Annotated in this window: 52 protein-coding genes; 49 read left to right on the forward strand and 3 right to left on the reverse strand. The window is 39.6% G+C overall.

The features are described from left to right. Positions 1 to 139: 139 nt before the first annotated feature. The 19 genes from BUB11_RS12660 to BUB11_RS12750 all read left to right on the forward strand — a co-directional run bounded on the left by BUB11_RS12660 (position 140) and on the right by BUB11_RS12750 (position 13420). Entirely contained in the window at positions 140 to 1252 is a 1113-nt protein-coding gene (locus BUB11_RS12660) for an oxidoreductase (RefSeq protein WP_073030127.1), read from the forward strand. 200 nt (positions 1253 to 1452) lie between these two features. Then, a complete protein-coding gene (locus BUB11_RS12665; protein WP_073030128.1) occupies positions 1453 to 1788 on the forward strand; it encodes a hypothetical protein in 336 nt (111 codons plus the stop codon). Between the two features lie 25 nt (positions 1789 to 1813). Next, positions 1814 to 2560, forward strand: a complete 747-nt coding sequence (locus tag BUB11_RS12670) for a hypothetical protein (protein ID WP_073030129.1) — start codon at positions 1814 to 1816, stop codon at positions 2558 to 2560. A 28-nt stretch (positions 2561 to 2588) separates the two neighbouring features. After that, the gene (locus tag BUB11_RS12675) at positions 2589 to 2960 is read left to right on the forward strand and encodes an acylphosphatase (protein WP_084110272.1); all 372 of its coding nucleotides are present in this window, start codon (positions 2589 to 2591) and stop codon (positions 2958 to 2960) included. Between the two features lie 329 nt (positions 2961 to 3289). Then, entirely contained in the window at positions 3290 to 3664 is a 375-nt protein-coding gene (locus tag BUB11_RS12680) for a TfoX/Sxy family protein (RefSeq protein ID WP_073030130.1), read from the forward strand. A 144-nt stretch (positions 3665 to 3808) separates the two neighbouring features. Beyond that, the gene (locus BUB11_RS12685) at positions 3809 to 4264 is read left to right on the forward strand and encodes a GNAT family N-acetyltransferase (RefSeq protein ID WP_073030131.1); all 456 of its coding nucleotides are present in this window, start codon (positions 3809 to 3811) and stop codon (positions 4262 to 4264) included. A 242-nt stretch (positions 4265 to 4506) separates the two neighbouring features. Next, a complete protein-coding gene (locus BUB11_RS12690) occupies positions 4507 to 4884 on the forward strand; it encodes a DUF4180 domain-containing protein (protein WP_073030132.1) in 378 nt (125 codons plus the stop codon). Between the two features lie 203 nt (positions 4885 to 5087). Further along, positions 5088 to 5573, forward strand: a complete 486-nt coding sequence (locus BUB11_RS12695) for a GNAT family N-acetyltransferase (protein ID WP_073030133.1) — start codon at positions 5088 to 5090, stop codon at positions 5571 to 5573. 36 nt (positions 5574 to 5609) lie between these two features. Beyond that, positions 5610 to 6260: a lysozyme inhibitor LprI family protein gene (locus BUB11_RS12700; protein ID WP_084110273.1), complete on the forward strand. Its 651-nt coding sequence runs from the start codon at positions 5610 to 5612 to the stop codon at positions 6258 to 6260. Positions 6261 to 6323: 63 nt separating this feature from the next. Beyond that, positions 6324 to 6794 (forward strand): hypothetical protein, encoded by a 471-nt coding sequence (locus BUB11_RS12705; RefSeq protein WP_073030135.1) that lies wholly within the window; start codon positions 6324 to 6326, stop codon positions 6792 to 6794. A gap of 70 nt (positions 6795 to 6864) precedes the next feature. Beyond that, positions 6865 to 7932: an EFR1 family ferrodoxin gene (locus BUB11_RS12710; RefSeq protein WP_073030136.1), complete on the forward strand. Its 1068-nt coding sequence runs from the start codon at positions 6865 to 6867 to the stop codon at positions 7930 to 7932. Positions 7933 to 8283: 351 nt separating this feature from the next. Beyond that, a complete protein-coding gene (locus tag BUB11_RS12715; RefSeq protein ID WP_073030137.1) occupies positions 8284 to 8895 on the forward strand; it encodes a LysE family translocator in 612 nt (203 codons plus the stop codon). A gap of 513 nt (positions 8896 to 9408) precedes the next feature. Continuing rightward, on the forward strand, positions 9409 to 10275 hold the full coding sequence (locus BUB11_RS12720) for a hypothetical protein (RefSeq protein ID WP_073030138.1): 867 nt from the start codon (positions 9409 to 9411) through the stop codon (positions 10273 to 10275). A 123-nt stretch (positions 10276 to 10398) separates the two neighbouring features. Then, positions 10399 to 11088, forward strand: a complete 690-nt coding sequence (locus BUB11_RS12725; RefSeq protein ID WP_073030139.1) for an aspartate/glutamate racemase family protein — start codon at positions 10399 to 10401, stop codon at positions 11086 to 11088. Positions 11089 to 11189: 101 nt separating this feature from the next. After that, positions 11190 to 11453, forward strand: coding sequence for a hypothetical protein (locus BUB11_RS12730; protein WP_073030140.1), 264 nt, complete (start codon positions 11190 to 11192; stop codon positions 11451 to 11453). Between the two features lie 44 nt (positions 11454 to 11497). Further along, positions 11498 to 11728 carry a DUF4275 family protein gene (locus BUB11_RS12735; RefSeq protein ID WP_159436935.1) on the forward strand — a complete coding sequence of 77 codons (231 nt, stop codon included), beginning with the start codon at positions 11498 to 11500 and terminating at the stop codon, positions 11726 to 11728. Between the two features lie 62 nt (positions 11729 to 11790). After that, positions 11791 to 12237, forward strand: a complete 447-nt coding sequence (locus tag BUB11_RS12740) for an aminoacyl-tRNA deacylase (RefSeq protein WP_073030142.1) — start codon at positions 11791 to 11793, stop codon at positions 12235 to 12237. A gap of 121 nt (positions 12238 to 12358) precedes the next feature. After that, positions 12359 to 12673, forward strand: coding sequence for a hypothetical protein (locus BUB11_RS12745; RefSeq protein WP_073030143.1), 315 nt, complete (start codon positions 12359 to 12361; stop codon positions 12671 to 12673). A gap of 111 nt (positions 12674 to 12784) precedes the next feature. Continuing rightward, complete coding sequence (locus BUB11_RS12750; RefSeq protein ID WP_073030144.1) at positions 12785 to 13420, forward strand: tRNA-uridine aminocarboxypropyltransferase; 636 nt, start codon at positions 12785 to 12787, stop codon at positions 13418 to 13420. 92 nt (positions 13421 to 13512) lie between these two features. Here BUB11_RS12750 and BUB11_RS12755 read toward each other — a convergent pair whose 3' ends face one another. Further along, positions 13513 to 14193, reverse strand: a complete 681-nt coding sequence (locus tag BUB11_RS12755) for an AIM24 family protein (RefSeq protein ID WP_073030145.1) — start codon at positions 14191 to 14193, stop codon at positions 13513 to 13515. A gap of 178 nt (positions 14194 to 14371) precedes the next feature. On the opposite strand from BUB11_RS12755, the gene BUB11_RS12760 reads away from it, so the two are divergent. The 14 genes from BUB11_RS12760 (at position 14372) to BUB11_RS12825 (ending at position 31162) form a co-directional block, all read left to right on the forward strand. Then, complete coding sequence (locus BUB11_RS12760) at positions 14372 to 16645, forward strand: xanthine dehydrogenase family protein molybdopterin-binding subunit (RefSeq protein WP_242947540.1); 2274 nt, start codon at positions 14372 to 14374, stop codon at positions 16643 to 16645. After that, positions 16635 to 17108 (forward strand): (2Fe-2S)-binding protein, encoded by a 474-nt coding sequence (locus BUB11_RS12765; RefSeq protein WP_073030147.1) that lies wholly within the window; start codon positions 16635 to 16637, stop codon positions 17106 to 17108. Before BUB11_RS12760 ends, BUB11_RS12765 begins: the two co-directional genes overlap by 11 nt. A 24-nt stretch (positions 17109 to 17132) precedes the next feature. Further along, positions 17133 to 18305: a MalY/PatB family protein gene (locus BUB11_RS12770; RefSeq protein WP_073030148.1), complete on the forward strand. Its 1173-nt coding sequence runs from the start codon at positions 17133 to 17135 to the stop codon at positions 18303 to 18305. Positions 18306 to 18566: 261 nt separating this feature from the next. After that, the gene (locus BUB11_RS12775) at positions 18567 to 19334 is read left to right on the forward strand and encodes an ABC transporter ATP-binding protein (protein WP_073030149.1); all 768 of its coding nucleotides are present in this window, start codon (positions 18567 to 18569) and stop codon (positions 19332 to 19334) included. Beyond that, positions 19327 to 20169 (forward strand): ABC transporter permease, encoded by an 843-nt coding sequence (locus BUB11_RS12780; RefSeq protein WP_073030150.1) that lies wholly within the window; start codon positions 19327 to 19329, stop codon positions 20167 to 20169. The genes BUB11_RS12775 and BUB11_RS12780 overlap by 8 nt, the downstream gene beginning before the upstream one ends. 60 nt (positions 20170 to 20229) lie before the next feature. Beyond that, a complete protein-coding gene (locus tag BUB11_RS12785; protein ID WP_073030151.1) occupies positions 20230 to 21234 on the forward strand; it encodes an ABC transporter substrate-binding protein in 1005 nt (334 codons plus the stop codon). A 261-nt stretch (positions 21235 to 21495) separates the two neighbouring features. After that, positions 21496 to 22410 carry a DMT family transporter gene (locus BUB11_RS12790; protein ID WP_073030152.1) on the forward strand — a complete coding sequence of 305 codons (915 nt, stop codon included), beginning with the start codon at positions 21496 to 21498 and terminating at the stop codon, positions 22408 to 22410. A 263-nt stretch (positions 22411 to 22673) separates the two neighbouring features. After that, on the forward strand, positions 22674 to 24731 hold the full coding sequence (locus BUB11_RS12795) for a transglycosylase domain-containing protein (protein WP_427846311.1): 2058 nt from the start codon (positions 22674 to 22676) through the stop codon (positions 24729 to 24731). Positions 24732 to 24832: 101 nt separating this feature from the next. Next, a complete protein-coding gene (locus BUB11_RS12800) occupies positions 24833 to 25813 on the forward strand; it encodes an ABC transporter substrate-binding protein (protein ID WP_073030153.1) in 981 nt (326 codons plus the stop codon). Positions 25814 to 25966: 153 nt separating this feature from the next. Beyond that, a complete protein-coding gene (locus tag BUB11_RS12805; RefSeq protein WP_073030154.1) occupies positions 25967 to 26734 on the forward strand; it encodes an ABC transporter ATP-binding protein in 768 nt (255 codons plus the stop codon). Further along, complete coding sequence (locus BUB11_RS12810; RefSeq protein WP_073030155.1) at positions 26718 to 27488, forward strand: ABC transporter permease; 771 nt, start codon at positions 26718 to 26720, stop codon at positions 27486 to 27488. The genes BUB11_RS12805 and BUB11_RS12810 overlap by 17 nt, the downstream gene beginning before the upstream one ends. A gap of 131 nt (positions 27489 to 27619) precedes the next feature. Continuing rightward, the gene (gene ytxJ / locus BUB11_RS12815; RefSeq protein ID WP_073030156.1) at positions 27620 to 28006 is read left to right on the forward strand and encodes a bacillithiol system redox-active protein YtxJ; all 387 of its coding nucleotides are present in this window, start codon (positions 27620 to 27622) and stop codon (positions 28004 to 28006) included. A gap of 247 nt (positions 28007 to 28253) precedes the next feature. Then, positions 28254 to 29105 (forward strand): alpha/beta hydrolase, encoded by an 852-nt coding sequence (locus BUB11_RS12820; protein ID WP_073030157.1) that lies wholly within the window; start codon positions 28254 to 28256, stop codon positions 29103 to 29105. A 101-nt stretch (positions 29106 to 29206) separates the two neighbouring features. Then, positions 29207 to 31162 carry a heterodisulfide reductase-related iron-sulfur binding cluster gene (locus tag BUB11_RS12825; protein WP_073030158.1) on the forward strand — a complete coding sequence of 652 codons (1956 nt, stop codon included), beginning with the start codon at positions 29207 to 29209 and terminating at the stop codon, positions 31160 to 31162. Between the two features lie 37 nt (positions 31163 to 31199). Here BUB11_RS12825 and BUB11_RS12830 read toward each other — a convergent pair whose 3' ends face one another. Continuing rightward, positions 31200 to 31385, reverse strand: a complete 186-nt coding sequence (locus tag BUB11_RS12830) for a PspC domain-containing protein (protein WP_073030159.1) — start codon at positions 31383 to 31385, stop codon at positions 31200 to 31202. Positions 31386 to 31842: 457 nt separating this feature from the next. Between BUB11_RS12830 and glgB the strand changes: the two genes are divergently transcribed. The 7 genes from glgB to BUB11_RS12865 all read left to right on the forward strand — a co-directional run bounded on the left by glgB (position 31843) and on the right by BUB11_RS12865 (position 44391). Continuing rightward, the gene (gene glgB, locus BUB11_RS12835) at positions 31843 to 33723 is read left to right on the forward strand and encodes a 1,4-alpha-glucan branching protein GlgB (RefSeq protein ID WP_073030160.1); all 1881 of its coding nucleotides are present in this window, start codon (positions 31843 to 31845) and stop codon (positions 33721 to 33723) included. 20 nt (positions 33724 to 33743) lie between these two features. Beyond that, positions 33744 to 36191 carry a glycogen/starch/alpha-glucan phosphorylase gene (locus BUB11_RS12840; protein ID WP_073030161.1) on the forward strand — a complete coding sequence of 816 codons (2448 nt, stop codon included), beginning with the start codon at positions 33744 to 33746 and terminating at the stop codon, positions 36189 to 36191. Positions 36192 to 36236: 45 nt separating this feature from the next. Then, positions 36237 to 37436 carry a glucose-1-phosphate adenylyltransferase gene (locus BUB11_RS12845; RefSeq protein ID WP_073030162.1) on the forward strand — a complete coding sequence of 400 codons (1200 nt, stop codon included), beginning with the start codon at positions 36237 to 36239 and terminating at the stop codon, positions 37434 to 37436. A gap of 13 nt (positions 37437 to 37449) precedes the next feature. Beyond that, positions 37450 to 38574 carry a glucose-1-phosphate adenylyltransferase subunit GlgD gene (gene glgD, locus BUB11_RS12850; RefSeq protein ID WP_073030163.1) on the forward strand — a complete coding sequence of 375 codons (1125 nt, stop codon included), beginning with the start codon at positions 37450 to 37452 and terminating at the stop codon, positions 38572 to 38574. A gap of 15 nt (positions 38575 to 38589) precedes the next feature. Continuing rightward, a complete protein-coding gene (gene glgA / locus BUB11_RS12855) occupies positions 38590 to 40029 on the forward strand; it encodes a glycogen synthase GlgA (RefSeq protein WP_073030164.1) in 1440 nt (479 codons plus the stop codon). A 131-nt stretch (positions 40030 to 40160) separates the two neighbouring features. Continuing rightward, positions 40161 to 43718, forward strand: a complete 3558-nt coding sequence (locus BUB11_RS12860) for a bifunctional glycogen debranching protein GlgX/4-alpha-glucanotransferase (RefSeq protein ID WP_073030165.1) — start codon at positions 40161 to 40163, stop codon at positions 43716 to 43718. Between the two features lie 58 nt (positions 43719 to 43776). Continuing rightward, on the forward strand, positions 43777 to 44391 hold the full coding sequence (locus BUB11_RS12865; RefSeq protein ID WP_242947541.1) for a DUF502 domain-containing protein: 615 nt from the start codon (positions 43777 to 43779) through the stop codon (positions 44389 to 44391). 210 nt (positions 44392 to 44601) lie between these two features. Here BUB11_RS12865 and BUB11_RS12870 read toward each other — a convergent pair whose 3' ends face one another. Continuing rightward, entirely contained in the window at positions 44602 to 44769 is a 168-nt protein-coding gene (locus BUB11_RS12870; RefSeq protein ID WP_073030166.1) for a DUF1540 domain-containing protein, read from the reverse strand. Positions 44770 to 45035: 266 nt separating this feature from the next. On the opposite strand from BUB11_RS12870, the gene BUB11_RS12875 reads away from it, so the two are divergent. The 9 genes from BUB11_RS12875 (at position 45036) to BUB11_RS12915 (ending at position 57641) form a co-directional block, all read left to right on the forward strand. Then, the gene (locus BUB11_RS12875) at positions 45036 to 45470 is read left to right on the forward strand and encodes a YkvA family protein (RefSeq protein WP_073030167.1); all 435 of its coding nucleotides are present in this window, start codon (positions 45036 to 45038) and stop codon (positions 45468 to 45470) included. Between the two features lie 360 nt (positions 45471 to 45830). Then, a complete protein-coding gene (locus BUB11_RS12880; RefSeq protein WP_073030168.1) occupies positions 45831 to 47666 on the forward strand; it encodes a sigma-54 interaction domain-containing protein in 1836 nt (611 codons plus the stop codon). A 463-nt stretch (positions 47667 to 48129) separates the two neighbouring features. Further along, entirely contained in the window at positions 48130 to 49701 is a 1572-nt protein-coding gene (locus BUB11_RS12885; protein WP_073030169.1) for a glycine betaine uptake BCCT transporter, read from the forward strand. Between the two features lie 417 nt (positions 49702 to 50118). Next, complete coding sequence (locus BUB11_RS12890; RefSeq protein WP_073030170.1) at positions 50119 to 50754, forward strand: cobalamin B12-binding domain-containing protein; 636 nt, start codon at positions 50119 to 50121, stop codon at positions 50752 to 50754. A gap of 131 nt (positions 50755 to 50885) precedes the next feature. Beyond that, positions 50886 to 52367, forward strand: coding sequence for a trimethylamine methyltransferase family protein (locus BUB11_RS12895; protein WP_242947542.1), 1482 nt, complete (start codon positions 50886 to 50888; stop codon positions 52365 to 52367). A gap of 14 nt (positions 52368 to 52381) precedes the next feature. After that, positions 52382 to 53017, forward strand: coding sequence for a cobalamin B12-binding domain-containing protein (locus tag BUB11_RS12900; protein WP_073030172.1), 636 nt, complete (start codon positions 52382 to 52384; stop codon positions 53015 to 53017). Between the two features lie 26 nt (positions 53018 to 53043). Next, a complete protein-coding gene (locus BUB11_RS12905; protein WP_073030173.1) occupies positions 53044 to 54507 on the forward strand; it encodes a trimethylamine methyltransferase family protein in 1464 nt (487 codons plus the stop codon). Between the two features lie 25 nt (positions 54508 to 54532). Continuing rightward, the gene (locus tag BUB11_RS12910) at positions 54533 to 56494 is read left to right on the forward strand and encodes a hydantoinase/oxoprolinase family protein (RefSeq protein WP_073030174.1); all 1962 of its coding nucleotides are present in this window, start codon (positions 54533 to 54535) and stop codon (positions 56492 to 56494) included. 349 nt (positions 56495 to 56843) lie between these two features. Then, positions 56844 to 57641, forward strand: a complete 798-nt coding sequence (locus BUB11_RS12915; protein WP_073030175.1) for a methyltetrahydrofolate cobalamin methyltransferase — start codon at positions 56844 to 56846, stop codon at positions 57639 to 57641. The last annotated feature ends 30 nt before the right edge of the window (positions 57642 to 57671 follow it).

Consider the following 57671-nt stretch of genomic DNA (forward strand, 5'->3'; position numbering starts at 1 on the left):
GCTTAAGAAGGTGAAGGCTCGTTCTCAAAAAAATATCCGTGGCCTGACGGCCTCACTGGGGCTCTGCCCTGTCCCCGAGGTTTAAACCGCTCAGATCTCACTTCAGCGTTGCAAGATTTGATTAACAAAGGAGGTAACTATGAGTATTTTGTTTGATCCTTTCACAATAAGAAACCTAGAGATAAGAAATCGGTTTGTCAGGTCAGCTACATACGACGGTTTTGCTAATGAAAATGGTCATGTTTCCGATGCCCAAATAAAGCTTTTCTCAGATTTAGCTGATGGCGGTGCGGGTCTAATCATAGCAGGTATAGCTTACGTTCATTATACCGGCCAGATATCACCACATCAGAACTCCATTGCGGGGGATGAATTTGTCTCAGGATTTGAAAAAGTCACAAAAGCAGTTCATGAGCGTGGCGCTAAAATTGCTATACAACTTTTTCATGGCGGAAAAGAAGCTAAGTATCTGAAGACAAAAAATATTCTTCCTTTAGCCCCATCAATTGTTGACAATGACCCTTATTACTCAGGTGAATATCGAGAAATTACAGATAGCGAAATTTGGGAGGTGATTAATGCATTTGGAGATGGAGCAATAAGAGCAAAAGCTGCAGGGTTTGATGCTGTACAGGTTCACGGTGCCCATGCTTACCTTTTAAGTCAATTTCTTTCACCTTTTACAAACCGAAGACAGGATCAATGGGGCGGAAGTCTTCAAAATCGCCTTCGTCTGCATTACGAAATATACAAAAACATTAGGAAAAAAGTTGGTGAGGATTACCCAGTATTTATTAAGATTGGGGTTCAGGATGGTTTTATTGGTGGTCTTCAGTTAGATGAGGGAAAAGAGTCCGCCAAATTACTTGCAAAATTAGGATTTGACTCTTTAGAAATTAGCCAGGGTTTAAGAGGTAAACGATATGTAGAGACTGAATACAAAGCCCATATTGATAGCCTTAACAAAGAGGCATATTATCGTGAGTGGTGTCGAGAAATTAAGAGCCAATTAGATGTACCGATCATGATAGTCGGTGGTTTAAGAACCCTGTCTCTTATGGAAGAGATTGTTCAAAATAAAGAAGCAGATTGTGTATCATTGTGCCGTCCTTTCATATGTGAACCAGGTCTTGTAAACGATTGGGAAACAAATGAACACAAGAAACTAAAATGTATTTCATGTAATAAGTGCGTTGACGCAATATACAAAGGAAAACCTATAAATTGCATCCTAACTACACCACAAATATAACTGTGGATAAGCATAATAGTACAATTTATGCTTTGTTTTACCGGGCCGTCGCCTAACAGAGTATCACCTAAAAATGGAAATATAGATAAATATGGTTGTGGCGCGTCGAGAATTCTCAGAACTTTATCCGAAACCGCTAGGTCCTTATTTGGAAAAGCAGAGGCTTTTCAGGTTAGAATGAAACTGAAAGAGGTAACAAATTGAAGACTGGTAGTATAGAAGACCATGACAATATCTCTTGTATTAAGTTATACGGCGTTGCTCTTCCCATAGAAGGTCGGCTTGCGACACTGGAGGAAGAGCGTAATATTCGTAAATGGATCAGGAGCGTTAAGCTTGTAGATGAGATAGAGGATGGTTCTTATGGGGAAGGGAAAATTGTTGTTGAGGTGATCCAAGGGAAACAGCCTGTTGAGATCAAAGCTATCGGGAGAGAAAAGATCGAAATGATAGATAATGTAGGTTTTCGGCGAGTATTGGAACATGTAGAAATGCAGGGATTACTCGATAAATTAAGTGGTTTTCAAGCGTTTTAGGTTGAAGTGAGGGGTTATAGACTTTATGAAAATTGATTTATACAGGCAGGTTCTTAAAGAGAGAGAAGATTGGGACCAATACCTTTTAAACGAGTCTTGTCTTCCTGGACCTAGAGCGAACCTTGAATTGATTGAGGCAGTTGCAGAAGAAGGAACTGAGGAAAGATTTATGCGGTACTTATCTTTCGATGCAGAGAAAGCTCCATTTGGTTCGGCAACTGAATTTTTGCCTATTTGTGGTGTTGTTGGTTTAGGAAGTCTGATATCTCAAGGAAACATGAAACATTGTGGTCTCTTGCGTGCGTCTGCTTCAGATATTAGATGGAGGATCAGAGAAGGGGTAGCGTTAGCCTTGCAAAGGTTTGGCGAATCGAATATGGAGGGGCTGTTAGATGAGATGCAAGAGTGGGCTAAAGGAACTCTGTTGGAAAAGAGGGCAGTAGTTGCGGCTTTGTGCGAACCAAAACTACTTAAGCAACCTAAAGAAATTCTAAGTGTATTACAAATTCTTGATAAAATTACACAAGACATGTTAAACACCGAAAATAGAAAAGATAAGGACTTTAAAGTACTACGAAAAACATTAGGGTATGGTTGGAGTGTTGCAGTGGTATCTGATCCTGAGAATGGAAAAAAGCTAATGGAAAAATGGTTTGTAAATGAGGATAAAGATATTAGGTGGACGATGAAGGAAAACTTGAGAAAAAAACGGTTAGTCAGAATGGATACAGATTGGACAAGAAATTGGAAATTAAATCTGGGTGTTGAATAGGCTTATACATAATTAGGGAGGTTTCGGTTTGAGGTTCATTTATTATCTAAAAAAATTGAGAGATGGCTATGTAATTAATCAAGTGAAGCATGTTGAGTTACCTTTATTTAAACCATCGCCAACTGTTAGAAAAAAGTTGATATTTTCTGGAAGAGTGCAGAAGGTAGGGTTTAGATTAGAAGTATATGAATTAGCGAACCGGCTGAATTTAACTGGTTGGGTTAAAAATAGAAACGATAAAAATGTTGAGGCTGAAGTACAGGGAGAAAATGAGATGATTATTTTCCTGATTAAATATTTAAAAACATTGAAGAGAGCATCTGTTCGTGATGTGGTAATAAACGAAATGCCGATTGTAGATGATGAGACAGATTTTGCGGTGATAAAGGAATGGTTTTAATTCGCAATTTACGTATATAGAGTACAAAATTACGTAGCTCAAGGGGCCGGCGTCCTGCGGCCTCTAAATTAGAGCATGGGGGACTCTGGAAAATATGCCTTATTGGGTTACTTTGGGTATTCGTTAAGATAAACACACAGGGCGAAAAGGAAGAAAAGGAATTTCTGTTTAATTGTAGAAATAACCAAATATTTGGGTGGCTCAAAGAGACCACTTTTTATAACGGGGGATTCCTGACACTTAGCCAAAATGAATGTAATATGGCGTCGGGAATCCCTAAACGATATAGGACATCTGGATGGTTGTAGATAAACGTGGGAGGAACATTTATGGCAATTAGCGAGAGTTATCAAGAATATGTAGTAGACCAACTTAGAGTGTTAGGTCGCGTTACTGTTAAAAAGATGTTTGGCGGTGCAGGTATTTACTATGACAGTTTAATTTTTGGATTACTTGCGGATGACGTCCTATACTTCAAAGTGGATGACTCCAATAGGGCGGACTATGAACGAACGGGAATGGAACCTTTTCAACCATTTGCTGAAAAGCCCATGGTAATGCCATATTACGAAGTTCCAGTTGATATCTTAGAAAATATTGAACTGTTAGCTGAGTGGGCTAAGAAAGCTTTAATAGCATCTGGAAATAAATACACAAAGCCTAAAAAACAAAGAATTGGAAAGAGTGGTCAATGTCTTAAGTAAATACAAATCACATGTTCCGGGAATACTTGCATTTTACAGACTCAGATATAACTTACTTTCCTTGGTTTTATTTTCAGTGTTGTTGTCATTGTTGATACTCTACTGATAATTTTGGGTAAACAATTGTTGATAAAGGAGCAAAAAATGTTAGATATACGTCGTGCTAAACCATATGAACATCAAATATTAACCGATATTGCAATTAAATCCGAGGCTTATTGGGGAAATAATTCTGATTATATGGATAAATTTAAGTCAGTATACAAGGTAACTGAAGAGTTTATATGCCATAATCCAACTTTTGTTATAGAAGATGATAATATTGTGGGATTTTACGGTATTTTGATAGATGACAAGGAAGTATTTTTAGAATACCTCTTTATTGAACCCAAAAGTATAGGTAGAGGATATGGAAAATTATTATGGATTCATTTGGTCAATACATGCAAATCTTTAAGAATTGAAGAATTTGTTATAGTTACAAGCCCTCAAGCTAAAGAATTTTATCTAAAAATGGGGGCAATACCCTTTGGAGAAGTAGAATCTCTTCTGAAAAAAGGACGTATAATTCCACGATTAATTTATACTGGACTTGTGTAAATAGTGGCTATAGTGAAAGGATGTTTGAGGGTCCGTCGTTCATGCGGACTCTGAATAAGGGGGCAGTGTAAAATGGCTGGCAAGAGGGTTTAATGAGTCTTTTAAGGAGATCAGTAAATGATTGTTAGGAAATTCGAGCATTACGATACTGGAAATTATTCTATAACTCTATATAGTTTTGGATAAATTGTTAAGGTAGCATCTGAGGCTAAAAGCTATAATGAAATTATTGGAGGATAATTGTGAGAGTTAAAATTTTGAAGGAAAATAAACTAGAAGTTGCGTTGGTAACAAGTGACGTGATCTTGTTAAAAGACGTTCAGTCAGCGCTTGACCTTATAGCAACGGTTGGGTACGAAACAGGGTGTGACTTCATGATTTTAAATAAGACAGCAATATGTGAAGAATTTTTTGACCTAAGCACTAAGATGGCCGGAGATATTTTACAAAAGTTTGTTAACTACCATATGAAGATTGCAATCTTAGGTGATTTTTCTTCCTATAAAAGCAAGAGTCTAAATGATTTCATTGATGAATGTAACAAGGGAAAGCATATCTTCTTTTTAAATAATGAAAAGCAAGCGATTGAACGATTTGCCATAATTAACGCCGCCAACTAATGGAGATGTTCTGCTCCTGTTATTTACTTATTCAGCATTTGCCATTTGATGGACCTGAAAATGTCAAATAAAGATGCCTGAAAGCAGGTTTTTTAAGGTCAATTGGTGAAAGTTACAAGGAGGCGAATATAACTGACGAGGAGAAGGGCTAGGCTAAATCATACTTTGTGTAGTTATTCACAGAAAGGAGTGGAAGACTTGCAATGAATATAATGATTAGGCGTGCTGAGGATAAAGAAAATGAGATTCTAACACTAATTGCATTCAAGGCAAAACGATATTGGAAATATCCCGAAGAGTATTTCAGTGTGTGGATGGACGAGTTGACGATTACTCCTGATTACATAAATAAGAATGAGGTTCATGTCGCAACAGTTGAGGGAAATGCAGTTGGATTTATTTCAATAGTCGAAGTTAAGAGTGATTTTCAGGTGGGAGATTTAATGATTAGAAAGGGTTTTTGGTTGGATCATATTTTTGTCCATCCATCGTTTATTGGAAACAGAGTTGGTTCGGAACTTATACTTTTTGCTAAGAAATTATGTGAAGAAAATAATATTAGTTGCTTACATATTCTTTCAGACCCTAATGCAAAAGGCTTCTATAACAGAATAGGTGCCCAATTTATTGAGGAAGTTCCGTCAAATATCAAAGGGAGAACGGTTTCATTATACAAGTTTCCAATTTGAAAATTCAAAAAAGGTTGGGATAGTTTGCCAAGATAAATGGCGCCTGAAAAATATTTTTATTGGAGAGTTTTATTTATGAAGATAATTATTAGATTCTGCATTCTGATTGCAATTAGTTTTTTACTCGCATCCTGCGGGAAAGTAGCAGTTAGTACTGAGCAATCCCAAAACGGTAGCTCCTCGCTAGAGGTAGAACAACAAGTAGCCGCTGTAGTGCGAGATCAAGTAAGTGGTAATTACGGAGTATATGATATGAAGGGTGAGCTTCTAGATAAACTAAATAACAATCCGATTGATGTCAATTATGAAGTTGAATTCAAGGAGTTGAATCAATCCGAAATCTTTTCAACATCAGCTCAGGTTGAACTTGAGTCAAAGTATACTAAATTGTGGGATACAGAGTTGAATGCTATATATAATAAACTACTCTCGAAGTTGAATCCAAAAGAGAAAGAACTATTAATTCAGTCACAAAAGGGTTGGCTACAGCATCATATGAAAGAATCGGAATTCGTTAACCAAGTGTTTAATTTGCGAGAATTAGGCCCAGTCTTTGGTAGCCAGGGGAGAGTTCAGATGCATCAAGCAATCAATGGAAGAATCCGCGAGAGAACACTGGAGTTGATGGAGTATTATTCACTCCTCGGAAATGATGTGCAATTTGTATTTATTGGCACAAAAAAATAACTTCCCCAATGCCTCTAGAAGACCAGCTGCGTATAATGGCGTATTCCCAGCAGGAGGATTGGTATGAAAAAAAGTTTGGTTATAGGGGGAATAGGTTGTCTGCTAGTTTTAGTTTTCATTCTATTCAAATCTGATGTTCCCTCAAAGATACCTGAAACTGTTGTGATGACTGGTAATCAAGATATTGAAACTGTCCTTGGATATTATAATTGGTTTGACGAGGATAAAGGCGGAAATACCGCTTTTGGAGATATACCAGAAAATCTCGTTAAAGAACTGCAAACAGGTATAGTGAAAAATGGTGAAAGAGTTTACTTTGAATTCAAGACCTCCAAACCACCTAAACGTAACACCGTTTACTTAATCGTTCCAAATGAAAAAGAACCTCTTGAATTTGGAATGATTGAACAACCATTGGATGGGAATTCATTTATTGTTCATGGAGAAGGTGGGCAATACATTTATGTGCTGACGGGTTATTGGGACGATTCCCATCACATAGACTATGCTTTTAAAGTCACTATTAACAAATAATAAGCATTATTTCCTAATGCCAATGGCCAGAATTGCGAATCATTACCCAATCGGGAGAGGGGGTTAGAGTATGCAGTATAGTTCAATGGTAATATATTTCATGAGCGGAACAGGAAACTCTTACCGAGCCTCTACATGGATAGAAGAAGCAGCTAACAAAAAAGGCGTAACCTCAAAACTAGATCAGATCTCAAAATCCTGTGAAAAATTAGATTTAGAAGAAGTAGACTTGTTAGGAGTAGTTTTTCCAACGCATGGGTTTACAGCACCTTGGCAAGTGATTAGACATGCTTTGCGCCTGCCACGTGGAAATAGAAAACATGCTTATGTCATAGCAACAAGAGCTGGGACTAGAATTGCGTCAATTCCGTTCCCAGGATTCGAAGGTACCGCAGGTTATCTCATTGCACTCATACTTTTTTTAAAGGGTTACGCCGTTCGTGGTGTCATGGGGCTTGATATGCCATCTAACTGGATGTCTCTGCATTGGGGTTTAAATCTCGAAAACTCGAGATTTATCATTCGTAGAGCAAGGGTAAAAACCGATCTTTTTATGAAAAGTATTTTAGAAGGAAAAAGAGTGTACAGGGGATTTATATGTTTATTTTTAGGATTGATTCTGAGTTCTATTTCGCTAGGTTATTTAGTCATAGGCCGATTTTTTCTATCAAAATTGTTTTTTGCTTCGGGAAATTGTTCAGGTTGCGGTTTATGTGCTAATAGTTGCCCAGTTCAGGCAATAAGAATGGTAGGAAGTAATAAACCGCGTCCTTATTGGACATTTGCTTGTGAAAGTTGTATGAGATGTATGGGCTATTGCCCTAACAAAGCGGTTGAAGCAAGCCATTCATTTGCAATCATTTTATATTTCATTGCCACATTACCAGTATCTTTTTATGTATTAAATGAATTAGGAAAAATTATACCGATAGAACATTATCTTTTCTTATATAACGTTGTGCTTAATTATATTTACATATTGATTTCTTTTTTTGTTGCGTACCTTATTCTTTCTGTACTTATTAAAAATCCCTTTCTTAATAAGCTGTGTACCTACACAACCTTTACCCACTTATATCGTAGGTATCACGAGCCTGACACTTCGCTAATAGATATTGCAGAAAGAAAAAAAGTTTGACCAGGAGCGGCTTTGGCTGACAAAGACAATAATAGATTGATTTATGTAGAAATTACTTTTTGTGATTATTTCAGCGACATAAACTATGAAGAAATAATTGTGATAAAGAATATCTTCCTAAAGGTTTCGATGCAAAATTAGGAAATTCTACCCGACGAGCTTTCGAGAAGGGCGAGTTAAATAAATAAGTATTAGGGGAATAACACAGCCATTCTAGCTTGCAAAGGCCGCGCTAGTGAGATTATGAGCATTATCCTTGGTATTGTCCGAAGGAATAGCTACTCAGGTAGTTTTGACGCTCCGTGAATGACTAAAACGTTAAATTACGAATGAAAGAATGGATTTGAGGATGTGGATTTTGATTTTTTAATTAAGGGTATAATTATTGGGTTCTCAATTGCTGCACCGGTCGGACCGATTGGAGTTCTTTGTATAAGGCGGACATTGACAGAGGGGAGATTATCTGGCTTTTTATCAGGATTAGGTGCTGCCACGGCTGATGCTTCCTATGGAATGATGGCTGGTTTTGGCCTAGCAAGCATATCAAACTTCTTGATAGGGCAACAAATTTGGCTGAGGATTATTGGAGGAATTTTTCTTTTATATTTAGGAATTAAAATGTTTATAACGAAACCTTCAGATGAAGAGGTATCGTCTAAACGACATGGACTAATAGGGAGTTATATTTCTGCATTTTTCCTTACAATTGTAAACCCAATGACGATCATTTCTTTTGCCGCAGTCTTTGCTGGATTGGGGATAGGGACAATTCAAACTGATTATTTTTCGTCGTTGATATTAGTTATGGGAGTCTTTGTTGGATCAGGTTTATGGTGGTTGACTTTAAGTTCAACTGTTCATGTACTCGGAAAGAGATTTGACACTAAGAAGTTGGGGTGGGTAAATAAGGTCTCAGGAATAATAATATTGATATTTGGTTTTATTGCCCTGGCGAGCATCTGAGGGCGCAACCCTATATATCAAAGGGTTTGAGAAACTTTGCCAAGAAAAATTCAGGTTTTATTAAAGTCAATCTAAATCATAAGGGGCTTCCGTGAATGGCAGCCTCTAAATCACTAGGCGCTATACATCGTATAAGTATTCGCGAAATTAACCAAGATGAAAGCGGTTATGGTGCGTGGAAGTAAGGAAGGGAAATGAGTGGACATTTTGAAAATTATCTGGCTTTTGTTTATTGGCGTAGTATTACATTTGGCTACACTTCTGTTGTCCAGAGAGGTTGACCCAGTTGATGGCTCTAATGCCGTAATATAAGAATACATTTTTTGAGGTAATACCGTCGAGCAACCTAAGTCGAAAAAAGCTTGAATGTTATTTGTGGGATGAAAGTTTCGATTTTGCTCATACTCTATATATCATAAAATGAAGAAGAATAATTACCATTTTTATAGCTTGTGGATTATAGGGATTTTTACCTATAATCCTGAAGATTTTTATATATAGGGGTGAGAGAGTTTGGGTATTGTCCAGATTGTATTTACTATAGTTCTTATTTTAGGACTCGTTTATCTGTACAAACGAAGTGATAGATCAGAGGACTTACTTTTATTGAAACTATTGGGGTATTATTTATTGGGTAGTTTTAGATTTAACTTCAACAAAATTGCTATCCCCTTTGGATTTCTTGTTTATTTGCTATTTCTACATCCCAATCAAAACGCAAGAAGTAAACGACAGGCTGCAGGTTTGGGATTAGTATTTTTAATTGTCGGCTTAGCCCAGCCAACAGTTGAAAACTATCTTTATCAACTTCCAATAGAGGTTAAATCAGAATCAGTTAACTTGTATGATATTAACTTTCCAAATGACTGGCAATCATTGCAACAACAACTTCAACTTACAGAAGATGTTAGATTAGTGGATTTTTACTCAGGATTTGAATCTGACGGCAGCATTAGGGAACTGAGTTATAAACTAATTAGCCAGAAAGATGGAGGTATCGTTCATTACAATGTTAATCTGGAAAAGCAACATCAGGCATATGTAATACGTCGGTCAAAGATTGACCGTTGGTTACAATACGATCAAGAAATAACTGCTCAAAGGTTTTTTGAAGCAGTTGAAAGCTTAGACATCAATAAGCTCAAACCAAAAGGGGATTATGGTTGGTATACCATGTCCAGCCAAGGGGTATTGAGTTACGATATTCCAAATCATGATAAATACATTCTTGACAACAATGGAGATGTTCTAGCAGTAGGTAATGAAGAGTTGCCTATTAGAGGTTATTTTATCTCACTATATGGAATGTACAAGTTGAATGAAATAACACATGAGGGCCGAGGATTTAAGGATTATTTCTATTATATTGTGAAGAACTAAGCCGGTTGCTTCACAAGAGAGAATTCCCGGCACTTAGAGGACGATACATATGACTGGGACACTGCGGGAACATCTGATCATTAGATTGTAGGCTTAAATTTAAATAAACTGGAGGGGAAATCGATGAAGACAATTGGATTAATTGGAGGGATGAGTTGGGAATCGTCATCCGAATATTATCGAATTATTAATGAAGAAGTTAAGAACCGCCTTGGAGGTTTGCATTCGGCAAAATGCGTTCTATACAGCGTGGACTTCGAGGAAATAGAGATCTGTCAAAGGAATGGTGAATGGGGAAAAGCTGCGCAGATTCTAGCTAATGCTGCACGCAGTCTTGAGAAAGCAGGGGCAGACTTTATTGTTATTTGCACAAATACTATGCACAAAGTTGCTGATGATATTCAGGCAGGTATTAGTATTCCATTACTTCACATTGCGGATATCACTGCAGAACAAGTTCTACTGAATGGAATAAAAACAGTCGGACTGCTTGGAACCAGATACACAATGGAACAGGATTTTTACAAATCACGCCTAGAGAATCGAAGTATAAAGGTTTTAATTCCTAAGGAAACAGATAGAGAGATAGTCAACACTGTAATTTATAAAGAACTATGCCTGGGACAAATCATTGACTCATCTAGAGTCAGTTATAAAAGAATTATTGAAGATTTAATAAAGCAAGGTGCAGAGGGAATCATCCTTGGATGTACGGAAATTGGCTTATTAGTTAAATCAGAAGATTCGACTGTGCCGTTATATGATACGACCTTGATTCATGCAATAGGTGCGGTAAACTTTTCCCTTGATTAATCTGGGTATTCTTTCAGGCGCTGAGTAAGTAGATTTCTATTTGAAGTTCGAGATACTAAAAGGAAAGTATGATCTGGAATGCTTTGATAGGAGGCAAGGAAATGTCTGATTTCGTAGAAGGTTTAAAGAGAGGCGCAAAAGCTTTTAAAAGGGCTTTAGGTCCTAGTCGATATGAAGCTGCGAATATCAAGGTCATCTGTCCCCATTGTCAGAATGACATTTTTGACGAGGGATCTGCTCAATTGAATACAGCAGGTGCTAGTTTATTGAACCTAGATTGGCTAAATAAATCGGCAAAGATTCTAGTGTGTACTAAGTGTGGATTAATTCAATGGTTCGGAAAGTCTTTAGAAAAGATCAACTAGGGTGTTAGCCTTCAGCTATGAAAAAGAGTTACCGTTAAAAAATCGTGAGGCACGTGAAGCCTTATAAAGTACTGAAAAAAGAAGTGATTGGCTTCTTTCAGCATAATAAAGATGTATTTATATATGACAATGCAGTATTATTAAAAGACAATGAAATTGATATGGAGGATGACATATATCTCATTGACTTAGATTTTGATTGGACGTATGTTGTTACGCATGAGAAAAACAGCGTGGTCCATACTTCTTTAGAAATAATCATAGATAATTTCTAAGTTTACCGGATTCAAGAAGATATAAGAGAGAGGTTTACAAAAACAAAGGAGGGAATGACCGGGTGGGAGATTTGCAGTCACTCCTTAAAGATAACAACATTCCATATGAATTAATCGATCATGATATTGCAATCCGAACAGCCCAGGAAGGTGCAACATATTTCGGAATTAACGTTGGTCAAACTGCACCGACACTAATACTAAAGACAGACAAAGGGTTCTTCTCATTAATTGTGTCGGGGGATAGGGGCTATATAGATTTCGAGGAAGTAGCAAATATTATTGGATGCAAAAAGGTAAAGCTTGCCGGGGCGCAAGAGGTAGAGGAGGTAACCGGTTTTGTGGTAGGAAGTATCCCCTTAGTGGGACTTGATTTACCTTGTGTTCTTGATAAACGATTATTTAAATACTCTAATATATACGGAGGTTCGGGAAAGGCAACACGAACTTTAATTGTTAACCCTAGTGCACTGGAGAAGTTAAACAGAATTGTTGCAGTTATTGAGTAAGGCAAGGAGAACAAGCGACTTAGAGAAAGCAATCGTTTGTTTGAAGACGGGAAAGCCTGATTACTCTAATTACGCTTGTCTGTGGGGATGAGTACTATGTCCAAAAGGAGTGGGATAAATAATGAAAATTAGAAATAAAGAGTTAGGAATTGGAACAATATCATTAGTATTATTCATAGTTGGTGTCTTGTTTGGGATTTCGTTTAGAAATATTTGTATTGGTGATTATCTATTAAATGGAATTGGGCTGAAGTCATGGTCTAATGGTGACTCCGGTATTCATTATACGGTTTTTTACTCGTTAGCATTTTTTATTCCATCATTTTTTATCGGACTAAATTATAAAGATAACTTCGGTTCAAAAGCAAGATATATGTCTGCTATAATTTCAGGCACTATTATATTTTGCTATTCGGGGCAGTTATTAAATTGGTAATATTAAATTGGTAATATTAAATTGCTCCGGGTCAAAACTGAAAAAGGAATATGGATAAATCTGTGAGAAAGATTAGGTTGTACTAAAGCACTTTTAAGGAGTATGCAAGAAATGGATAATAATAATTTTAAGGTTAAGCAGATTACACGGTTGTATGAAAGTTGTAATCAATGTGGTTTGCCAACTTTGACTTGCATATGTAATCTTGTTACTCCGATAAATACAAAAGCAAAGTTTTGGGTTTTAGCAAGTAAAAGTGAATTTTATAGACCTTCGAATACGGGAAGATTGCTTAAGTTAATAAACCCTAACTCCACCGAAGTATTTCTATGGGAACGTACTGCACCTTCTTTAAAACTGTTAGAGAATATAACTGCCTATAATGGTAGAACGTTTTTACTATTTCCATCTGAAGGTGAGGATTTGGTTAATAAAACTGCAGACTATCTTCAAGATGGAGAGAACGCATTTATTTTAATTGATGGAACATGGAAGGAAGCCAGAAAGATAATTAGAAAGAGTTATTATTTACAGAATCTCCCGCTTGTCTCAATAAAGCCAGAATATGAATCCAAATTTATTTTGCGAAAAGGTAGAGTTGAAGGTACTCTTTGCACTATTGAAGCGGCAATGGAAATTCTAAGAATTACTGGTGAGACAGGGCAACAGGAAATTATCGATAAATACTTCAATCTATTTCTTAAACATTATAAAGCAGGGGCTAGCTCACATCTACCTAAAGAATAGCGATTCAATGTGTTCGTACTGGCGGTCGTATTGCCTACTCTAATGAACATTTAGCTCTTAAAAGCCACTATTTTGGTAAACCGTGTCTCAGGCTAATCTACACTAACCTTTAATCCAGATAATCGCTCAGACGGTTGAACGAGAACCATTTGGTTAGTTTGATTAAACTGAAACTGATAGGATTCTCCGGAGGTTTGTCCAATCGCTGTTTTCCAGCTGAAGTTGTTCATTGACACACTTGGATCTCCGCCGCCGTTTGCTTCACTTGTCCATGCTACTACAGCATCAGGATCAACAACACAGGGTGCTTCAAGCATGAGCGGATTACCATCGGTTATTACGGCAACTTGTTGGGGCAGGTTTGAGAAGTTGCTAAGGACAGTTGTCGCTAATCCTTTTTGAGATAATACTCCACTTCCGATAAAACGTATATCGTATTTGAGGTCTGTGGGAAAAGCTAGCAGATTTTCACTCTCAACCGATAAGCAATCCCCAGGCTCCAGTTCAAAAACTGAAACATGATAAGCGTTTTTAGCTAAATAAATGACGCCTGAGCCTTCGACAGTCATTAGTTCAATATTTTCCCCGGTTAGTTTTCTTTTTGCCATACCTAAGAGAGAGCCCATAACTCCTCCACCATTGTCTGGCCCCAGCAACATCTTGTCAAACTTGAAGTTCCCTTTAAAGGCAACCATTGCTCCCTTCTTTGCAATAAACTTACCAGTACCTTCTATTTTACAGCTTAGTTCTTCCTCTACATAAAACTTAAACATGATTATAAACCTCCTTGAATTGTTACTGCTTTTGTCTATTCATATAGATAGGTTAAATATATAACAAAAGGACTGTCAGTACAATGAAACAGAACACATTGCTTATATATAGAAGCGATGTTTAATTTGCTAATTAGAGGTAGTAAATGGGTATTCGTAAGTATCAATAATCTGAGGAGTGAGAGTATTGGACAAGGATTTTAAATACGTTGGACACACTTTTCCAATTCATGATGCACCGCAAAAAGTGAGAGGAAGTTTAGGATATCTAAGTGATATAAAACTGCCTGATATGTTATATGCGAAACTGCTTTTAAGTCCAATTGCCCATGCACTTATTACCAGAATTGATACAAGCAAAGCAGAAGCTTTACCAGGGGTTATGGGAGTTTTCACTCATTTGAATACTCCAAGCAAAACATACAGTCGCTATCGAATTGTACCTAACCAAGAATTTTGCCTAGAGGATGAGCGTTTATTAACAGACAAGGTGAGGTTCGCAGGAGATCGGGTTGCAGTAGTGGTGGCAGACAGCAAAGAAATTGCCAAGCAGGCCATTGAACTAATTCAAGTGGAATATAAGGCTTTGCCAGTACTAAGTACTCCTGAGAAAGCCTTGCAAGAACAGGTGACTCGAATTCATCCCGAGGGGAATTTGCTTCACGAATATGAATACAAGCTAGGGGAACAGCTTCCACTTACTGAGGACTGTGTAGTTGTTGAAACTGTAACTAATACTCAGAAAGTCCATCATGCAGCAATGGAAACTCATGTTTGTCTTGCGGATTTTGATAGTTCGGAGAAGTTGACTCTCTGGGCGGCTTGTCAAGGAGTTTTTGGCGTTAGAACCATTGTCGCTGATTTACTGGAATTGAGTTATAACAAAGTCAGAGTCATTAAAGTACCCATGGGAGGGTCATTCGGCGGAAGACAAGAAACCATCTTAGAGCCGCTGACGGCTTTTTTGGCTAAGGAACTTAGGCGTCCTGTCAAATTAAGCTTGACGAGGGAAGAAACGATTATCTCTACCATGACCAGACCGGCGACAACCTCCAGGATACGAACTAAAGTAACAAAGGAAGGCTTTCTCGCGGAATGCAGTGTGGATACAGTTTTGGATGCCGGGGCGTATGCGACCAGCTCAATTGACAATACTTATGTAATGTCTAAAAAGATTTGCAAATTGTATAGAATACCTTACTATGAACATTCGGGCAAAACCGTCTATACGAATACGCCTGTTGCTGGTGGAGCGCGAGGGTGGGGAGCGCCGGAAATAATGACTGCCATTGAAATTCATATGGATGAGGTGGCAAAAAGGTTAGGCATGGATTTGATAGAATTTAGGCTCAAGAATCTTGTCCATCCGTATGACCTAGATAAAACATCTCAAATATCTTTGGGCAATGCTCGTGTGATAGACTGCCTGGAGAAAGGTGCCGAAGCCTTTGGTTGGGGTAAAAGATTCAAGAGGGAGACGGACCAAGGCAGATTTCGCAGAGGGGCAGGATTGGCCTGCGCTGCTCATAAAAATGGAATGTATGGTGGATTTCCTGAACACAGTACAATGACCCTTAAAATGAACGAGGACGGCTCTTTCATTCTTAATACAGGTCTTCATGAACTAGGATGTGGAACAATTACCTCCATTACACAAATTGCGGCAGAGGTTTTAGATATTGACCCCAAATATATTAGTACATTAGAGGCAGATACAGAATGCGGTCCTTATGATTTTGGCTCTTATGGAAGCAGAGTGACCTATATATGTGGTGCTTGTGCCTACGAGGTTGCACAGCTTATAAAAAAGAGAATATTGGAATGTGCTTCACAAATTTTACAAAAGCCTATCCAGTATTTAGAGGACAAAGATGGAAGAGTCTGGGTAAGCGGGGATGAACAACACTCAATAAGTTATCGTGATATCGCAACAACAGCAAAAATAAAGCATAATACCGACATTGTTATTACCCATACCTATCATGGGACGTCTAATCCAGGGGCTTATGCAGTTCATTTTGCCGAAGTCGAGGTTGACACAGCGACAGGCAGGGTTCGGGTTACAGATTATCTAGCAGCACATGATATTGGGAAAGCCATTAATCCTGGGATGGTCGAAGGGCAGATTCAAGGTGGCGTTCAAATGGGGATAGGCTATGCTTTATATGAAGAAATTAGGGTAGGTAAGGATGGAAGTATTCTGAACAGCAGTCTGAAAAATTATCATGTTCTTAATGCGCCGGACATGCCCGAGGTGAACATTCTACTGATAGAACAAGGTGGAGATGAAGGCCCTTATGGTGCAAAGAGTATCGGGGAAATTGCCTTTGTTCCTGTTGCAGCAGCGGTAGTTAATGCCGTTAATAATGCACTTGGAACCTCTATCTCCAATATGCCTCTCACACCAGAAAAGATCTTGAATGCCTTGGGGGTGAAAAAACATGCAAATTGAGTTTAAGGTCAACGGAAAAGAACATAATATGAATGTTCAGCCAACCATAAGGTTGATAGATTTATTGAGAGAAGAATTGGGGTTAACAGGAACCAAAGAGGGATGTGGTGAAGGAGAGTGTGGATCCTGCACTGTAATCATGAACGGCAAGGCTGTAAATTCCTGCTTAGTTCTTGCACCTCAAATTCGAGGTCAGGAGATTTTCACAATAGAAGCCCTAGAACAGGATGGACAATTGAGTAAAATACAACAATCCTTTATTAATAATAGTGCAGTTCAGTGTGGCTACTGTACACCAGGAATGCTGATGTCGGCCAAGGCACTCTTAATGGTAAATTCTCACCCTTCAGCAAAAGAGATTAAAACGGCAATTGCCGGCAATTTATGCAGATGTACCGGATACAACAAAATAGTGCAGGCGATTCAAGAGGTCGCTGTTGGGGATCAAAAGTTGGAGACTTGAAATTGGATAAAGGAGACTTTATTTATGAACTGCGATTTTGACCGAATTATTGATCGTCGCCAGACATGCTCAGTGAAATGGGATTTCAATCAGAAAATTTTTGGGTGTGAGGATATTCTGCCATTGTGGGTAGCAGACATGGACTTTCAAGCTCCAGAAGCTGTTATTGAAGCGTTGGTTAATCGTGCGAAGCATGGGATATTTGGTTATTCTGATGGAATGGACGGTTATTATGAATCCCTGAGTACATGGATGCATGAGCACCATGGTTGGGAGATCCAACGAGACTGGGTCTCCTTTAGCCCGGGAATAGTTTTTGCTTTATATCAATTGGTACGAAGTCTAACCAAACCAGGGGATAAAATTCTCCTTCAATCCCCAGTATATCCGCCCTTCTTTAAGGCAGTAAAAAACAATGGCCGAGAGCTTGTAAACAGCCAATTAAGATTTATTCAAGGTCGTTATACCATGGATTTTGAGGACTTAGAAAAGAAGTTTTCCAGCGGAGTTAAGATGATGATTTTATGCAACCCTCATAATCCAGTGGGGCGCGTTTGGGAGAGAGAGGAACTAGATCGCTTAGGTCAGCTTTGCCTTGCTCATGATGTCCTTGTTATCTCTGATGAAATACATGGGGATCTTATCTACCAGGGACATCGCCATATCCCCTTTGCTGCTCTTTCACCAGAATTGGCTCTCAAATCGATTGTTTGTACAGCACCTAGCAAGACATTTAACCTGGCAGGTTTACAAACTTCAAATTTGATTATTCCAAATCCCGAATATAGACAAGCATTTCAAGAGACACGAGACTTGACAGGGATTCATAATCCCAATGTTTTTGGAATAACAGCTTTGGAAGCGGCTTACAGGCATGGCGGGGATTGGTTGAATCAGCTTATGGTTTATTTGCAAGGAAATGTAGAATTCATTATGTCGTCCCTTGACACTGTCCCACAGATTCAGACAGTTAGACCTGAGGGCACCTACCTGATGTGGTTAGATTTTAGGGAATTAGGAATGGAACCTAAAGAATTGCAAAAGTTTTTGGTGCACAAGGCTGGGGTGGGGCTAAATCCCGGCTTTCAGTTTGGTCCTGGTGGAGACGGTTTTGCACGGCTTAATATCGGCTGCTCCCGTTCCATACTTGAAGAAGGTTTTGAACGTATCAGAGTCGCAATTGATGGATTGGGCTAAAAGATGCTGAACTAACGCATCAGCGAATTTAATAGTGACCCAAAAGAGCTTTAGAGAACTTATTTTAGGAGTTTTCTAAAGCTCTTTTGAATTAAATTCGTTTAGCTTTTTTAAGATTAGGAGTTGTTATTACTGGTTTTTACAATGTGATTATTGATTAGAGTCTCTAATTGTTATTTGGTAAATTTACGAATTGTTCACCGATGAATATACTTCCCAATAAACTAATAAAAACAGAGATGTGTTAAGGGGGGAATGCCGTTGAAACCAGTCGTCGAAGTTCATAACGTAGGAATGAAATATCAATCCCTCAATGGAGAAATAACAGCCTTGGATAATATCAATTTTTCAGTGAACGATGGAGAGTTCGTTAGTATTGTCGGCCCAAGCGGTTGTGGGAAATCCACCTTATTATCGATTATTTCGGGACTTATTTTTTCAACCTCTGGTACGGTTTTCCTTTCTGGGGAAAAGGTCATGGGGACGTCTCCGAAAATAGGGTATATGTTACAAAAGGATCATCTTTTTAACTGGAGAACCATTTACCAAAATGTCATGCTCGGACTCGAAATAAGAAAAAATGTTACACCTTCAACGAAGGAGCATGCCATAAAACTCCTAAGAACATACGGTCTTTACGAATTTAAGGATAAATATCCTAACCAGCTTTCGGGAGGAATGAGACAAAGAGTGGCTCTTATAAGAACGCTTGTGACTGATCCTCAAATTCTGTTATTAGATGAAGCTTTCTCTGCATTGGACTATCAAACCAGGCTGGTGGTCAATGATGATATCTATGACATTATCAAAAAGGAGAATAAAACTGCACTGCTGGTCACCCATGACATTTCCGAGAGTATCAGCATGGCGGACCGAGTAGTCCTATTATCGAAGCGACCTGGAACAGTGAAAAATATCTATGAAATCAATCTGAACTGTGATAACAGGACCCCCTTATCGTCTCGAGAAACACCAGAGTTTAGGCATTATTTTCAAGAGATATGGAAGGGGCTTGATGTCCATGTTTAATATGAAGAAAGACAGTGTTTCCTATAGGGCTCAGCTCTCTGGCATTTCTCCCGAACATAAAGACTATCTCCATCGAGTTAGGATGGAAAAAATATTTGTTCGTGTTATACAGTTATTAATTTTTTGTACTGCCTTGTTGCTTTGGGAAATATGTGCTAATGCCAAAATTGTAGATCCGTTTATCACAAGTCAGCCATCAAGGGTTTTAAAAACTGTGATTAGGTTATATGTAGATGGTGTGCTTTTTCAGCACATTGGAATAACCTGTCTGGAAGCTATTGTTGGTTTTGTCTTAGGGACAGTGTTAGGTACGTTAATTGCCATTATGTTATGGTGGTCTGAATTTTTGTGTAAAGTCTTAGAACCTTATTTAGTAGTTCTGAACAGTTTGCCTAAAATCGCACTAGGTCCTGTCTTCATTGTTTGGATTGGTGCAGGCCCTGCGGCGATTATTGTTATGACCTTGGCAATTTCTCTTATTGTCACAGTTTTAGAAGTATTGAATGGATTCTTAACCATTGATCAAGAAAAGATTAAGCTTGTTCAGACCTTCGGCGGCACAAAATTCCAAGTTCTTACAAAGGTTCTGCTTCCCGCCTCATACCCAACCTTTATAAATGCTCTCAAGATTAATGTCGGATTATCCTGGGTGGGAGTTATTGTTGGAGAGTTCTTAGTATCTAAAGCCGGATTAGGGTATCTCATAGTTTACGGAGGTCAAGTTTTCAAATTAGATCTAGTGATGACTAGTGTCATCATCTTAGGTGTGGCAGCTACAGTAATGTATCAGGGGGTGGTATACCTTGAAAAAATGCTTGTAAAAAATAAGACTTGAGCAAGTGGTTTCTCTATATTTAAGCAAGTATTTCTAATCAAATAAAGGAGGATCCTAGCGATGAAAAAAAGATTTATGTTCGTACTTATTGCAGTAATTCTAGGCGTATCACTAGTGCTGTCAGGCTGTAACAATCAAACTCCGCTAACTAAGGTTAAGCTCTCAGAGGTCACCCATTCTGTTTTCTATGCTCCTCAGTACGTGGCCATGAGTAAAGGGTTCTTTTTAGAAGAAGGACTTGAAGTCGAACTTTCAAATGGTCAAGGGGCAGATAAGGTTATGACGGCTGTGTTGTCTGGCCAAGTGGATATTGGTTTTGCAGGTCCTGAGGCAAGTGTCTATGTATATAACGAAGGCAAAGAGGATAATAGTGTCGTATTTGCCCAACTTACTAACGGAGACGGTACGTTCCTCATGGGCAGAACACCGGATCCAGACTTTAAATGGAGTGACCTCAAAGGAAAGAATGTAATAGGCGGACGTAAGGGAGGAATGCCCGCTATTGTCCTCCAGTATGTTTTAAGCAAAAATGGTTTGACTGTAGGAAAAGACGTCTCCATTGATACCACGATGCAATTTGCAGCGATGCCGGGTGCCTTTATAGGAGGTCAAGGGGATTATGTCATTATTTTTGAGCCTACTGCATCAAGCATGGAGAAAGAAGGTAAAGCTTATATCGTGGCTTCTTTAGGCAAAGAGAGCGGTGAGGTTCCCTATACAGCATATTTTACCAAAAAAAGTACAATTGAGAAAAATCCAGAGCTTATTCAAAAGTTCACTAATGCAATCTATAAAGGCCAGCTTTGGGTAGCAAGTCATACTCCTGAGGAAATCGCTATGGCTATAAAACTTCAATTCCCCGATGAAAACGATCAAATACTCGTGAGCGCGGTTAAAAATTATAAAGAGCAAAATTCTTGGAAATTGGATCCTGTCCTCTTAGAAAATGACTTTTATCTTTTGCAACAAATTATTAAGGATGCAGGAGAGCTAAACAAAATTGCACCTTATGAAAAAGTAGTTACAAAACAATTTGGAGAAAACGCGGTAAAGAATATTAAATAGGGATAAAAAACAAGTAATTGAGGATTTAGGATTAGGGATTAAGCATTAAGCTTGGTCCCTTTTCCATGCTAGTCAGACTCATGACGCTTCGCATCATCAGGTGAGTAAAAAGAAAGACCAGCCATCCCTTGGAAATGTACAAGAATCAATTGACAGAATTTAATGTATCCTTGATAATAGAGAAATCATCCCAAAAGGAGTCAATCAAAATGATGAATCGTTTAACAGTTATTGTTGCACGAAGGTTAAGGGAGAATAAAGATGAGTGGTAAGCAAAAAGATTCTAGCGGATTAGCTGTATTATTAATTCTGATTTCGACCTTGGCTTTCAGCGTTTACCCAATCTTAGGAAAAGTAGTCTTTGCGGGAGGTGCGGGTCTCTCTACGGTTTTGTTTTTTAGATTTAGTGTTGCAGCACTTTTTTTCTGGGCGATTACTATTTGGCTGGAAGGATTCCCTCGGCTGTCCCTCAGGACATGGCTTATTTTATGGGGTATGGGGGGGATTTGCTATTCCATGATGGCCGGTCTATACATATCTTCAGTACTGTTTATTCCAGCTTCCTTAGCAGCCTTACTTCTTTATGCTTATCCCATTATTGTTACTGTCATTGCGGTTTTGACCGAGCAAGAAGAATTCTCTAGCTATAAGCTTGCAGGATTGCTTTTAGCAACCTTTGGTTTAGTTTTAGTCTTAGGGTTAGCATTGCAAGGAATTAATTATCTTGGAGTTATTCTTGCGCTGGGAGCTGCCTTAGTTTATGCAATTTATATCGTGATAGGAAATAAAATGTTAAAGACTACGACCCCTTTGATAAGTACTACAATAATTTCTACTTCCGCTGCGGTTACTTATGGAATAATCGGCTTACCAATCGGTGGGACGACTTGGAATCTTTCCTGGGGCACCTGGATGGGGATCTGTGGAATTATTATCTCGACCATTATTGGTATGCTAACTTTTTTTGAAGGGATAAAACGTATTGGTGCAACATCAGCCTCAATAATCAGTACAAGTGAACCTGTAATGACGGTAATTCTAGCTGTAATTATATTTAATGAATACCTTACACCTTTGCAAGCAGTCGGGGGGATTTTCGTTGTCGTGGGAGGAATTTTAGCGGTTTTATCTCCTGCGCCGAAATTGATTAAACAGGTAGATTCTTCAGTACACTAAAGAATCCTTTCTGGTACTAAAGATTGAAAGAAGGTCCTTGGGGGACCAAATAAATACGAATTTGTACTTGAAGCTTTTCATTCTCATCAATATTGAGGGGAGTGAAAGGCTCTTGTTTTTAAATGTTATGCAACGGGCCTTTTATTCTGTTTATGCTTTTCATTGTGGTACAATAATAATATGTTTTTCCTTAGCTAAGGCCGTATTGAAAGAAGGTATCCTATTTGGAAAAAACAAGTACACTAGAGCTCGAAAAATCGAAAGTGGGTGTGCTTTTATCTAAAATTAACCACTTTCTGAAAAACTTCAAACCATGGAAAAATCCAAAGTTTTGGAGCAGATTAGGCATTATCCTATTATTGTTTACTACTGTTATCAGCGGGGGAATTACCATTTATATTTCCTCATTAGATATTAGCAAATTACAGACTCCTCTAGCTCAACCCTCTTATCTTTACGACCAAAAAGGCAACCGGATTTCCCAACTTTCATCCTCACGGATCGAACCTGTTACTGGGCAGCAAATTCCTCTTATTATGAAAAACGCGATTATTGCGGTTGAAGACCGTCGCTACTATGAGCATAAAGGAGTCGATCTTCGTTCTATCTCACGTGCTCTTTATAGAGATGTGATAACAGGTGACTTTTCTGAAGGGGGAAGCACCATCACCCAGCAATTAGCTAAAAATCTTTTTTTAGCTTCGGATAAAACCTTGGCCAGGAAACTAAAGGAAGCTGCTTATGCCCTAAAAATCGAGGCTGTACTTGATAAAGAGGAAATTCTAGAGGCCTATCTTAATCAGATATACTTTGGTGAAGGGCGTTGGGGCCTTCAAAATGCTACCCAACTATATTTCGCAAAAGATGCTGATGAGCTGACTCTGGAAGAATCTGCTTTGCTCGCTGGGCTGCTTAAAGCCCCTACTATTTATTCCCCGCTAAATAACAAGCAAAAGTCTTTGGAAAGAAGAAATCTGGTTCTTTCATTGATGAAGGAACAAAATTATATCACATTAGCAGAATACGAGAAGGCAATAGTTCAACCTATTGTCTTAAAAAAGGGATCATTAAGCGACCTTTCCGGACAATATGCTCCCTATGTAGATTATGTCATTGAAGAAGCAATTAATCGCATTGGTTTTACAGAAGAACAAATCTTAAACGGAGGCCTGCAAATATATACTCAAATGGATCCAGCGGTTCAAGAGGCGGCCGAAAATGTCTATGAAGAAAGCCATTATTTTCCTGAAGGAAAAGACGACCAAATTGTCCAAAGCGGAGTGGTTATCTTAGATCATAAGACTGGAGGCATCAGAGGATTAGTAGGATACAGAGGTGAAAGAGTATACCGAGGGTTAAACCATTCGACCCAACTTGAGCGCCAACCGGGTTCTGCCTTGAAGCCTTTATCGGTTTATGCTCCAGCCTTGGAAAAGGGCTATACTCCTAATACCATGGTTAGCGACCACCCCTTAAATATTAATGGGTACTCGCCCAAAGATTATGACAACCAGAATCGCGGTTACATCACAATGCAAGAAGCTGTTCGTAATTCTTGGAATATCCCCGCAGTTTGGTTACTTAATGAAATAGGGATAGAAAGCGGTGTTGATTTCGCTAAACGTTGTGAAATTCCTCTAGAAAAAGAGGATCACACCCTCAGCTTAGCCTTGGGGGGCCTTTCTAAAGGGGTTACACCCCTTCAAATGGCGCAAGCCTATGGAGTATTCGCCAATCTTGGGAATATGCATAAAGCTCATGCCATTAGTAAGATTACCACGAAAGAAGGTACAGTTTTATTCCAAGTCCAACCAGAGGTGGTTCAAGTGACTACTCCTAGCGTAGCCTACATGATGACTCTCATGTTACAAGAGGTTGTCAAGAATGGAACAGGAGAAAATGCTTATCTTGATCGACCAACAGCGGGTAAAACTGGTTCTGTCGAACTTCCCCACACTCAAGAATTTTCAGGAATCAGCAAAGGAGTTAAAGATGTTTGGTTTGTTGGTTACACTCCTGAACTCACGGCTGCAGTATGGATGGGTTATGATAACACTGATCGTAATCACTACCTAACTACTTCAGGCGGCTCTGAGCCTGCCGTAGTTTTCCACGAGATCCTGTCTCGAGCCTTAATAGCCACACCGGTCGTCCCCTTTGAAATCCCAGAGGAATACATTGAACAGAATGAACTTTCCAACAAAGTATACAAGTGGTTTCAAGAAAATTTTCCACCCTTAGAAAGTGACAAAGATCAGTTTGGGAATGGAGCTAAAAGTAAAGGAAAAGACAAAGATAAAGATAAAGATAAGAACAGATGAACATTTTCAGAAAAAGGTATAACAAATCCTATGTCGAATAATTAAAATTGTGTCAAAAATAAGTAGTTTTAGGGTATTGAAGATAGGAGTGGCGAATTCAAATGAGAAAACGATATTCTAGGTTTGGGATGGTTTTGATTGTTCTTAGTTTAGCAATCTTTGTTTTTGGTTGCAGTGCACAAAAAGCGGAGAATCAACCAAAGAAAAGTGTGAGTAAAATAGTCAAGATCGGGGTTTTGCCGATTGAAGATAACCTGCCGTTCTATGTTGCTGAAAAGGATGGAATCTACCCTAAAGAAGGGGTTCAAGTAGAACTAGTCAGTTTTGCGAGTGCTATGGAACGAGATGCGGCAATGCAAGCAGGGCAAATCGATGGACAAGTTGCAGATTTGTTAGCTGTAGCTTTATTAAAGAAAATTGGCACAGATGTAAAAATTGCTGCTATCGGCCTGGGGGCAACTCCAAAGGAGGGCCGTTTTGCAATTTTATCCTCACCTAACTCGGGTATTAAAGATTTGGCAGGCTTAAACGGAGCGACACTGGGGATATCCCAGAACTCAATCATCGATTACGTCAGTGATCAAATGCTTCTCGATAAAGGAGTTAAGCTCGATGACGTAAAGAAGATGTCGATTCCTAAGATGCCAGTGCGTTTAGATATGTTGCTTTCGGACCAGATCAATACAGCTTGTCTTCCTGATCCCTTGGCTTCCCTTGCGCAAGCAAAAGGAGCTCATGTGCTTGTGGATGATACATACAAGAATATTTCCCAAACTGTTTTCTTATTCCGCACTAAGAGTATTCAAGAGAACCCAGAGGGAATTAAAGCTGTCGTTCGAGCTTATGGCTCAGCTGGACAAGCACTGACGAATAATCCTGATCAATATCGAGATCTTTTCTTGGAAAAAGCACAAATTCCTCAAGATTTAAAGGATAGCTATAAAACGCCAACCTTCTCAAAGCTCCAGCTTCCAACAGAGGAAGAAGTCGAGAGTGTTATGAAATGGATGGTTGAAAAAGACCTCATTCCCCAAGCGTATGACTATCAAGAGCTAGTGGATCCCAGTCTACTGCCGAACTAGCAGAAACGAACTTCCCCATTTGAAAGTCGGCATCATAGACCGTGGGATTTGTCCAGATATGTGAAGCTTCACGTTTTGAACTACGAACTTCGCACTTCGAATCCGGCCTCCGGCTTCTGCCCTCTGACCACTGTATAAAGGAGCGAACAACCTGTGATCGAAGTTTCTCATTGTGATCTAAGATATAATCAAGCAAAGTCACAGGTAAAGGTCTACGACAATTTTAATTTAAAAATAGAACAAGGAGAGAGCCTGGTTCTCATAGGTCCTTCAGGCTGTGGGAAAAGTACCCTTCTTTACCTTCTGTCTGGTTTGATGCCTCCCACAGGAGGCGAGATCCAGATTTGGGGTGAGCCAGTGAAGGGTACCCGTCAGAAAACAGCTTTTATTCTACAAGAATATGGGTTATTTCCATGGCTAAATGTAGAACAAAATGTTAGTTTAGGTTTACGGGTTAGGCATATGACCAAGGGCAAATATAAGTTGCTCGTTGAGGACATGATTCAGAAAATGGGCTTAGGAGAGGTAAAACACAACTTTCCCAGTCAGTTGAGTGGAGGTCAAAGACAGAGAGTAGCATTGGCTCGCGCTTTAACATTACAACCTGATTTACTGTTAATGGATGAACCTTTGTCGGCCTTAGATGCCTTGACTCGTGAAAGACTTCAGACACTGCTATTAGAAATTTGGCAGGAACAGAAATTAACAACTGTTTTAGTAACCCACAGTATTGAAGAAGCAGTCTTTCTGGGCAGCCGTATATTAGTATTGCTGGATGGCAGGCCCACTCAGGTAGTGGGGGAAATTCTCAACCCTCTAGTTGGGCAAAGAGGATATCGCCAGACTGAGGAATTCTTCCAGAAAACCAGCTATGTTCGTTCACTTCTAGAAAGGGGTGGACTCGATGAATCTGCGAAGTAGAATATTAAGGGGAAAGTTCTGGGGATACTTAGGAGCAGCATTATTCTTAGTCGTACTCTGGCATTATGCAGCATGGACTCTTAAAAATCCCCTTTTGCCAACACCGAAGGCAGCAATCCTCGCCACTGCAAGATTATTTGAAGCAGATCTTGGAAGACACTTTTGGGTCAGTACTTACCGGGTTGTCTTGTCCACGCTGACCGCGTTACTAGTGGGGCTTCCTCTAGGATTGATTATGGGCTTTGAACGAAGCATAGACCGATTCTTGGCCCCTTTAGTTTATATTACTTATCCTATCCCCAAGATAGTATTTCTGCCTTTAATACTCTTGTTTCTAGGCTTAGGAGACGCTTCAAAGATTTTCCTCATTACCTTTATCGTCTTTTTTCAAATATTAGTCACAACGCGGGATGCTGTTCGCAGGGTACAGTCCGAAACAATTTCCTCGTTGCGTTCTTTAGGTGGAAACAGGGCCCAAGTTTATCGCTACGTACTCTTGCCAGCAAGTTTACCGGATGTCTTGACATCTCTTCGCTTAAGTATGGGCACAGCCATTGCTGTTTTGTTCTTTGCCGAGTCCTTCGCTACTACTGAAGGGTTAGGATATTTTATTATGGATTCTTGGAGCCGCGCTGCACCAGATGAGATGTTTGCTGGAATTATTATGATGGCTTTACTTGGGGTAGGACTCTTTATTGTCGTAGACTTCTTCGACAATATACTATGTCGCTGGCAACATTTAAAAGGTAACTAGGCTTTAAACTTTGAAACATTAAACACTAAAGTTATAATTATTATCCAGGATATTTCTCGGATATAAAAGTAACTATAACAGTGATGGTAACTGGAATGAGGGAAACATCCAGCATATAAGGAGTGAAAACGATGGCAGAGTTCAAAGAAATCAATAGTATCCAAGAATTCGAAGGTATTATGGAGGAGTCTCATCAACGAAAAATCATAATCTTTAAACATAGTACAACCTGTCCAATCAGTGCACGAGCATGGCAGGAAGTGCAGGATTTTATTCAGGAAAGTTCGGATGAAGTCCTAGTGGTTATGATCAAAGTGATTGAGTCTCGACCGGTTTCTAATCTAGCGACTGAGAGTTTAGGGATCAAGCATCAATCACCACAAGCTTTACTTTTAAATAAGGGGCAGGTTTTATGGCATGCTTCACATCATACTGTGACCCAAACTAATATTAAGAGGGCATTAGAAGGAGATATATCGCCCCTATATTTGAACAATTCAAGCGTTACTTTTAAATAAGGGACAGGTTTTTGCATGCTTCACATCAGGTTGTGACCCGAATTAATAGCTTTTAAAGGCGAAATAACTCTTTGATCTAAACAATTAAGTTTGAGAATCTAAATTGAGTGTTTAGATCAAAATCTATGGAGCTTTTCCTTTACGGCGAGCTCCTTTATTGATTGTTTGGTTCACTAAGATTTGTTCAAGTATTCAATTGTATGATATCCTTTTAAAGAAGCTTTTTTGTTCAATCTCGGAAGGGTGGATGACGTTGAAGTACACCGAATTTGAATTCAGGACAAATGATGGAGCAGAATTTTTCGCACGAGAATGGCAACCAGAAGATATTCAGCTTCGGGGCGTCATTATTCTTTTGCACGGATTAGGTGAACACAGTGGGCGATATGCTAATATGGCCCTTAAATTAACTCAGGCAGGGTATATTTTATCAACCTTTGATCAACGCGGTCACGGCAATTCACCGGGCAGGCGCGGTCATACACCCTCCTATGAGATCTTATTGGATGATATTGACTGCTTTAGACGACAAACTTTAAAGCGTTTTCCGGATTTACCTGCCTTTCTGTACGGTCATAGCATGGGTGGCAACTTAGTGCTCAATTATGTTATACGTCGACGACCGGAGTTTTCTGGAGTGATTGTTACAGGCCCATGGCTTAAGTTAACGGTTCAATTACCTGCATTGATTAGAGCGTTCGTAAGATTTCTTAGTAAGCTTTGGCCTACATTTTCACTTTCCAACGGACTGGAATTAAATGCGCTTTCACATGATCCTAGTGTGGTCAAGGCCTATGAACTTGATCCACTGGTTCATAATAAAATTTCTGTCCGTCTATTTACTGCTATGGACCAAGCTGGGCGTTGGGCGATGAAAAATGCTGTTCAGTTCAATTTACCCTTACTGCTGATGCACGGTGGAGGGGACCGAATCACATCTCCTGAAGCCTCTATGGGATTTGCTGCCTGTGTTCAGAAAGATTGTACTCTAAAAATATGGCAAGACTTATATCATGAGCTTCATAATGAACTCGAGAAGGAAGAGATCATTGCCTTCATTATCAACTGGTTAGAACTTCAAGTCTCTAGTGGAGACTAATCGCTCCTCCCAAGCGTAACTAATCCTTCAGCGCGAATTCGTAAGAACTGCGCTTTCGGCAATTATCACGAGTTCACTATAATAATTTATTGAGGTGTTATATGGAGGCGACCAGGCAGCTATATTGGAATATCGACGAAAAGTCTACAATGTATATTTTTGCACTGATAGCCTTCCTTATATTTATCATAGGAATCATCAAAAAGGTTAGGAATTGGCAGCAAGGACGACCTATTAGGTACGATAATCTACTTTTAAGATTTAAGACATTCTTTTCTGCTGTCTTTAAACATGACGAAGATGTTTTTAGGGCGCCTTATCGCCGGTTTATGCATTTAGGGATCTTTTATGGGTTTATTATATTAACGTTTGGAACAGTAGTTATTGCAATCCAAGATCACTTTGGAATTCCAGTGTTCTATGGGAAGAAATATTTAGTACTTAGCCTTTTGCTGGATTTATTTGGGCTAATGGCCATGATTGGCATAGTAATGGCTGCCTATAAACGATATATACATATACGAGACTCTGAAAATGACACTTATGATGATGCTGTAGTCTTAATTCTGGTGTTTTCAATTCTTTTTTCAGGTTTTGTTTTAGAGGGTTTAAGAATTTACTCGACGGACGACCCCTGGGCATGGTGGTCACCAGTTGGGCTGCTTTTCTCTAAAATTACTCAAGTAATTGGTTTATCAGCTCGTTCAGCATCAGTTGTTCATGCCTCTCTATGGTATCTTCATATGTTTCTGACCTTTGGGCTGATCGCCTATATCCCTTACTCAAAGCTATTCCACATGTTGTCTTCTCCTTTGAGCATCTTTTTAAGATCATATTCACAGATTGGGGCACTAACCCCAGTCGATTTTCCGCTTACTGAGTTTAATAATATTGGCGCTGGTCATCTTAAAGAGTTTAGTAAGAAACAACTTCTTGAATTAGATGCTTGTATTTCCTGTCTAAGATGCCAGAAGGGCTGTCCCGCGAATATGAGCGGAGCACCTTTAACGCCCAGAGACGTGATACAAGATTTAAAAAAGCATGCCGGCAAAAAAAATAAGGACCCTATCATAGATAGGGTGATTTCCAGAGAGACACTTTGGTCTTGTACGACGTGTGGTCTTTGCGAAATCAAATGTCCAATCTATATAGAGCACGTCAAAAGAATTGTTGATATGCGAAGAAGTCTGGCTGCTTATGACCAGGGCTTACCCCCAGAGGTTCAGAAGATATTTAATAATATCTCTGAATCAGGCAATCCTTGGGGAAAACCCAAAGAAAGCATGGTATTTTATTCTTCTGAAAACTCACCGGTTCCAGTACTAAGTGAAGAAAAAGAGACAGATATCCTATATTGGGTGGGCTGTTTTGGCTCGTATGAATCACGTAATCAAAAGGTTTCCCAAGCAATGTTCAATATATTAGAAAAGGCCGGAGTTAACTATGCAATTTTAGGAGAAGAAGAAAACTGTTGCGGAGATTCCGTTAGGCGTCTCGGTAACGAAAAGCTATTTCAAAACTTAGCCTTTAAAAATGTTGAAACCTTAAACCGTTACAAATTCAAGACGATTTTAACTCATTGTCCTCATTGCTATAACACACTAAAAAACGATTATCCTCAGTTTGGGGGGCATTATCATGTGATGCACCATTCAGAGTATCTATTAGAGCTTATTAAGTCAGAGAAAATCACCCTAAAGGGGTCTGTTAATAGCAAAGTTACGTTACATGACCCTTGTTATTTGGGAAGATATAATTCTATTTACGATGCCCCAAGAGAGGTTTTGAACTCGGTTCCAGGCTTAGAAATGATTGAGATGAGAAATAATCGAACATATGCTTTTTGCTGTGGAGCCGGCGGTGGACGAGTATGGCTGGGAGATTACGGGAAGAAATCGGTTCATGGCATCTTGGTCAGGAAAGCCATGAAAACTGAAGCTGATATTTTAGCCAGCGCATGTTCATTATGTTTAACCACATTGAGTGGAGCGATTAGCGGCCATAATGGAGATATGCAAAGCATGGACATTGCGGAAATTGTAAATTCTGCGCTGTAGCTTTTCTGGTGTCAAAAGATGCATAAGTAAAAAACGTCTAAATATCACTGGGGATCACGAACCAGGCGACAAGATAGGCTAAAAATCCTGTGCCGCCTACAAACATAAGAATAATAGCTGCAATCCGGACAAGACTGGGGTCAAGTTCCAAGTACTTTGCCAATCCTCCGCAGACTCCCCCTAGTTGCTTATCAAGGCTAGATCGGTACAAGCGCTTTGACATAATTTTTCCTCCTCTGCAATCGTTTTCTGCCTGTTTTTTTATCCTTCTTGGCTGACTGTTTCACCATTACACTCTTAATACGTAAGAGGGGAATCAAATGTTACACACTTACAAAAATATCTATCATCAACCCGAGCTCGCCTTTCGTAAAGTCTGAAAGTAGAGAATGTCTTAATATTATAAAGCTACGTATAAATTTAGCAAAGAGAGTTCTTACCAACTGAGGTAGGAACTCTCTTTGCCATTAAGGTCAGATAATAGAATTTCTGGACCCATTGATTCGTTTATCGCATATGCTGTCAATACACGCTACGCAATGGGAAATCTGAAATCTTAAGAAAAGATGACGAAACCTGTCAGTAAATATTTCCCACAAAATGAAAGGAAATGCCATTTGATGAGAGAATACTAAAACTACAAGGAGTGGGGACCAGAGTGAAGAAGGCAGTGACAATTTATGAACACAAACTATCTTGAACCGGATGAAATATATCTTTTTAATTGTGGAGAATTATACCATAGCTACTTAAAGATGGGGGCTCATATAATTGAATGTAACTCATTACACGGGACGAATTTTGCGGTATGGGTACCTGAAGCACTCAAAGTCTGTCTCGTAGGAGAGTTTAATAATTGGTCTTCCACTGATAGTTCAATGACCGAGATTGGGACCAGTGGAGTTTGGTCTATATTTATACCGAAAGTTCTTCATGGAAAGTTATATAAATATGAAGTTCATACGAAGAATGGAAAAGTATTTCTGAAATCCGATCCCTTTGCTTTTTATTCGGAATTTAGACCTGCAACAGCTTCTATCGTATGGCAACTTGAGGGATTTAGTTGGCAAGATCAAGTCTGGATGAAGCAAAGAGGGGTAAATGTTCAGGAAATGCCTCTTTTAATATATGAAGTTCATCTTGGTTCATGGAGAAGAAAAGAGGATGGAACATATTATAATTGGCGCACATTAGCAGTCGAGTTATTGGGTTATGTAATTAGCCTGGGATATACCCATATTGAATTGATGCCGATTATGGAACACCCTTTCGATGGTTCGTGGGGATATCAATTAACGGGATTTTACTCCTGTACAAGTCGATTCGGCAATCCCCAAGATTTTATGTATTTTGTTAATCAATGTCACCTGGAGGGCATAGGAGTTATTCTAGACTGGGTGCCTGGTCATTTTTGTAAAGATGCTCATGGATTGGGTCGTTTTAACGGATCACCAATTTATGAAAATGACGAAAATGAACAATGGGGTACGTATAACTTTAATTTTGAGAAAACAGAGGTTTGGAGTTATCTCATTTCAAACGCAATATTTTGGCTTGATAGATTCCATGTTGATGGCTTACGAGTGGACGGAGTAAGCAGTATGCTCTATCCAGACTATGAGAAGCCGAAGCATTCTTGGAAACTTAACATTAATGGAGGCAGAGAAAATCTTCGGGCTGTTGCTTTCATGAAACGATTAAATGAAGCAGTCCTTCAAAATTTCCCGGATGTACTGATGATTGCTGAAGAATCTACGGAATGGCCTCTGGTCACCTGCCCAACAGATGAAAATGGACTTGGCTATAATTTTAAATGGAATATGGGTTGGATGAATGACACTTTGCGATATATGGGTCTCGATTTTCCCTTGCGCAAAGATAATCATCAATTGTTAACTTTCTCCATGACTTATGCCTTTTCAGAAAATTATATTTTACCCTTGTCTCATGATGAGGTTGTTCATGGCAAAAAGTCCTTAATTGGCAGGATGCCGGGCGAATATTCCCAGAAATTCTCGGGACTAAGAAGTCTATACGGATATTGGATGTGCCATCCGGGTAAAAAACTATTATTTATGGGTGGGGAGTTTGCCCAGTTTATCGAGTGGAATGAGGAAGCAGAGCTGGATTGGTTCCTATTGGAATATGAGATGCATCAAAAGCTCCGAAATTATGTCCGGGATTTAAATAAACTCTATTGCCAAGAAAGAGCACTCTGGGAAAATGAACAAGACTGGGCAGGGTTTGAATGGATTGATGTCCATAATCATCAGCAGTGTATTTTAATATTTTGTCGGAAAGCATTGGAAACGGATAATTTCCTTATCATATTAATTAATTTTCAACCAAACAGTTACGTCAATTTTCGACTCGGAGTACCAAAGAAAGGGTTTTATCAGGAAATTTTCAATTCTGACTTGAGTATATATGGGGGCAGCAATCACATTAATTCTTCCTTAGTTAGAGCGGAAAAGGTTGCATGGCATGGTCAAAAATTTTCAATAACAATCAATGTTGCTCCTTTAGCAATAGTTATATTAAAACCAATCATGAATACTTAAGTATTGGAGGAACAAAACGCATGTTTACGGATAAAGAGAGCTTTAAACAGGCCTATCTAATGAAACTGATTGAGGGGGAAGGCATTACTACAGAAGAAGCAACCTCTTGGGATAAATTTGTAGCCTTAGTCATGTTGCTAAAAGAAAAAATGAGCTATTATCGGGCCGTAAACAAAAACTCAATATCACAAGGGAAACAAATTTACTATTTTTCAATGGAGTTTCTAATTGGAAAACTCCTCCATAATTATTTAGTCAATTTTAAAATTGAGGATCTCGTAAGAGAAGCTTTGTTAGAGTTAGATATTAATCTTGATGATCTACTGGAGCAAGAAGCAGATCCGGGCTTGGGCAATGGCGGATTAGGTAGATTAGCTGCCTGTTTCCTCGATTCGATGGCTTTCTTAGGAATTGATGGACATGGTAATGGAATTCGCTATAAATATGGGTTATTTGAACAAAAGATTGTATCTGGCAATCAAGTTGAGGTAGCAGATAACTGGCTTAAAAACGGCTACCCTTGGGAAACAAGAAAATCTGATAAGGCTGTGATCGTGAAATACAGAGGGACTGTCAGAACCGAATTCAAAGATGGGCAAGCAATCTTTTATCATGAGAACTATGAACCTGTTTTAGCTGTACCTTACGATGTTCCGATTATGAGCTATGATAATCCCAGGTATATCAACAACTTAAGGTTATGGAGCGCTGAAACAATATGCAGCGAACTAGATTTGGCTTGTTTCAATCGAGGGGATTTTAATCAGGCCACAAGCTTCAGATCGGAAGTAGAGGCCATTTCATATATTCTTTATCCGGATGACAGCAGCCGTGCAGGAAGAGAGCTAAGGCTTAAACAAGAATACTTCTTTGTAGCTGCAGGCTTAGGAACCATTGTTCGGAGTTACAAGAAAAAGAACGGTTTAAATTCTTTGCATGACTTCTCCAGACGTGTCTCAGTCCATATTAATGATACTCATCCAGTTTTATGTATCCCTGAGCTGATGCGTATATTAATTGATGAAGAAGGAATGGGATGGGATGAGGCTTGGAATATCACTGTCAACACCATGTCCTTTACCAATCATACCATTATGCCTGAAGCGATGGAAAAATGGTCCATAGATATGGTCCAAAACCTCTTGCCTAGGATCTATATGATTATTGAGGAAATCGATCGAAGATTCAAGGAGGATTTAAAGGCACGTTTCATGGACAATGATCAAGTCAAGCAAAATACTCATATCTTTAAAGATGGGTATATCTGGATGGCAAATTTAGCAATTGTCGGAAGCTCCTCAGTTAATGGTGTTGCCCAATTACATACCACAATTCTTAAAAATGAGGTTTTTAAAGACTACTATCGAGTTTTTGGCTATAAATTTAACAATAAAACAAATGGGGTTAATCATAGAAGATTTCTATTAGCAGCAAACCCTAAATTGTCTCATCTGATTACAGAGGCAATCGGTCCAAACTGGAAGGAAGATGCCGGAGAACTTAAAAAACTTCATGTCTTAAAGAACGATCAAAGTTTTTTGGAGCAACTCGCCAACGTAAAATTCGAGAACAAATGTCGACTGGCCGAGAAGGCTAAACTTAAATATGGACTCATCCTAGACCCGAGTTCCATTTTTGATATTCAAGTGAAGAGGATACATGCCTATAAACGGCAACTGCTTAATGTGCTTAAGATTATGCACTTGTACAATAAATGTATCAATGAACCCGACTCCTTGTCTTGTCCACAAACCTTTATTTTTGGAGGAAAAGCTGCCCCAGGGTATCATTATGCTAAAACTGTGATCAAGCTTATTAACGTTTTGAGCAAAAAAATAGAGCAGGATCCCAAAGTAAAGGGAAAGCTTAAGATTGTTTTCTTAGAAAATTTCAATGTGTCACAAGGAGAATTGATTTATCCTGCAGCAGACATTAGCGAACAAATATCAACTGCTAGTAAGGAAGCTTCAGGAACTGGAAACATGAAATTCATGATGAATGGAGCCTTAACTTTAGGCACCCTGGATGGAGCAAATGTCGAAATAAAAGAGGCTGTGGGGGAGGAGAATATTTTTATTTTTGGCCTTACTGCTGAACAAGTGCTGGATTATAGTCGTTCCGGAGGGTATAAGCCATGGGATGAATACCATGCTAATCCAGATATTAGAACCTGCGTGGATCAATTAAACAGTGACTTTTTTGATAATATGGGTGAGGAATTTAGGACACTATACGATTCTCTCATGATCTATAATGATGAATTCTACATTTTAAAAGATTTCCCGTCATATCTTAAAATGCATGAAAGACTGCAAGCACTTTATCATACTCCTAAGGATTGGAACAAAATTTCCCTGCTCAATATTGCAAATTCGGGGATTTTTTCAAGTGATAGGACAATTAGAGAATATGCAGATTGGATATGGAAGATTCGATATCGTACCGTGAATTGTATCTCTTCAAATTAATCTTATATCTGTACGGCTGATTAATCTAAGAGAAAGGGGACAAGTATGAAAAGGCAGGAATGTGTTGCGATGCTATTGGCTGGTGGACAAGGAAGCAGATTAGGTGGATTAACTCGAAATCGTGCAAAACCAGCAGTTTCTTTCTGTGGTAAGTATCGAATAATCGACTTTACTTTGAGTAACTGCACAAATTCAAATATTAATACCGTTGGTGTTCTCATCCAATATAAGCCATTTCTACTTAATTCATATATTGGTCTGGGTTCTGCTTGGGACTTAGATAATCCTTTTGGCGGGGTTCATATTCTTCCCCCATTCCTTGGAGAAACCGAAGGAAGTTGGTACAACGGTACAGCAAATGCAGTGTACCAAAACTACGAGTTCATTGATTATTACGATCCTGAATATGTGATTATCCTCTCAGGAGACCATGTCTATAAGATGGACTATTCTCTTATGCTGAAGTTTCACAAAGAGAAGAATGCAGAGATAACTCTGGCTGCGATCCAAGTGCCTCGGGAGGAAGCTTCTCGATTTGGAATCCTAACCATTGATTCGGAAGATCGGGTCACCAAATTCACAGAAAAACCAGCTAATCCGGAGAGTGATCTGGTTTCAATGGGGGTCTATATTTTTAACGGACCCACCCTAAAGCAAGCATTAATTACTGATAAAGCAGATTATCTGTCTCAAAATGACTTTGGAAAAAATATTATTCCAAATCAGTTAAGTACAGGAAAACGAGTTTTTGCCTATAAGTTTCAAGGGTATTGGCGAGATGTCGGTACTATTGAAAGCTATTATCAAGCCAATATGGAGTCATTAAAGGATGGACACTTTCTTAATATTTTCGATCCGAAGTTTAGGATCTTTTCCAACGAAGATATCTTTCCTCCCCATTTTGTGGGGTCTGCAGCAGAAATCGAGAATAGCTTAATTTGTAATGGGTGTACTGTTCACGGTAAGGTAAGCAATTCAATCCTAGGAGCAGGGGTTTATGTTGGCGAAGGAGTAGAAATTAAGGATTCAATTATCTTACCTTATGTAAAATTGCACAAAGGGTCTAGTGTTTATCGGACGATTATAGGTGAAAATGCAGAAGTTATGGGGAATTGTAGCATAGGCGCAAGGGGAGAATTCGCCCCTGCGTATGAAGGAATAACAGTAATTGAGGATTATCATTTGATCACTGAAGGAACTGTTATTGAATCCGGCAAGCATGTCTATAGAAGCCGGGCAATGTGAAAGGAGGAAAATAATGTCCAACGCTATAGGTATTATTTTTGCTAATAGCGGTTCTGATAACTTACAAGGGCTTGCCCAGGAAAGGCCAATAGCTGCTGTTCCTTTCGGAGGCAGATATCGCATTTTGGATTTTGCGTTATCCAGCATGGTCAATTCAGGGATAAGGACCATTGGATTAGTTACGCCTCACCAATACAGACCGTTGCTAGATCACTTGGGGGCGGGAAAAGACTGGTTTTTAGAACGTAAAGACGGAGGGCTATTTATCTTACCCGGTGTCATGCATAGTTTGGCAGGGAGTAAAGATACCTTTTGTATTAAAGATTTACAGAATAATTTGGAGTATTTACAGAAGGATTATGTAGAAAATGTGCTTATAAGCAGCGGTGATCAAATCTTTAATATAAATTTCAGAGATACTCTAGAATTTCACAAGGACAAGCATGCAGATGTTACCTTGATATATAAAGCAGTAAATCCAAGTGACGATGACTCGCAGGATCAAATACTGCTTGAGGTTGATGGGGATCAGAAAGTGTCAAAAATCCATAACAAGCACAGTCTGGAAAGAGAAGAGCTGGCCCCCCTCAACTTTGTGAATATTATAATAATTCGTCGCGAGCTCTTGTTGGATATTATTGAGAAGTATGGTTCCTATGGTTGTATTGGTTTAATGGAAATCCTCGCTTCGAATATAGAAGTTCTTAGAATCTTGGGCAGCCCAACGAATTCATCAATTGGAACGATTCACACTATCAACGATTATTTTGATCGAAGTATGGATCTTCTAGACTTTAAAGTTCGAGATCAATTATGGTTGGGGGTGGATCGCACACATACAAAAATTGTGGACAATCCCCCCACCAAATATACAGCTCAGGCTAAAGTCAGCAATTCGTTAATAGCCAGTGGGTGCTCTATTGCGGGGGAAGTAACAAACTCAATTGTATTTCGTGGAGTGATTCTAGAACAAGGGTGCAGAATTCAAAATAGCATCATTTTGCCAAAATGTCATATTCATAGCAATGCCCAAACGAACTATACAATTCTTGATAAATCTGTCATTGTTCACGGAGAAAATGTCCTTAAAGGAAGTGAGAGTCACCCTTTGGTTGTTCTCAAAAAAACGGTCATCTAGGAAAGGTGGGAGAGTATGAAACTGGTCTTTGTGACTGCAGAAGCCGATCCTTTTGCTAAAACTGGCGGTTTAGGGGAAGTGGCGGGTTCGTTACCAGCCTTCTTGCATAAACAAGGGATTGATGTCAGGATTATTATGCCTAAGTACAGCAGTATCCCTAAAGAATTCCAGAGAGAGTTTAAGCATTTGTCCCATTTCGACGTCCCAGTTGCTTGGCGTAAACAATATTGCGGCTTGGAAGAAACGGTTTATCAGGGGATACCTTATTACTTTATTGACAATGAGTACTATTTTACACGTCCAAATGTTTATGGGGAATACGATGATGCAGAGAGATTTGCTTTCTTTTCCCGGGCTGCTCTTGAAAGTCTGATCCATATACCGGGGTTTAAACCTGATATCATACATTGTCACGATTGGCATACCGCATTAATCCCGCTTATGCTCAAAGAGTTTTATAACCGTGAGCCTCTATACTACCCAATTAAAACTCTCTTTACAATTCATAACCTAAAATATCAGGGGATTTTTCCTAAGGAAGTTCTCTGTGATATTGTGGGTCTGGGGATGGAGTTTTTTAAGGAAAATGGCTTAGAATTTCACGGAGCGATTAATTTCATGAAGAGTGCTTTACTTTATGCAGATCAGATCACGACAGTGAGTCCAACCTATGCAGAGGAAATCCAAAATCCTTTTTATGGGGAAAATCTTGATGGCTTGTTAAGAAAAAGAAGAGATATTCTGACGGGCATTCTCAATGGCATTGACTATGAGGTGTATGACCCCTTTAACGACCCCTATCTGGCAATGTCTTTTCATGATGTATCTTTGGCTAAAACGGAAAACAAAAAGCACCTGCAAAAAACAATCGGACTGCCAGTTAGAGAAGAGTGTGCTATCTTGGGGATGGTAAGCAGAATCGTCGATCAGAAAGGCTTTGATCTTTTGGCCCATGTTATCGAAGAGATTCTGGAACTGGATATTCAGATGGTTATCCTCGGTACAGGAGAGAAAAAATATGAAGAAAGGCTGCAATATTTTGCTTCTAAATATCCTGAGAAACTAACCATACGATTAGAATTTTCTAATGAAAGAGCGCATCAGATTTATGCCGGAGCGGACATGTTGCTAATGCCCTCACGGTTTGAGCCCTGTGGTATTGCTCAAATGATTGCTATGCGCTATGGAACCGTTCCCATTGTCCGCGAAACCGGAGGATTAAAGGATACGGTCATTCCTTATAATGATATTATGGGAACAGGCAATGGATTTAGCTTTGTAAACTATAATGCTCATGAATTTTTATTTACTGTGAAACGAGCCTTAAGTATATATTATGAAAATAAGCTTGTTTGGAATAATATACGACTAAGGGGTTTGGAAAGTGACTTTAGTTGGAGCAGATCTGCAAATGCGTACATCGAACTATATAAGTCATTATTACAAATATCCTAAGATTTATATAGGCATTACTCTAAAAATTTGCTCAAATGGGTTAGCTTGTACAAGTACACGTATCACACTATTTGCGAGTTTGGTTTCTGCGATTGGATCAATAAAAAACGACAAGGGTATAGGTGATAAGTATGGAATTTATGGCGTATCATAATTCGCATGACTTTTATTATCGTGATCCCTTTGGCTCAGTCAACTGTGGTCAAAAGATAACCTTTCGTATTAGTGCACTTTCGCCAGTTCCTATTGACGCTTGTATTCTTCGTTTATGGGAAACAGACAGAGAAATTACTAATTTGATGCACCAAACTACTAAGAAGAGAAGTCAAAATGCTGCGTCTTCAGAACAGAGATCCTTTGAGGTTGCTGAGAAGGGAGAATCATATGAGGCAGAATATGCAGTACCAAATACTCCCGGACTAATTTGGTACTATTTCGTGATTTATGCAGGCTCTCATATCTACTACTATGGAAATAATAATAAAAGGTTAGGGGGAATAGGCAGTCTCTGGGAACAAGAACCGCCGGCCTATCAAATTACGGTTCATAAGCAAACAGCAATCCCTGAGTGGTATAAGCGAGGAGTTATGTACCAAATATTTATTGATCGGTTCTTTAATCCTCACGAAAAAGGGTTCATCTGTGATCCGCGGAAAAACACTCTGTTGCACGCAGATTGGTCAGATCAGCCTGTCTATATTAAGGATGAGCAGGGTAGAGTGACGGATTGGGATTTTTTTGGTGGAACCCTGCAAGGGGTCATTGAAAACTTGCCTTACTTTCAAGAATTAGGGATTAGTATTCTATACTTCAACCCAATATTTGAAGCATCAAGCAATCATAAATATGATACTGCGGATTATCATAAAATCGATCCCATGTATGGGGATGATCTGGTTTTTAAACGATTGATTGATACAGCAAGACACTGCGGAATTTCGATTATTCTTGACGGTGTCTTTAGCCATACCGGAAGTGACAGCATCTACTTCAATAAATATGGGAATTACCCAGAAGTCGGTGCTTACCAATCCGTAGATTCACTCTATTATAGTTGGTATAAGTTTAAAAAAGATCGCCAAGAGTATGAATCTTGGTGGGGGGTTGATTCCCTTCCTGAAGTAAATGAAATGAACTCCTCCTACAGACAGTTTGTTTACGGCTCCGAAAACAGTGTTGTTCAAAAATGGCTAAAGGTTGGTGTGGCTGGCTGGAGGCTGGATGTTGCTGATGAACTTCCGGATGAGTTTATTCAGGAACTGCGCCAAGCGATTAAATCCATTAACCCTAACGCTGTATTAATCGGGGAAGTGTGGGAAGATGCTTCGAATAAAATCAGCTATGACAGTCCACGTCAATATTTTTGGGGGGATGAACTCGATGCCGCCATGAACTATCCTTTCAGAAATAGTTTACTTAGCTTTATGCTTGGGCAAAGTGATGCGAAGGATGTCTATCAACAAATAATGAGTCTGTATGAAAATTATCCTCGAGAGAATTTTTACGCCGCCATGAACTTAATTGGGAGTCACGATACGATTCGAGTTTTGACTCTTTTAGGAAATGCTCCACCAGAAAAGAGTTTGACGAATACAGAGCGGAGAACTTTTCGGCTTTCACCGCCCGCACGGCGATTAGCAGTACAAAGACTCAAACTATTGAGTTTGGTTCAAATGACATTTCCCGGAGTTCCTTGTATTTATTATGGGGATGAAGCCGGTGTGGAAGGTTATTCTGATCCTTATAACCGGGGAACATATCCATGGGGCAGGGAAGACAGAGAAATCATTGATTGGTATGGACGAATCCTGCGAATGCGAGCTGAATTTGAAGTGCTTCAAACGGGTCAATTTGAGCCGTTTTATTTCGAGCCGGATGTTTATGGTTTCTCTCGAGCAGGGAATGAGGAAGAAATAGTTATCCTTATCAATCGACACCGAGATGAACTGAAACTAGTCGATCTTAGTCCAAAACTTTCGTCTGCTCCATTTATAATTGATTTAATCAATGGAGAAAGACTTAGTTCAGAAATGCTCAGTGCTGTGCCAATCAATGCTCTAAGCGGAAGGGCTCTGCTTATTAAAAAAAATCCTCCTAACGATTTGCAACTTCAGCGTTCCTGCGGGGTATTATTACATATTAGCTCGTTGCCATCTTCTTGGGGGTTGGGAGATCTAGGGCAGGAAGCCTATGATTTTGTGGATTTTTTAGCTGAATCCGGACAATCGATATGGCAGGTCTTACCCTTGAATCCTGCTGGGGCAGGAGATTGTCCTTACCAAAGTGATTCCGTATTTGCTGGAAATTCAGTGTTTATCAGTCTTGATCATTTGATTAATGAGGGCCTTTTAGATCTGAAAGAGACTCGTAGAAAACATGAACAGCTTATAGATATTGGACTTAGGGAAAGTTTACTAAACCAAGCGCTAAAAGAACTTAAGCAAAATTTACTCTATGAGGCCTATCAAAAATTTACTGAGCGTCTTGAATCAAGCAGGGCTAACTCTTCAATATCCTTAAGCTCTGAATATCTGTCTTATAAATACTCAGAATATCTATCTCAAGAAAACTATGTAAAATTTCAAGCGAAACATAAAGATTGGCTTCAGGACTACGTTCTCTTTCGTGCCTTAAAAGTTCACTTCGGGGGTGCTCCATGGTTCGAATGGGAATCTAAAATTGCTTCTCGTGAAACAGAGGCGTTATTCAATTATTCATTGCTTCTCCAAAAAGAAAGAGATTTTAATGAATTTCTACAATACACTTTCTTCTATGAATGGAATAAACTAAAAACTTACGCCGAGGGTAAAGGGATTAAAATAATGGGGGATTTGCCCCATTATGTAGCGGCCGACAGTTGCGATGTATGGGTAAACCGCAGCTTGTTTATTCTTGATGAAAAAGGCAGACCTTCAAAAACAGCAGGAGTCCCTCCCGATTATTTTAGCAAAACCGGTCAATTATGGGGGAATCCGGTTTATGACTGGAAGGCTCATGCCACTTCTCAGTATTCTTGGTGGAAAATGCGGATTTACTTTGCCTTAGATCAGTTTAACTATATTCGCTTAGATCACTTTCGAGGATTTGAAGCCTTTTGGGAAGTGGATGCTGAGGAGGAGACTGCTGAAAGAGGGCGATGGATAAAAGGGCCGGGGAAACGATTCTTTGAAAGCATGTTTGAGGAGTTTGGAAAATGCCCTTTTATCGTTGAAGACTTGGGAATTATCACTACTGAAGTAAATATTTTAAAGCAGATGTTTAGCTTTCCTGGAATTAAGGTGCTTCAATTTACGCCGCCAAAAGAGTTGTTACCGGATGTAATGGGTCCGGAAACTAATTTTGTTTATTACACGGGAACACATGATAATAATACCTTGATCGGTTGGTGTGAGAGGAATTACTTGGCGGAAGAGGAAGGCCAAGTCAGCATTACTTCATCTCAACAGGCCATAAGTCAAGAAGTCCGTGAAGACTGTCGTCAGTTGATTGAAGAGTTGTATTTGAGTCAAGCGGTTTGGGTTATTTTACCGATGCAAGATATCTTAGGGTTGGGCGACGAAGCTCGTATGAATGTCCCAGGGACGGTGCATGGAAATTGGAAGTGGCAACTCGATAAAAATGTTGATCTGGATGAAATAAAAGATTGGCTTCTTACCCAAGCCGAAAAAGCAAAAAGATTGCAGATTTGACATTTGAAGTATTAAATAGAATAATAGGCGTAATAGATTTATTGGATATTCTTACTAATTGATTGAATTAATCTATTTTAAATCTTTGAAAATTGGGGATAAGGAATTGAAGAAATTTATCGGTATTTTTCTAAAAGGGTTATTAATACTGACTCCTTTAGTGCTTACCTTCTACATTCTCTATAAAATGTTTTTAGTAACTGATGGTTTATTTAAAGGAATGCTAGAGAGGTTTGGCTTATACTTTCCGGGATTTGGAGTGATCGTAACCCTGGCAGTGATTTTTCTGGTAGGTTTATTAGCATCAAATTGGCTGACGAACGGATTACTAAATTACATGGAAAAGCTCTTAACTAAAATTCCGATACTTGGCAACATTTACGGAATTATCAAAGACACTGTAAATTCTTTCTCTGCTAATAAAAAAGGCTTTTCCCGATTAGTCATGGTTAATATGTCCAGTGAACTTAAACTTTTGGGATTCCTTACTAATGATGAAGAAAGCGCTTTTATTCCCAAAGGCTATGTGGCAGTCTATCTAATGCAGTCAATGCAATGGGCAGGGAATTTAATTGTCGTACCGCAAGATCAAGTTCAACTTCTCGAAGTCTCCTCTGAAGAGGCCTTGAAATTTATTGCTTCTGCGGGACTCTTAAGTAAAAAGACGATCTAGGCGAAACGATGTGACTTTGTATTCTTGGTATAATAAGGTTTTAGCTGAGAGAACATTTTAAATGATCTTACTGATATTGTTTGACTGTTGGTGACGATGTCTTTTAAGATGAAGCCGGTAAATAGATTTATAAATGATTCGAAAAATTTTAAGGCATGCCTGATTAGACATGCCTTAAAATTTCTTTGTTATAGTTAACTGGAGAACTAATTACTCTGGAAGAAAAGTTGCACAGTCAGTCATTTCAGTGGTACTAGCGTTAGGAGATTGGACTTCGATCTTGTCAGCATGACAATGATCACCTGAACCATAGTAATGGCAAGTGTTAACAACGCATTTTATTCCGCCGTTAGGTTGAGGCATTTTTTTAGCTGGCATATTAGTATTCCTCCTTTAAGTGAATTCAAAGTTTAATATCTCCAGTTAATTTGTTTTTTATGTCTATTAATTTATGATTATATTGACAAAATTATATAAGCAAGTTGGAACTGGAATGGACAACAAACAGAAAATATTTCAAAACGTTAGGATATTGAAAATCGCAAAATATGAAGCCGCAATCAGGGACAAGCTAATTAGATTAATAAGAATTGATATTCAATTAAGCAATACATTAATAGTCTGGTAAGGGAGCTGAGATTAACATGACCACAGACAAACTCAATAATAAAAGATTAAAACCCTATCAAAAGAAGGCGGCCAAGTATATTTCGGACAAGAAAAAATCATTAGATCTTCTCAATAATGCCATGAAAAAAGCTAACGCTAAAAGAGGTGCGCTTGGCGAAACCTGGGAGAAATTTCAGCTCTTATTTGGCGTATTTAAAGATTGGATTAACGGCAACTATAAGGAAATGCCCATGCGTTCGCTTCTCATGATAGTCCTGGGAATCGTCTATTTTGTATCTCCCATAGACGGGATCTTCGATTATATTCCTTTTGCAGGATTAATTGATGACGCGGCAGTAGCTGGCTTTGTTATATCCCAAGTGAGCGTTGACCTTGAACGATATAAGCTCTGGAAAAAGCAAGTCGAAGCAGATTCAACTAGCTCATCTGTATCTGAAGCATCTTCTTAAGAGTGTTTTCCACGAAATTTTGATGCTGCAACAATAGTTTTTGAGAGTATACTACACTCTACAAGGTAAGCAGAAGTAAAAATTAACTTCTGCTTACCTTCTTTCATTAGAATAACTGTTTTTGTTTAACCCCAACAACATGAACACTTCTCGTTTAAAGAAAGTAATAGTCACCGGGTGGAGACTATTGTGACTAATCCTAAATAACACAGTTTAGGGGGATGACTGTCCAGAGGAATAAAATATTTGAAAAATTCCGAAGATTATATCTGTACTTGAGCGGGGATTGGTTGTAGAATTGAAATTAACAGTTATGTCAAAAATAGTAATTAGATTTAGGATGTGGGTGAGGGGTGGAAGATGTCTGCAGTATCTAAATTATTGTCACTAACATCTGAATTAAAGCTTAACAAATCCTATGTCCAACAAATAGCAGAAGTGATCGCAGCAGTAATAGAATTTGAGGTTGCTATTATTGATAATAACTTAGAAGTAATTGCTGGGACGGGAAAATACCAAAGTGAAATTGGTTTTGTATACGGGAAAGGATCAATCACTGGACAGATAATTAACAGCGGCAGCAACTTTGTCTTAGATGACGAACCGCTTAATCACAATATCTGCAAAGACTGCAATCAAAAAATTATTTGTAAACTCAAGGCAGGAATACTTTCCCCAATAATATGGACCGGGGATGTAATTGGCACAATTTCAATTTTTGCTTTTGATGACAGGGAAAAAAATGAGTTGCTTTCTAACCGTGATAAACTGCTTGATTTTTTAATGAAAATATCAGCCTTGATAAGCAGCAAAATTGGCGAGAATGAAATGCATGGACGCCTTTCATTAATGGCCAACCAATTCAGTGCAGTTATAAATTCCATTGTCGAGGGGCTCGTAACTATTGACCATTCAGGTTTTATAACCCATATTAACAAGTCTGCTGAAAAGTTATTGAATATTTCTACACAGCAAGTTTGCGGGAGACACATAAACGATATTTTCCAAGGGTTCTCAGTTCCTAAAGTGTTAAAACTCGGACAACCATATGTTGAACAAGAAATCCAGTATATCAACAAGGGAGAGGTATGTCTATTTATCAGTACCATTACACCCATAAAAACGAATCAGGAAATTATCGGTTTGGTTATTTCATTTCGAAGTATCCGCGAATTGCGGAAGTTAGCGGGTCGTTTGATTAGGGAAGATCGCAAATATACTCTGGACGGAATACTAGGAACAAGCAAAACTATGACCATCCTTAAACAAAAAATGCAACTTGTCGCGGCAACCGACTCGACAATTTTGATTACTGGCGAAAGTGGAACCGGTAAAGAGTTATTTGCGAGGGCCATTCATGAAGAAAGCCATCGCAAAAATGGGCCATTTATCGCTATAAACTGCGGGGCTATTCCAGAAATGCTCTTAGAAAGTGAACTTTTTGGTTATGAAGAAGGTGCTTTTACCGGGGCTAGTCGTGGAGGTAAACCAGGGAAATTTGAGCTTGCAAACAATGGGACAATCTTTCTGGACGAAATTGGAGATATGCCGATGCATCTTCAGGTGAAGTTATTGCGAGTGTTGCAAGAGGTTAAAATTGAACGAATTGGTGGAGTAAAGCCGGTATGGATTGATGTCCGGATTATCGCAGCCACAAATCGCAATCTCGAAGAAATGATCAAAGAAAAACTATTTAGAAGTGATCTCTTTTATAGGTTAAGTGTTATTCCATTCTATATTCCTCCGTTACGTGAAAGGAAAGAGGACTTGATGCTTCTTCTCCATCACTTTTTGGATAAGTATAATCTTATTTTAGGTAAACAAATAACCGGTTTTACTCAAGAAGTTCAGAGAAAAATGCTTACCTATCCTTGGCAGGGGAATGTAAGGGAACTGGAAAATGCGGTTGAGTATGCAGTAAATATTGCCACAAATGATATCATTGACAGCACTTATTTATCCTCTCGAGTCAATGACTATTTCGAACAGAATGCCAGTTTAGCATCGGGTGATCAACCAACGTTAGCTGAATTGGAGAAAACTGCAATTGCAGCCGCGCTGAAAAGATTTGGCAGTACCGGCCAAGCTAAAGAAAAAGCTGCCGATAGCTTGGGTATGAGCAGATCTACTTTCTACAGAAAGATAAAAGAATTGGGACTAGATACTAAATTCCCAAATATAAATAAATTATCCTAAATTGAGATTAATAAAAAGGACTTTCCCTAGGGGATTTCAGAGATAGTATTACGATTTTCGTTCTTATATTGAGACAACATATTTCTTGAATAGCTTTTTGGATGTGACTTCTCAGTCTGTCTGAAAGGCTTTTCTTTTTAGTTTAAAATATTTTGAATTAGTATATAAACTTCGGCCTATGAAGGCTATGGGACATGTCAATGAAACTATGATTAATTCAAGCTTTTTGCAAGGGATAGTTAGTGATATTGCATGCAGGACAAGAAAAATGCCCGGAGACTAATCGGTTACCTATATATATAATTTAGTGGCATGATTATTGCAATATTCAGAAAAAGGAGATTAATTAAATTGCAGTATGTTAATATTACGGCTGCATTTATTAAAATGGAGGAGGAATGCCTTTTATTCAAGCGAATCCTGACGGTCAAAACAAGCGGAAGAATTAAAGGAGGAACGAAGCATGAGTGAAAAAAAGAGTTTCCTTGGCAAAGTTGATCGTCCTATTTTTACAATTTCTGCGATTATAATGGTTATTTTTGTCGCGTGGACACTGCTTCAACCTAAAGCAGCTGGTGCAACATTCAATGGGGTACAGAAATTCATTACGGATAACTTCGGTTGGAGTTATTTGATTGGAGTCACATTTTTCTTGGTTTTTGCCTTGTATTTAGCGTTTAGTAAGTTTGGGAAGATTACGCTGGGTAAAGATGGAGAGAAACCTGAACACAGCACTTGGAGCTGGTTTGCTATGCTCTTTGCAGCTGGTATGGGAATTGGCCTTGTTTTCTGGGGAGTAGCTGAACCAATGTATCACTATTCTTCACCTCCTTACGGTGAAAAATCAAGTGTCGAATCAGCTCAAATCGCAATGCGATATGTATTTTTCCATTGGGGATTGCATCCTTGGGCTATTTTTGCCATTGTAGGCTTGTCAATGGCGTATTTTCAGTTTCGTAAAGGTTTACCAGCCTTAGTCAGTTCCTCCCTTTATCCGATCCTTGGAGAAAAAGGGATTAACGGTTGGATTGGTAAACTTGTCGATATATTAGCCGTATTTGCAACGATTTTTGGGGTTGCTACCTCTCTGGGATTAGGTGCTACACAGATTGCTTCCGGGTTAAATTATGCCTATGGTCTTCCCACTGGTATGACGACAACTGTCACTGTCATCGTCGTTATTACTGGATTGTTTATTACATCTGCAGTAACTGGAATTGAAAAAGGGATTAGGTTCCTTAGCAACACAAATATGCTTTTAATAGGCATCATTGTAGTTTTTATGCTTATCGTTGGACCAACTCGATATATTCTTAATGGCTTTTCCGAAACTTTGGGGTCTTACCTCCAGAATATTGTACAAATGAGTTTTTGGACAGATACCTTCAAAACAAATGATGGCTGGGTAGGCGGTTGGACCATTTTCTACTGGGCTTGGTGGGTTGCTTGGGGTCCATTCGTTGGTGCTTTCATTGCCCGTATATCCAAGGGCCGTTCGATAAAAGAATTTATCCTGGGAGTGGTCTTTGCGCCAACTATAATGAGTTTTGTGTGGTTGTCAATAATGGGCAACAGCGCACTGTTTATTGATGTGGTTCAAAAAGGCGGGATTGCTGCTCAAGTGGCAAAAGACATTAGTACTGCCGTTTTCGCCATGTACCAGTACTTCCCGCTTACTGGCTTTATTACCTTGGTGACGACCTTAATTATAGCGGTCTTCTTTATTACTTCGGCAGACTCTGCAACCTTTGTTATGGCAATGTTCACTTCAGGTGGAGAATTAAACCCAAGCGCCGGACTAAAGATTACTTGGGGTTTGATTGAAGGTGCTGTTGCTATCGCCTTGATGGTTGCTGGGGGACTTGGTGCGCTACAGACTGCATCGATTGCTGCAGCCTTTCCATTTATGCTCGTCATGTTTGCAATGTGTGTATCCTTAATAAAGGCTTTCAAACAAGAAATCAATGTCGCAAGCGTTAAACCGCAAGTTAATAATTACAATCCAACCACAACACAACCCAGTAAGCCGGTCTAGGATTCAGCTCATAATATCTTTCTAATATGAGCTTGAGTTTTAACCCAGTGAGTGAACTCGTTCAGCTATAGCTGAACATCTAGACTTCGGTAATGTCCTTATAGAAAGACCCACATTTTAAAATAACTGTGTTGGGTCTTTATTTTTTCTCCCATTGAGAATGGTTTGGCGAATGTGTTGACGTAAAATCCTAAAAATGGATTATCAAATCCTAGAATGGGATTATTGCAAATCAGTCAATAACCGTTCATGGGGAATTTAACTTTATTGCATCTCAAAATGAGATATTTTTAATCGGGTGGGAAAAGTAAAAGGCTAAAATTTGGATTAATTGGTGGTTTTAAAATTGGCACAATATTTGCAATAATTTGCCTAATAAGTAAAGCAATGCATTTCAGCAGGGAGGTAGAAGAGAGAATGCCAAATTATTATGAAGAAATTTCTCAAAACGTCATTACAGGTCAACTTGACCGCGTAAAACAGCTGACTCAACAGGCCATTGGAGCAGGGAACAATCCCGTTGAAATTATCAATCAAGGATTAATACCCGGTATGAGTGTAGTCGGAGCACGGTTTAAGGCTGGTCAAATGTATGTACCAGAAGTATTAATGTCAGCACGCGCTATGAATGCAGGAATGGATCTCGTCAAACCGCTAATTTTGACTAAAGATATCCCTTCAGCAGGTAAAGTGGTGATTGGCACAGTAAAAGGAGACCTTCACGATATCGGAAAGAATTTAGTTGGAATGATGCTGGAGAGTGCTGGATTTACTGTCATTAATGTTGGGGTAGATGCGGGTCCTGAGAAATTTTTGCAATCGATAAAGGAGCATCAGCCTGGTGTCATTGGAATGTCTGCGCTTTTGACGACAACCATGCTGGCCATGAAAGATACTATCGAACTCTTAAAAGAAGAGGGCTTGCGCGACAAGGTTAAAGTGATGATCGGCGGAGCTCCGATATCTCAGGACTTCGCAGATGAAATCGGTGCAGATGGGTTTGCCCCTGATGCGGGTTCTGCCGCAGATCTGTGTAAGAAACTTCTAGCCTAATTTAATCCGTTTTCTATTGGGAAGGCGGCTCGGCGAAACCATCCATTGGTGGCTATCGTAACTGAAGAACAGTATGGAACTCTCAATTAAGAAGCAGGAGCCTTCTAAAGTAGCTAAATTAAGGAAGGAGCGTGTGTGATTTGTCAAGAAGCCAATACGTTAGGGCCAACTATCAAGTTAATGCAACACCACAATTAAAGATGTTAAGCGATGACCAATGTGAAAATGTCTTGAATGGTGCCCTAGAGGTGCTAGAGCGAACAGGAGCAGAGATACACAGTGAAGAGGCTTTAGAAATTTTCAGAAAAGGAGGATGTTGGGTTGATGGCAACATGGTGTGTTTCCCGTCCCACCTGGTAGAGTGGGCGATTCGCAGTGCACCCTCACGAATTGTAATTTCTAATCAAAAAGGTGAACGCACCATGTTCTTGGAAGGACAAAACGTTTATTATGGCCCAGGTCCCACGAATACTTACACCATCGATCCTTTCACTGGAGAACGACGCCGTGCTAAGAAGTCCGATACTGTGCGGGCGGCAAAAGTAATCGATGCTTTGCCTAATATATCCTTTGCTATGGATTGCGGAACAGTTATGGATGTCACTCCTACTTTATCAGATGTTCATGCTTTTCAGGCTATGTTAGAAAACACAAATAAACCCATTATCCACTGGGGTTTTGGTATAGATCAGTATCAGGATATCATCGATATGGCTGCAGCTGTAGCAGGTGGGTTAGAAGCCCTGCAACGCGATCCATTTATTCTCCTTTACTCGGAGTCTAGCCCTCCATTAAGACATTCAGTGGAAGCCATTGATAAAGCAATTTTTGCAGCCAAAAACAATATTCCCATCGTTTATACTCCTTGTACTTTCTCAGGAGGTGTAGCTCCTGCGACAATGGCAGCAACTCTTGTAATTGCAGTTGCAGATTCCTTGGTGGGGCTAGTAGCTGGTCAATTAGTCCGTAAAGGTTCTGGCTTTGTAATGGGTGGGTTAATTTCAACGATGGATATGTCTAGTACTATTCTGTCCTACGGTGCAGCAGAATTAAGCTTGCTTTCGGCTGGATTAACGGCTGTCGCCCGCTACATGAAAATACCGATGTTCAGTACTGGTGGTTGTTCAGATTCTAAGGTAATTGATACTCAGATGGGAATTGAAGCTGCTTTTTCAATCTTGATCGCAGGCTTAAGCGGAGCAAATCTAATTCATGACTGTAGTTATATGGAATATGGAGCGACATCATCCTTAGACTTAATGACTATGGATGATGAAATCATTGGCATGGTAAAGAAAATTCTTGGCGGTGTTCTGGTTGACGATGAACACTTAGCCCTTGATGTCATTGATAAAGTCGGCCCGGGTGGACACTACTTAGCTGACGATCATACGATGGACCATTTCCGCGAATTCTGGGCCCCAACTTTGATCAATAGACTGAGATTTGACGGATGGAAAGCAGAAGGCTCGAAGACCATGGCCCAACGAGTTAAAGAAAAAACCCAAGACATTATCAATAATCACAAACCTGAACAAAAATCAGAAAGTGTATTGAAAGAAATTCAAGCAATTGTCGATAGAGCAGAAGCGCGGGAAGCAAATAAAAGATAGGAGGCAGATAAAAAATGTCAAATTATTATGAAGAGATTTCTCAAAGCGTCATTTCAGGTCAACTAGACCGAGTAAAACAGCTGACTCAGCAGGCCATCGACGCTGGGATTGATCCTGTTGAAATAATTAATCAAGGTTTGATCCTCGGAATGAGTGTCGTCGGAGCACGATTTAAGTCTGGCCAAATGTTTGTGCCAGAAGTGCTGATGTCCGCTAGATCCATGACAGCAGGAATGGACATGGTCAAGCCACTCATTTTAAGTGAAGATATCCCATCAGCTGGCAAAGTAGTGATCGGAACGGTAAAAGGTGACCTGCATGATATTGGGAAAAACTTAGTGAGCATGATGTTAGAAAGTGCTGGATATACGACCATCAATGTTGGAGTAGATGCTGGTCCGGAAAAGTTTTTACAAGCGGTTAAGGAACATAAGCCAAATATCATCGCCATGTCAGCCCTACTAACAACAACGATGCTTTCTATGAAAGATACCATTGAACTCTTAAAAGAAGAGGGACTGCGGGATAAAGTCTTGGTGATTATAGGCGGGGCTCCAATATCTCAGGATTTTGCAGATGAAATTGGTGCAGACGGGTTTGCTCCCGATGCTGGTTCAGCTACTGACCTTTGCAAAAAACTATTAGCTTAATATCAATTAAAGGAAGGAGGATGGTTATGCCAGTAAAAAGTAATTACGTAGAAAATACTAGCCCTATGTTCAGTATCCTTTCCCCAAGCCAATGTGAAGAAATACTGCTAGCGGCTCAAGAGGTGCTTGAACGTACGGGTGTGACTGTACACGATGAGGAAGCACGTGATATCCTAAAGAAAGCAGGTTGCTGGGTAGACGGTATCCTGGTTCGCATCCCTTCAGCGGTTGTGGACAGGGCGTTAAGATCTGTTCCTAAACGGGTTACTCTTTGTAATAACCGAACCGGATCCAGGGATGTGCATCTGGAAGGATATAACGCCTATTTTGGCACAGGTTCAGATACTCCGTTTACAATTGATCCCTACACCGGAAAGCGTCAACGTTCTACCAAAAAGTCGGTCAGCAACGCTTGCAAGGTCATTGACGCTTTGCCAAATCTCGATTTTGTGATGTCGTTGGGTATCGTTCAAGATGTCCCCCTTCTTATTTCTGATCGGCATCAGTTTGAGGCTCAAGTTCTTAATACGAGTAAACCAATCGTTACAACTGCTCATGATATTTATGGCTTCGCCGATATTATTGAGATGTGTGAAATAATGGCCGGCGGTGTTGAGGAGTTACGGCGCAATCCCTTTATGACCCTTTACGCTGAGCCAATATCACCACTGCAACATGCCTGGGAAGCGGCATCTAAATTAATTTTGGCTGCCAGAAAAGGACTGCCCGTCGTTTATACTCCGTGCGTGATGGCTGGCGGAACAGTACCGGCTACAATGGCCGGTGTGCTTACACAAGGGTTAGCTGAATCGTTGAGTGGGTTAGTGATCAACCAATCGACGAGAGAAGGTTCCCCCTTTATTATGGGTGGCGTCTTTACAATTATGGACATGTCGAGCACCATTTTTAGCTATGGCTCACCGGAATTCAACCTTTTAATGTCTTCGTTAGCGGATTTAGCCCATTATCTGAAATTACCGATGTTTGGCACTGCAGGGTGTTCTGACTCTAACTTAGTGGATGAACAAGCGGGAATTGAAGCGGCTTTGTCCATTGCTATGACGGCTCTTTCTGGTCCAAATCTAAATCATGATGTCGGGTATATTGAATATGGTTCCACGTCATCCTTAGAATTTCTGGCTATAAACAATGACGTTATAGGGATGGCTCGCCGTTTAGTTCGCGGTATCAAAGTTAATGATGAGACTCTTGCCTTAGATATCATCCATAAAATTGGTCCTGGAGGACATTTCCTATCCGAGGATCACACTATGAAACACTTTAAAACTGAGACGTATTATCCAAGTCTGATTGATCGTCAGCGTTATGAGTCTTGGCTGGAGAGTGGCTCGAAAACTCTGTTCGAACGGGCCAATGAAAAAGTTAAAGATATTATTGAAAATTATGAGCCAGATCCACTTCCCAAGGACGTCCAACAAAAAATTAGGGCGATTGTAGAACGGTCTGAACAGAAAGTCGTTAAGTCATAAGGGATTAGAAATGGAGTGACAGAATATGCCCTTAATATTAGGGATTGATACAGGCGGAACTTTTACAGACGGAGTGCTTCTTAATTTAGAAACAAAGGAAGTAAAGGGAAAGGCCAAGGCGTTTACGACACGTGAAGATTTATCCATAGGTATTCGAAACTGTATCGAAAATATGGGTGATTTAGACCCACGTCAAGTTCAGCTCGTATCTCTGTCTACGACATTAGCTACTAACGCTATTGTGGAGGGTCGCGGTTGCCGGGTTGGCTTAATTCTCATCGGTCATGAGTCGACTGGCGACCTCCCAGCCCAGCAAGCATTTGTAGTTAGAGGCGGGCATGATATTAAGGGGATACCTGTTGCGGAACTCGATCTGGAGGCTATCCTAAAAGCGGTGACAGAAATGCGTGGTCAGGTTGATACAATTGCCATTTCCGGCTATCTTAGCGTTCGAAATCCGGAGCATGAACAGAATGCTCAAAAAATAATCCGTGAGCTATGGGATGTGCCTATTGTATGCGCACACCAACTGACGACTGCTCTAGGTTTTCATGAGCGGACAGTGACTGCCTGTCTAAATGCCAGACTATTACCCATTATTGCCGAACTTCTTACCGCGGTAAAAGCCGTCCTTAAAGAGAAGAGAATTTCTGCTCCTTTGATGATCGTCAAAGGGGATGGCTCACTGATGAGTGAAACTATGACCCGGGAAAAGCCTATTGAAACGATCCTTTCAGGGCCTGCGGCCAGTATTGTCGGAGCAGTATTTCTAACGGGGACCGAGTCTGCACTTGCTTTAGATATGGGGGGGACGACCACAGATATAGCTATATTAGAAAATGGCCGGCCCCGAATGAACCGTGAGGGAGCAACCGTTGGAGGGTGGAAAACCCGTGTTGAGGCTGCCGAAATCAGTACTTTTGGCCTGGGCGGAGACAGTTATATTCAAGTTTCTAAGGATCAAAAGTTAATAATCGGCCCAAAGAGGGTCTGGCCACTGTCGGTGACAGCTAGCAAATACCCTATTCTCATTGAAGAACTAAAAAAAGTGGATCCCAATAGGCAGATAATAGATTCCCAGCCAATTGATTGTTTTATGTTGGTCAAGAAACCGGTCCGTAAAGATCAGTGGAATCAAACTGAATGGAGTATAATCAGCGCTCTGGAAGAAAGTGCTCACAATATTTTTGCTCTCGCAGAAAAGGTTGGACGAGATCCGAATTTATTGCCATTAAAAGACTTAGAGCAGGCTCAGGTAATAGGCAGGATTTCCTTTACCCCCACGGATTTGCTGCATGTCCTAAATACCTTTACAGACTATAATGTCGCAGCTGCTCAAGAAGGAGCTCGGATTCTAGCGCAGAGAATGCGCTTAGAACCGGATAAATTTGCAGCTAAAGTCTTGAGTGAGATCCAAGCCGCTCTATGTATGACTATTTTACAAAGCTTTGCTTACCGAGAGGGTTTACGTATTAAGCTTAGTAGTGAGGCCAGTGTCTCATTTCTATTAAGCTCCCTGCTTAATGGAGATCATAAGCGAGGATTCAAGTCCGAAATTACTCTTGAATATCCGATTGTTGCTTTAGGGGCTCCCGTATCCGGCTATCTTCCAGCTGTAGGAAGCACCTTGAATACCCCGGTTTTAATACCCACGCATGCTGAAGTGGCAAACGCGGTCGGAGCTGCCTCCGGTCAGGTCGCGGAACAAATTCGTATCTTGATTAAACCCGGGGTAGCAGGGGGGTATGTAGTGCATGCTCCTTGGAAACGGGAAGCTTTTTTGTATCTGGAAGAGGCTGAAAAGAATGCCTTGAAAAAAGCAAAGGAAGTAGCTCTAGAGAGAGCACAGCGGGCGGGTGTAGTCAATCCTGAGTTGTTGGTCGAAAAAGAAGAAGTACTCAGTCATACGGCGGGAGGAAATGATGTCGTGTTTCTTGAGACGCGGATTGAGGTCACGGCCATAGGTCACCCCAGCTGGGAGGTTTGAGAATGAAGGCCAAAGTATTTGCTTGTTACACCTTGGCTGATGAAATTCAAAAGATACTTCCATCCAGGATAGATTTAGAAAGGATGGTTGTGCAACGTAACTTTCTGTAATTCAGGAGAACGCTTAAGTAGAAAAATGTTGATAAGTGTTAAGTACGTTAAGTACGTTAAGTACATAGAAAAAACTTAACAGCGTACTGCGGAATTTACTGTGGGGATTGCATTCATTTCAGGAACAAACATAGTAAATTAGCCGGAGATTTAAAGGATGAATTAGAAAAAGTACAAAAATTTTATATATGGATGTAGTTATTAAGCGGATCTGCGAAAGTTAAGTTAGGAGGCGACAAATGTTAATTATTGGCGAACTTATAAACACCAGCAGAAAGGTTGTTAAACCTGCTGTAGAGCAAAGAGACGCAGTCTTTATTCAGGAACTGGCGAAAAAACAAGTTGAATCTGGAGCTCATTACGTTGATGTCAACTGTGGTACTATGGTACACGATGAAGTAGAGACGATGGAATGGCTTGTTCGCACTATTCAGGAAGCAGTATCGGCTCCTCTTTGTATTGATACGCCCAGGACAGAGGCTATGGAAGCAGGACTGGCAGCTGTAAAAAATGGTCAACCAATGGTTAATTCAATAACTGCGGAAAAAGAACGCTATGTTGCGGTACTGCCTCTGGTTCTGAAATACAAGGCAAAAGTTATAGCCTTGTGTATGGATGATACGGGTGTTCCAACATCTGCAGAGCAACGTATCACCATTGTCAAAAAATTAGTGGGTGATCTTACAGCCGCAGGAGTTCCTGAAGATGATATTTACCTGGATCCGCTTGTTACTCCAATTAGTACAGGGGATAATTGTGGTAACGATGTTCTCGATACAGTTCGTTTCATTCGCAAAGAATTTCCTCTCGTTCACGCAGCTTGTGGTTTAAGTAACGTTTCTTATGGACTCCCTAACCGAAAAATTTTAAATCAAGCCTTCATGATTCAAACAATGGATGCAGGTATGGATGCCTATATATTAGATCCTCTTGACAAAGCAATGATGGGCTTTGTTTACGCCTCTCAAGCTTTATTGGGACAAGATTCATTCTGTGTGCAGTATTTGACCGCTCATCGTAAAGGGTTGTACGATTAATTGAGTAAAAGCCGAAAGAAATGTCTGGAA

The sequence above is a fragment of the Desulfosporosinus lacus DSM 15449 genome, from assembly GCF_900129935.1.
Taxonomy (GTDB): domain Bacteria; phylum Bacillota; class Desulfitobacteriia; order Desulfitobacteriales; family Desulfitobacteriaceae; genus Desulfosporosinus; species Desulfosporosinus lacus.

Excerpts from the sequence above, each read along its gene's own strand:
- BUB11_RS12660 (WP_073030127.1), top strand. The coding sequence starts at position 140 with ATGAGTATTTTGTTTGATCCTTTCACAATAAGAAACCTAGAGATAAGA.
- BUB11_RS12670 (WP_073030129.1), top strand. The coding sequence starts at position 1,814 with ATGAAAATTGATTTATACAGGCAGGTTCTTAAAGAGAGAGAAGATTGG.
- BUB11_RS12680 (WP_073030130.1), top strand. The coding sequence starts at position 3,290 with ATGGCAATTAGCGAGAGTTATCAAGAATATGTAGTAGACCAACTTAGA.
- BUB11_RS12685 (WP_073030131.1), top strand. The coding sequence starts at position 3,809 with ATGTTAGATATACGTCGTGCTAAACCATATGAACATCAAATATTAACC.
- BUB11_RS12695 (WP_073030133.1), top strand. The coding sequence starts at position 5,088 with ATGAATATAATGATTAGGCGTGCTGAGGATAAAGAAAATGAGATTCTA.
- BUB11_RS12700 (WP_084110273.1), top strand. The coding sequence starts at position 5,610 with ATGGCGCCTGAAAAATATTTTTATTGGAGAGTTTTATTTATGAAGATA.
- BUB11_RS12705 (WP_073030135.1), top strand. The coding sequence starts at position 6,324 with ATGAAAAAAAGTTTGGTTATAGGGGGAATAGGTTGTCTGCTAGTTTTA.
- BUB11_RS12710 (WP_073030136.1), top strand. The coding sequence starts at position 6,865 with ATGCAGTATAGTTCAATGGTAATATATTTCATGAGCGGAACAGGAAAC.
- BUB11_RS12725 (WP_073030139.1), top strand. The coding sequence starts at position 10,399 with ATGAAGACAATTGGATTAATTGGAGGGATGAGTTGGGAATCGTCATCC.
- BUB11_RS12730 (WP_073030140.1), top strand. The coding sequence starts at position 11,190 with ATGTCTGATTTCGTAGAAGGTTTAAAGAGAGGCGCAAAAGCTTTTAAA.
- BUB11_RS12745 (WP_073030143.1), top strand. The coding sequence starts at position 12,359 with ATGAAAATTAGAAATAAAGAGTTAGGAATTGGAACAATATCATTAGTA.
- BUB11_RS12750 (WP_073030144.1), top strand. The coding sequence starts at position 12,785 with ATGGATAATAATAATTTTAAGGTTAAGCAGATTACACGGTTGTATGAA.
- BUB11_RS12755 (WP_073030145.1), bottom strand. The coding sequence starts at position 14,193 with ATGTTTAAGTTTTATGTAGAGGAAGAACTAAGCTGTAAAATAGAAGGT.
- BUB11_RS12765 (WP_073030147.1), top strand. The coding sequence starts at position 16,635 with ATGCAAATTGAGTTTAAGGTCAACGGAAAAGAACATAATATGAATGTT.
- BUB11_RS12770 (WP_073030148.1), top strand. The coding sequence starts at position 17,133 with ATGAACTGCGATTTTGACCGAATTATTGATCGTCGCCAGACATGCTCA.
- BUB11_RS12780 (WP_073030150.1), top strand. The coding sequence starts at position 19,327 with ATGTTTAATATGAAGAAAGACAGTGTTTCCTATAGGGCTCAGCTCTCT.
- BUB11_RS12785 (WP_073030151.1), top strand. The coding sequence starts at position 20,230 with ATGAAAAAAAGATTTATGTTCGTACTTATTGCAGTAATTCTAGGCGTA.
- BUB11_RS12790 (WP_073030152.1), top strand. The coding sequence starts at position 21,496 with ATGAGTGGTAAGCAAAAAGATTCTAGCGGATTAGCTGTATTATTAATT.
- BUB11_RS12800 (WP_073030153.1), top strand. The coding sequence starts at position 24,833 with ATGAGAAAACGATATTCTAGGTTTGGGATGGTTTTGATTGTTCTTAGT.
- BUB11_RS12810 (WP_073030155.1), top strand. The coding sequence starts at position 26,718 with ATGAATCTGCGAAGTAGAATATTAAGGGGAAAGTTCTGGGGATACTTA.
- ytxJ (WP_073030156.1), top strand. The coding sequence starts at position 27,620 with ATGGCAGAGTTCAAAGAAATCAATAGTATCCAAGAATTCGAAGGTATT.
- BUB11_RS12820 (WP_073030157.1), top strand. The coding sequence starts at position 28,254 with ATGACGTTGAAGTACACCGAATTTGAATTCAGGACAAATGATGGAGCA.
- BUB11_RS12825 (WP_073030158.1), top strand. The coding sequence starts at position 29,207 with ATGGAGGCGACCAGGCAGCTATATTGGAATATCGACGAAAAGTCTACA.
- BUB11_RS12830 (WP_073030159.1), bottom strand. The coding sequence starts at position 31,385 with ATGTCAAAGCGCTTGTACCGATCTAGCCTTGATAAGCAACTAGGGGGA.
- glgB (WP_073030160.1), top strand. The coding sequence starts at position 31,843 with ATGAACACAAACTATCTTGAACCGGATGAAATATATCTTTTTAATTGT.
- BUB11_RS12840 (WP_073030161.1), top strand. The coding sequence starts at position 33,744 with ATGTTTACGGATAAAGAGAGCTTTAAACAGGCCTATCTAATGAAACTG.
- BUB11_RS12845 (WP_073030162.1), top strand. The coding sequence starts at position 36,237 with ATGAAAAGGCAGGAATGTGTTGCGATGCTATTGGCTGGTGGACAAGGA.
- glgD (WP_073030163.1), top strand. The coding sequence starts at position 37,450 with ATGTCCAACGCTATAGGTATTATTTTTGCTAATAGCGGTTCTGATAAC.
- glgA (WP_073030164.1), top strand. The coding sequence starts at position 38,590 with ATGAAACTGGTCTTTGTGACTGCAGAAGCCGATCCTTTTGCTAAAACT.
- BUB11_RS12860 (WP_073030165.1), top strand. The coding sequence starts at position 40,161 with ATGGAATTTATGGCGTATCATAATTCGCATGACTTTTATTATCGTGAT.
- BUB11_RS12870 (WP_073030166.1), bottom strand. The coding sequence starts at position 44,769 with ATGCCAGCTAAAAAAATGCCTCAACCTAACGGCGGAATAAAATGCGTT.
- BUB11_RS12875 (WP_073030167.1), top strand. The coding sequence starts at position 45,036 with ATGACCACAGACAAACTCAATAATAAAAGATTAAAACCCTATCAAAAG.
- BUB11_RS12880 (WP_073030168.1), top strand. The coding sequence starts at position 45,831 with ATGTCTGCAGTATCTAAATTATTGTCACTAACATCTGAATTAAAGCTT.
- BUB11_RS12885 (WP_073030169.1), top strand. The coding sequence starts at position 48,130 with ATGAGTGAAAAAAAGAGTTTCCTTGGCAAAGTTGATCGTCCTATTTTT.
- BUB11_RS12890 (WP_073030170.1), top strand. The coding sequence starts at position 50,119 with ATGCCAAATTATTATGAAGAAATTTCTCAAAACGTCATTACAGGTCAA.
- BUB11_RS12900 (WP_073030172.1), top strand. The coding sequence starts at position 52,382 with ATGTCAAATTATTATGAAGAGATTTCTCAAAGCGTCATTTCAGGTCAA.
- BUB11_RS12905 (WP_073030173.1), top strand. The coding sequence starts at position 53,044 with ATGCCAGTAAAAAGTAATTACGTAGAAAATACTAGCCCTATGTTCAGT.
- BUB11_RS12910 (WP_073030174.1), top strand. The coding sequence starts at position 54,533 with ATGCCCTTAATATTAGGGATTGATACAGGCGGAACTTTTACAGACGGA.
- BUB11_RS12915 (WP_073030175.1), top strand. The coding sequence starts at position 56,844 with ATGTTAATTATTGGCGAACTTATAAACACCAGCAGAAAGGTTGTTAAA.